Origin of the sequence: Urinicoccus timonensis (assembly GCF_900232945.1) — a bacterium.
GTDB classification, from domain to species: domain Bacteria; phylum Bacillota; class Clostridia; order Tissierellales; family Peptoniphilaceae; genus Urinicoccus; species Urinicoccus timonensis.
Genome location: NZ_OCTU01000005.1, coordinates 115344 through 173014 on the forward strand (window position 1 = coordinate 115344; position 57671 = coordinate 173014).

58 protein-coding genes and 5 tRNA genes (2 of these 63 cut by a window edge) are annotated in these 57671 nt (G+C 37.4%); 2 read left to right on the forward strand and 61 right to left on the reverse strand.

Annotation, left to right across the window (positions count from 1 at the left end):
- The 27 genes from CS898_RS08360 to rpsB all read right to left on the reverse strand — a co-directional run.
- On the reverse strand, nt 1-891 hold the 5' portion of the coding sequence (locus CS898_RS08360; RefSeq protein WP_099208818.1) for an AAA family ATPase. It extends 549 nt beyond the left edge of the window; 891 of the gene's 1440 nt are visible here — the first part of the coding sequence; its start codon is at nt 889-891; the stop codon falls past the left edge of the window.
- A gap of 1 nt (nt 892) precedes the next feature.
- The gene (locus tag CS898_RS08365; protein WP_009431686.1) at nt 893-1864 is read right to left on the reverse strand and encodes a metallophosphoesterase family protein; all 972 of its coding nucleotides are present in this window, start codon (nt 1862-1864) and stop codon (nt 893-895) included.
- Nucleotides 1861-2892 carry a recombinase RecA gene (gene recA / locus CS898_RS08370; RefSeq protein WP_099208819.1) on the reverse strand — a complete coding sequence of 344 codons (1032 nt, stop codon included), beginning with the start codon at nt 2890-2892 and terminating at the stop codon, nt 1861-1863. The genes CS898_RS08365 and recA overlap by 4 nt, the downstream gene beginning before the upstream one ends.
- Nucleotides 2893-2894: 2 nt before the next feature.
- Complete coding sequence (locus tag CS898_RS08375) at nt 2895-4115, reverse strand: CinA family nicotinamide mononucleotide deamidase-related protein (protein ID WP_009430673.1); 1221 nt, start codon at nt 4113-4115, stop codon at nt 2895-2897.
- A 10-nt stretch (nt 4116-4125) separates the two neighbouring features.
- The gene (gene pgsA / locus CS898_RS08380) at nt 4126-4671 is read right to left on the reverse strand and encodes a CDP-diacylglycerol--glycerol-3-phosphate 3-phosphatidyltransferase (protein WP_009430869.1); all 546 of its coding nucleotides are present in this window, start codon (nt 4669-4671) and stop codon (nt 4126-4128) included.
- Nucleotides 4668-5978, reverse strand: coding sequence for a 30S ribosomal protein S12 methylthiotransferase RimO (gene rimO / locus CS898_RS08385; RefSeq protein WP_009430283.1), 1311 nt, complete (start codon nt 5976-5978; stop codon nt 4668-4670). Before rimO ends, pgsA begins: the two co-directional genes overlap by 4 nt.
- Nucleotides 5968-8157: an FtsK/SpoIIIE family DNA translocase gene (locus CS898_RS08390; protein WP_234976053.1), complete on the reverse strand. Its 2190-nt coding sequence runs from the start codon at nt 8155-8157 to the stop codon at nt 5968-5970. The genes rimO and CS898_RS08390 overlap by 11 nt, the downstream gene beginning before the upstream one ends.
- 108 nt (nt 8158-8265) lie before the next feature.
- The gene (dut, locus tag CS898_RS08395; protein WP_009430132.1) at nt 8266-8697 is read right to left on the reverse strand and encodes a dUTP diphosphatase; all 432 of its coding nucleotides are present in this window, start codon (nt 8695-8697) and stop codon (nt 8266-8268) included.
- 51 nt (nt 8698-8748) lie between these two features.
- Entirely contained in the window at nt 8749-10848 is a 2100-nt protein-coding gene (locus CS898_RS08400) for a polyribonucleotide nucleotidyltransferase (protein ID WP_099208820.1), read from the reverse strand.
- A 46-nt stretch (nt 10849-10894) separates the two neighbouring features.
- The gene (gene rpsO, locus CS898_RS08405; protein ID WP_009431060.1) at nt 10895-11161 is read right to left on the reverse strand and encodes a 30S ribosomal protein S15; all 267 of its coding nucleotides are present in this window, start codon (nt 11159-11161) and stop codon (nt 10895-10897) included.
- Between the two features lie 108 nt (nt 11162-11269).
- Nucleotides 11270-12181, reverse strand: a complete 912-nt coding sequence (locus CS898_RS08410) for a bifunctional riboflavin kinase/FAD synthetase (RefSeq protein ID WP_099208821.1) — start codon at nt 12179-12181, stop codon at nt 11270-11272.
- Nucleotides 12182-12193: 12 nt separating this feature from the next.
- Nucleotides 12194-13066 carry a tRNA pseudouridine(55) synthase TruB gene (truB, locus tag CS898_RS08415; protein ID WP_009431042.1) on the reverse strand — a complete coding sequence of 291 codons (873 nt, stop codon included), beginning with the start codon at nt 13064-13066 and terminating at the stop codon, nt 12194-12196.
- Nucleotides 13035-14012, reverse strand: a complete 978-nt coding sequence (locus CS898_RS08420) for a DHH family phosphoesterase (protein ID WP_009430435.1) — start codon at nt 14010-14012, stop codon at nt 13035-13037. Before CS898_RS08420 ends, truB begins: the two co-directional genes overlap by 32 nt.
- Nucleotides 13996-14352 carry a 30S ribosome-binding factor RbfA gene (rbfA, locus tag CS898_RS08425; protein ID WP_009431859.1) on the reverse strand — a complete coding sequence of 119 codons (357 nt, stop codon included), beginning with the start codon at nt 14350-14352 and terminating at the stop codon, nt 13996-13998. Before rbfA ends, CS898_RS08420 begins: the two co-directional genes overlap by 17 nt.
- Nucleotide 14353: 1 nt before the next feature.
- Entirely contained in the window at nt 14354-16699 is a 2346-nt protein-coding gene (gene infB, locus CS898_RS08430) for a translation initiation factor IF-2 (protein ID WP_099208823.1), read from the reverse strand.
- 27 nt (nt 16700-16726) lie between these two features.
- Nucleotides 16727-16993: an RNase P modulator RnpM gene (rnpM, locus tag CS898_RS08435; RefSeq protein ID WP_099208824.1), complete on the reverse strand. Its 267-nt coding sequence runs from the start codon at nt 16991-16993 to the stop codon at nt 16727-16729.
- Between the two features lie 34 nt (nt 16994-17027).
- Entirely contained in the window at nt 17028-18281 is a 1254-nt protein-coding gene (nusA, locus tag CS898_RS08440) for a transcription termination factor NusA (protein WP_009431486.1), read from the reverse strand.
- An 8-nt stretch (nt 18282-18289) separates the two neighbouring features.
- Nucleotides 18290-18748 (reverse strand): ribosome maturation factor RimP, encoded by a 459-nt coding sequence (rimP, locus tag CS898_RS08445; protein ID WP_009431653.1) that lies wholly within the window; start codon nt 18746-18748, stop codon nt 18290-18292.
- Between the two features lie 94 nt (nt 18749-18842).
- The gene (locus CS898_RS08450; RefSeq protein ID WP_099208825.1) at nt 18843-23099 is read right to left on the reverse strand and encodes a PolC-type DNA polymerase III; all 4257 of its coding nucleotides are present in this window, start codon (nt 23097-23099) and stop codon (nt 18843-18845) included.
- Between the two features lies 1 nt (nt 23100).
- Complete coding sequence (gene ispG, locus CS898_RS08455; RefSeq protein WP_009431212.1) at nt 23101-24147, reverse strand: flavodoxin-dependent (E)-4-hydroxy-3-methylbut-2-enyl-diphosphate synthase; 1047 nt, start codon at nt 24145-24147, stop codon at nt 23101-23103.
- Nucleotides 24148-24162: 15 nt separating this feature from the next.
- Nucleotides 24163-25155, reverse strand: coding sequence for an RIP metalloprotease RseP (rseP, locus tag CS898_RS08460; protein ID WP_009430337.1), 993 nt, complete (start codon nt 25153-25155; stop codon nt 24163-24165).
- A 12-nt stretch (nt 25156-25167) separates the two neighbouring features.
- Entirely contained in the window at nt 25168-25941 is a 774-nt protein-coding gene (locus CS898_RS08465) for a phosphatidate cytidylyltransferase (RefSeq protein WP_009430825.1), read from the reverse strand.
- Nucleotides 25934-26647: an undecaprenyl pyrophosphate synthase gene (gene uppS / locus CS898_RS08470; protein WP_099208826.1), complete on the reverse strand. Its 714-nt coding sequence runs from the start codon at nt 26645-26647 to the stop codon at nt 25934-25936. The genes CS898_RS08465 and uppS overlap by 8 nt, the downstream gene beginning before the upstream one ends.
- 40 nt (nt 26648-26687) lie before the next feature.
- Nucleotides 26688-27245, reverse strand: a complete 558-nt coding sequence (gene frr / locus CS898_RS08475) for a ribosome recycling factor (protein ID WP_009431481.1) — start codon at nt 27243-27245, stop codon at nt 26688-26690.
- Nucleotides 27246-27255: 10 nt separating this feature from the next.
- Nucleotides 27256-27963, reverse strand: coding sequence for a UMP kinase (gene pyrH, locus CS898_RS08480; RefSeq protein ID WP_009432061.1), 708 nt, complete (start codon nt 27961-27963; stop codon nt 27256-27258).
- Between the two features lie 12 nt (nt 27964-27975).
- Nucleotides 27976-28629: a translation elongation factor Ts gene (tsf, locus tag CS898_RS08485; RefSeq protein ID WP_009431848.1), complete on the reverse strand. Its 654-nt coding sequence runs from the start codon at nt 28627-28629 to the stop codon at nt 27976-27978.
- Nucleotides 28630-28691: 62 nt separating this feature from the next.
- Nucleotides 28692-29444 carry a 30S ribosomal protein S2 gene (gene rpsB, locus CS898_RS08490; RefSeq protein WP_009430879.1) on the reverse strand — a complete coding sequence of 251 codons (753 nt, stop codon included), beginning with the start codon at nt 29442-29444 and terminating at the stop codon, nt 28692-28694.
- 204 nt (nt 29445-29648) lie between these two features.
- Here rpsB and CS898_RS08495 point away from each other — a divergent pair, with 204 nt between their 5' ends.
- Nucleotides 29649-30878, forward strand: coding sequence for an aminopeptidase (locus CS898_RS08495; RefSeq protein WP_009430641.1), 1230 nt, complete (start codon nt 29649-29651; stop codon nt 30876-30878).
- A gap of 314 nt (nt 30879-31192) precedes the next feature.
- On the opposite strand, the gene CS898_RS08500 is transcribed toward CS898_RS08495, so the two are convergent.
- The 22 genes from CS898_RS08500 to CS898_RS08605 form a co-directional block, all read right to left on the reverse strand.
- Nucleotides 31193-31276 (reverse strand) — tRNA-Leu (locus CS898_RS08500).
- Between the two features lie 4 nt (nt 31277-31280).
- Nucleotides 31281-31356: transfer RNA gene (locus CS898_RS08505), tRNA-Lys, on the reverse strand.
- 2 nt (nt 31357-31358) lie between these two features.
- A tRNA-His gene (locus tag CS898_RS08510) sits at nt 31359-31435 on the reverse strand.
- A gap of 96 nt (nt 31436-31531) precedes the next feature.
- Complete coding sequence (gene rdgB / locus CS898_RS08515; RefSeq protein WP_009431275.1) at nt 31532-32125, reverse strand: RdgB/HAM1 family non-canonical purine NTP pyrophosphatase; 594 nt, start codon at nt 32123-32125, stop codon at nt 31532-31534.
- Nucleotides 32122-33339, reverse strand: a complete 1218-nt coding sequence (locus tag CS898_RS08520; RefSeq protein ID WP_009431613.1) for an N-acetylmuramoyl-L-alanine amidase — start codon at nt 33337-33339, stop codon at nt 32122-32124. Before CS898_RS08520 ends, rdgB begins: the two co-directional genes overlap by 4 nt.
- An 87-nt stretch (nt 33340-33426) precedes the next feature.
- On the reverse strand, nt 33427-33915 hold the full coding sequence (locus CS898_RS09800) for a hypothetical protein (RefSeq protein ID WP_141558292.1): 489 nt from the start codon (nt 33913-33915) through the stop codon (nt 33427-33429).
- A 380-nt stretch (nt 33916-34295) separates the two neighbouring features.
- Nucleotides 34296-34604 (reverse strand): hypothetical protein, encoded by a 309-nt coding sequence (locus CS898_RS08530; RefSeq protein ID WP_009431562.1) that lies wholly within the window; start codon nt 34602-34604, stop codon nt 34296-34298.
- Complete coding sequence (locus CS898_RS09805) at nt 34601-34987, reverse strand: hypothetical protein (protein ID WP_143614614.1); 387 nt, start codon at nt 34985-34987, stop codon at nt 34601-34603. The genes CS898_RS08530 and CS898_RS09805 overlap by 4 nt, the downstream gene beginning before the upstream one ends.
- A gap of 226 nt (nt 34988-35213) precedes the next feature.
- Nucleotides 35214-35555 carry a competence type IV pilus major pilin ComGC gene (locus tag CS898_RS10125; RefSeq protein ID WP_009431090.1) on the reverse strand — a complete coding sequence of 114 codons (342 nt, stop codon included), beginning with the start codon at nt 35553-35555 and terminating at the stop codon, nt 35214-35216.
- Nucleotides 35556-35564: 9 nt separating this feature from the next.
- Nucleotides 35565-36743, reverse strand: a complete 1179-nt coding sequence (locus CS898_RS08545) for a type II secretion system F family protein (protein ID WP_099208828.1) — start codon at nt 36741-36743, stop codon at nt 35565-35567.
- 9 nt (nt 36744-36752) lie between these two features.
- Nucleotides 36753-38123, reverse strand: coding sequence for a GspE/PulE family protein (locus tag CS898_RS08550; RefSeq protein ID WP_099208829.1), 1371 nt, complete (start codon nt 38121-38123; stop codon nt 36753-36755).
- A 7-nt stretch (nt 38124-38130) separates the two neighbouring features.
- A complete protein-coding gene (gene topA, locus CS898_RS08555; protein WP_099208830.1) occupies nt 38131-40197 on the reverse strand; it encodes a type I DNA topoisomerase in 2067 nt (688 codons plus the stop codon).
- A gap of 52 nt (nt 40198-40249) precedes the next feature.
- The gene (gene dprA, locus CS898_RS08560) at nt 40250-41332 is read right to left on the reverse strand and encodes a DNA-processing protein DprA (RefSeq protein ID WP_009431683.1); all 1083 of its coding nucleotides are present in this window, start codon (nt 41330-41332) and stop codon (nt 40250-40252) included.
- On the reverse strand, nt 41329-42858 hold the full coding sequence (locus CS898_RS08565) for a YifB family Mg chelatase-like AAA ATPase (protein ID WP_099208831.1): 1530 nt from the start codon (nt 42856-42858) through the stop codon (nt 41329-41331). Before CS898_RS08565 ends, dprA begins: the two co-directional genes overlap by 4 nt.
- 9 nt (nt 42859-42867) lie before the next feature.
- Nucleotides 42868-43218 (reverse strand): YraN family protein, encoded by a 351-nt coding sequence (locus CS898_RS08570; protein WP_009431401.1) that lies wholly within the window; start codon nt 43216-43218, stop codon nt 42868-42870.
- Complete coding sequence (rnhB, locus tag CS898_RS08575; RefSeq protein ID WP_009431912.1) at nt 43205-43831, reverse strand: ribonuclease HII; 627 nt, start codon at nt 43829-43831, stop codon at nt 43205-43207. The genes CS898_RS08570 and rnhB overlap by 14 nt, the downstream gene beginning before the upstream one ends.
- On the reverse strand, nt 43818-44672 hold the full coding sequence (gene ylqF, locus CS898_RS08580; RefSeq protein WP_099208832.1) for a ribosome biogenesis GTPase YlqF: 855 nt from the start codon (nt 44670-44672) through the stop codon (nt 43818-43820). Before ylqF ends, rnhB begins: the two co-directional genes overlap by 14 nt.
- Nucleotides 44662-45510 (reverse strand): Cof-type HAD-IIB family hydrolase, encoded by an 849-nt coding sequence (locus CS898_RS08585; protein WP_009430609.1) that lies wholly within the window; start codon nt 45508-45510, stop codon nt 44662-44664. The genes ylqF and CS898_RS08585 overlap by 11 nt, the downstream gene beginning before the upstream one ends.
- Before the next feature lie 254 nt (nt 45511-45764).
- Nucleotides 45765-46604, reverse strand: a complete 840-nt coding sequence (locus CS898_RS08590; RefSeq protein WP_009431079.1) for a TPM domain-containing protein — start codon at nt 46602-46604, stop codon at nt 45765-45767.
- A complete protein-coding gene (locus CS898_RS08595; protein ID WP_009431936.1) occupies nt 46605-47165 on the reverse strand; it encodes a LemA family protein in 561 nt (186 codons plus the stop codon).
- A 9-nt stretch (nt 47166-47174) separates the two neighbouring features.
- Complete coding sequence (gene thiI, locus CS898_RS08600) at nt 47175-48338, reverse strand: tRNA uracil 4-sulfurtransferase ThiI (RefSeq protein ID WP_099208833.1); 1164 nt, start codon at nt 48336-48338, stop codon at nt 47175-47177.
- Nucleotides 48338-49474 carry a cysteine desulfurase family protein gene (locus CS898_RS08605; protein ID WP_159459152.1) on the reverse strand — a complete coding sequence of 379 codons (1137 nt, stop codon included), beginning with the start codon at nt 49472-49474 and terminating at the stop codon, nt 48338-48340. The genes thiI and CS898_RS08605 overlap by 1 nt, the downstream gene beginning before the upstream one ends.
- A gap of 60 nt (nt 49475-49534) precedes the next feature.
- On the opposite strand from CS898_RS08605, the gene CS898_RS08610 reads away from it, so the two are divergent.
- Nucleotides 49535-50386: a ribonuclease H-like domain-containing protein gene (locus tag CS898_RS08610; RefSeq protein ID WP_099208835.1), complete on the forward strand. Its 852-nt coding sequence runs from the start codon at nt 49535-49537 to the stop codon at nt 50384-50386.
- A 16-nt stretch (nt 50387-50402) separates the two neighbouring features.
- Here CS898_RS08610 and CS898_RS08615 read toward each other — a convergent pair.
- The 12 genes from CS898_RS08615 to smc all read right to left on the reverse strand — a co-directional run.
- A tRNA-Ile gene (locus CS898_RS08615) sits at nt 50403-50479 on the reverse strand.
- Between the two features lies 1 nt (nt 50480).
- Nucleotides 50481-50554, reverse strand: a tRNA-Gly gene (locus CS898_RS08620).
- Between the two features lie 83 nt (nt 50555-50637).
- Nucleotides 50638-50982 carry a 50S ribosomal protein L19 gene (gene rplS, locus CS898_RS08625; protein WP_039880927.1) on the reverse strand — a complete coding sequence of 115 codons (345 nt, stop codon included), beginning with the start codon at nt 50980-50982 and terminating at the stop codon, nt 50638-50640.
- On the reverse strand, nt 50982-51725 hold the full coding sequence (gene trmD, locus CS898_RS08630; protein WP_009431633.1) for a tRNA (guanosine(37)-N1)-methyltransferase TrmD: 744 nt from the start codon (nt 51723-51725) through the stop codon (nt 50982-50984). The genes rplS and trmD overlap by 1 nt, the downstream gene beginning before the upstream one ends.
- Entirely contained in the window at nt 51722-52222 is a 501-nt protein-coding gene (rimM, locus tag CS898_RS08635) for a ribosome maturation factor RimM (RefSeq protein WP_009430076.1), read from the reverse strand. The genes trmD and rimM overlap by 4 nt, the downstream gene beginning before the upstream one ends.
- Nucleotides 52215-52451, reverse strand: coding sequence for a KH domain-containing protein (locus CS898_RS08640; protein ID WP_009430402.1), 237 nt, complete (start codon nt 52449-52451; stop codon nt 52215-52217). Before CS898_RS08640 ends, rimM begins: the two co-directional genes overlap by 8 nt.
- Before the next feature lie 11 nt (nt 52452-52462).
- The gene (gene rpsP / locus CS898_RS08645; RefSeq protein ID WP_009431004.1) at nt 52463-52753 is read right to left on the reverse strand and encodes a 30S ribosomal protein S16; all 291 of its coding nucleotides are present in this window, start codon (nt 52751-52753) and stop codon (nt 52463-52465) included.
- Between the two features lie 55 nt (nt 52754-52808).
- The gene (gene ffh, locus CS898_RS08650) at nt 52809-54155 is read right to left on the reverse strand and encodes a signal recognition particle protein (protein ID WP_099208836.1); all 1347 of its coding nucleotides are present in this window, start codon (nt 54153-54155) and stop codon (nt 52809-52811) included.
- The gene (locus CS898_RS08655) at nt 54145-54492 is read right to left on the reverse strand and encodes a sigma factor-like helix-turn-helix DNA-binding protein (protein ID WP_099208837.1); all 348 of its coding nucleotides are present in this window, start codon (nt 54490-54492) and stop codon (nt 54145-54147) included. Before CS898_RS08655 ends, ffh begins: the two co-directional genes overlap by 11 nt.
- Before the next feature lie 97 nt (nt 54493-54589).
- Nucleotides 54590-55762, reverse strand: coding sequence for an alanine racemase (gene alr, locus CS898_RS08660; RefSeq protein ID WP_099208838.1), 1173 nt, complete (start codon nt 55760-55762; stop codon nt 54590-54592).
- Between the two features lie 70 nt (nt 55763-55832).
- Complete coding sequence (gene ftsY / locus CS898_RS08665) at nt 55833-57272, reverse strand: signal recognition particle-docking protein FtsY (protein ID WP_099208839.1); 1440 nt, start codon at nt 57270-57272, stop codon at nt 55833-55835.
- A 14-nt stretch (nt 57273-57286) separates the two neighbouring features.
- A protein-coding gene (gene smc / locus CS898_RS08670) for a chromosome segregation protein SMC (RefSeq protein WP_159459153.1) crosses the window boundary here: on the reverse strand, nt 57287-57671 show its 3' end. The gene runs 3146 nt beyond the window's last position; only the last 385 of its 3531 coding nucleotides appear in the window; its start codon lies beyond the right edge, outside the window — the gene reads right to left on this strand; its stop codon occupies nt 57287-57289.

A 57671-nucleotide genomic window follows, 5' to 3' on the forward strand; every position in this document is an offset into this window, starting at 1 on the left:
ATCTAAAAGACCTCTGCATTGACTAATTTTACCTTGTATAAGTCCATAGTTAGTGGATATCCTTAATAGCTGGCTATGCCTTTTTTTTGCTTCTTTCAGCTTAAGGAGCCGAGCCTTTAATTCTTCTATCCCCTTGAAGTCGAGAAGCCTTTTTTGACAATAGTCAATATCTCCCCTTATAGCCTGATAGTTATTTAGAAAGCTTTCAAGAACTTCTTTTTTTTCTTCTGCTTTTTTTCCCTTTTCAATGATTTCTTGGAGGTTTTTTAAGAGTTTTTTCTTATCTTCAATAAAGGCATATTCTTTTTTCTTTTCCAATAATTCTTCTAATGAATTTTCTTCATATTTTAGGTCTTGGTTTAGGGCTTTTATATCCCGATTGACATTTCTTTGGGCCTGATCGATATAGTGAATCCCCACCAATCTACCTATAGCATTGGCCTTATTTGAATCTTTTTCCTGCAATAAAAAGGGGCCTTCCAACTGGTCGGCAATATTCAAAGTTAAGTCATCCGTTGGCGACAAGGGAAATTTTCTTAAATTTAGATAATCTACAATTTCTTTGGGAACCGTACGACCAAAGCCCTCAAAATGCATAGTTTCTCCTGTGGCTAAGGTTAAATCATAAGCATTGGTTGCCTTTTGCCTAGATCTTTTTAAAATTGTCCCATCATAAAATTCTGCTGTTACCTCTACCTGGGTTTTGCCTCTTTGTAAAAAATCTGCCCCCATGGGTTCGTTATAGAATAACCAACGCAGCCCTCGAACAATAGCTGACTTTCCAGAGTCAGAATTTCCTAATATAACATTTAACCCTGGCAAAAATTCAAGTATGGTATCCTCATGAGATTGAAAATTTTTTAAATGTAAACTCTTAATTTGTTTCTTCATTTCATTGGCTGCTTTCTGACTCTTGAACTTGGCTTACTCTTTTTAAGGCTTCTTCTCGAATCTCTTGGCTGATTTCATTTGTAGAAGATATTTCATCAATTAATTCAAAAACATCTGTTTTCGAAAAATCTGTAGTGGCTTCAATGAGCTCTTGAAATTCATGGAGTTTTGCCTTTTTAAATTGATGCTGCTCAATTTCTGACCGGTCCAAGACTTCTGGACCAGGTTTGGCAGATTTGAGATAGATTTCTTCCAATTGAATTCCATCTTCTAGATTGATTAGGACCACCTTTGGTTTTCTTTTCATTTCCACCAGATTGTTGGAAATTCGGACAATAGCCCCTGGATTTATAAAATATTTCCCCTGTATACACTGGGTTTTGAAACCTGTATGATAGTGGCCTGCCAAGGTAATATCAGCTTCTGTTTCAGCAATGTCAGAAATCAATGTATGGGAAATCACCTCATTAATAGGCTTATCTATTAAAAAGCCATGAATAATATGAAGTATATAATCCTCATCTGACCGCTCTTGTATAATATAGGAATTCTTATGATCATCCCTGTCCAAACCATAGATATAGGGGGTCCCATATATTTTTACCTTCTTATCTTTTTCTATAATCACTGGTTTGTCCTTAATTAAATGAACTAGACCTATACTATCCAATAAACCCAACATAGTTCTTGGAACAGTTTCAGGATTATGTCCATAGATGTCGTGGTTGCCACTGACAATGTAAAAAGGTGCCTTTAAATCCATTAAGAGCTTTGAAAATTCACTCACAACTGCAATGGATACATCTGGACGATCAAACAAGTCTCCCCCATGAAGAACTGCATCAACTTCATATTCATTGGCCAAGTCAAACACTTCCTTGTGCTTTAATAGAGAAGTTTCAAAAAAATTATCCAGGCGGCTTTTTGGAGATGTGGCTCTTAAATGAGAGTCTGTTAAATATAAAAATTTCACTTATCTGTCTCTTCTTGAGGATTATCATCTGGATTTTCTTGACCTAGATGAAAGGTTGCCCGTATTTTGTCTTCAATTTCTTTAGCTAACTCTGGATTTTGAGCTAAGAATTCTTTGGAATTTTCTCGTCCTTGTCCTAGCTTGTTTCCGTTGTAACTATACCAAGCCCCAGCCTTGTTGATAATATCTAAATCCGTTCCCACATCCAGGAGGTTCCCAAGCTTAGAAATTCCCTTTCCATACATAATATCAAACTCTGCCTGTTTAAAAGGAGGAGCCACCTTGTTTTTCACAACTTTAACCCGAACACGGTTCCCAATCATTTCATCACCGCGTTTGATGATCTCAATTCTCCGAATATCCATACGGACAGAAGTGAAAAATTTTAAGGCCCTTCCCCCAGTAGTGGTTTCTGGGTTTCCAAACATAACACCTATTTTTTCTCTTAATTGATTAATGAAAATAACAGATGCTTTCGATTTATTAATGGCACCTGTAAGCTTTCGAAGACCTTGACTCATAAGTCTGGCTTGCAGTCCCATATGAGAGTCACCCATCTCCCCTTCAATTTCAGCCTTTGGAACCAAGGCTGCTACAGAGTCAACAACAATAACATCCAGGGCATTACTTCGAACCAAAGATTCTGTAATCTCCAAAGCTTGCTCTCCTGTATCTGGTTGAGAAATGATCAACTCTTCTGTATCTACTCCTAAGTTTTTAGCATAGACTGGATCTAAGGCATGTTCTGCGTCAACAAAGGCTGCAATACCACCTTTTTTTTGAGCTTCTGCTAAAATATGAAGGGCAAGAGTTGTCTTTCCTGAAGATTCCGGACCATAGATTTCAATAATACGTCCTCTGGGTATGCCACCAATCCCCAAGGCTAAATCCAAGGCCAAGCTTCCTGTGGGTATTACATCAATATCCAGATGTTTTTGATCTCCCAGTCTCATGACAGATCCTTTTCCATATTGTCTTTCGATTGATGTTAGGGCTTTTTCTAAAGCAGCTTTTTTTTGTTCATCCATTTTTATCCCTCCAAAAATTCTTTTAATAATAAAAATAAGACTTGGTTTACTGTTTGCTCTTGTATTTCTTTCCTATCTCCTGAAAAACAAAACTCTTGGACTAATTGTTTTTCCTTAGAGTAAAAAGAAACAAAAACTGTTCCTACTTTTTTTTCAGCGGGACAGGGCCCAGCCTCCCCTGTTGTTGCAATAGCCAAATCACAATAGCCTTTTTCATATAAGCCTCTGGACATTTCTAGAGCAGTTTCACGACTAACAGCCCCATAACAGTCCAAAGTTTTTTGGCTTACTCCTAGTTCCCTGTGTTTAACCTCGTTCGAATAACTTACTAAACTATATTTTAAAATATGACTGGCCCCACTACAGCTTGTAATTGTTTTTGCTAAAAAGCCTCCCGTTATTGACTCCGCAAAAGAAATTTTGATGTTTTTTTCTCGACAAAGTTTAACTACTCTTGTTCTCAAATCTTGTCCCTGAAAGGAATAGATATTTCCTTTGAATAGTTCCGTTAAGACTTTTTCAGCCTGGTCCAGCTTTTCTTTTATTTTCTTCTGGTCTTGTCCTTGAGAAAGAAGTTTTACTTCTACCAAATTATTCTGAGCATAGGTATTCACTTCTAATTTAGGTATATGAAATCTCTGCCTAATAATGCTTTCAACCTGACTTTCCCCTAAGTTCACAATTGATAAAGATCGAACTTCAATCAAATCTCTTGTCTTGATAAAGTCTTTGACATAGTTTAAAAACATATTCCTCAATTCATAAGGAGGGCCTGGAAGTAAAAATATATGGCACTCTTTAAAGAATAGATGCTCTCCTGGAGCTGATCCCCAATGGTTTATAAGTGAGTTCGATCCTTGAATGGTATAGAACTGCTTTTTTACATTAGATGTAATCTCTCTGCCTAGTTTTCTTCTCTCTTCCACAAAATCAGCATAAAGATCTTCATTGAAAATCAAATCTAGATTCAAAGCCTGGCCCAAGGCCTCTTTTGTAATGTCATCTTCTGTAGGACCAAGGCCTCCAGAAACTACAAGTAGATCAACTTCCTGGATAGCTCCATGAAATTCTTTTTTTAAAGAATTTAACTCGTCATTCAGGGTGATTTGCTTGACAACTTCTACTCCCATTTGTCTTAACTCTCTAGCAATATAGACCTCATTGGTGTTGTCTATATCTCCTAGTAAAAGCTCTTTACCTACGCTGATAATCATTGCTTTCATATTTTACCACCTAAATGTTACTTAAGTCGAAAACTTTGATATTTTTACCTATATATTCAATCCCAGATAAAACTGTAAAGATTACAGAAATATAAAATAAAATTTTCCCCAAACTAAGCATCCAAGCAAGAGATAAGGGTAAGGCGAATAAAATAATTGTAAGTGAAACCAGTTGGAAAATTGTTTTTATTTTTCCTAGTGTACCTGCAGCTATAGTAATTTGCTCACTAGCGGCCACTACACGAAGACCCGTAATAGCAAATTCCCGAAAAATTACGATGATAACAAGCCAACCCTTAATAACTCCTAATTCTACTAAAAGAATCATGGCTGCTGATGTTAAAATTTTATCTGCCAAGGGGTCTAAAAACTTGCCAAAAGTTGTCACTAAGTTTCTGGACCTTGCCAAGTGACCATCTAACATATCTGTTAGGGCTGCCGCCACAAAGATTAGGCTACCAAATAACTTGAGTCCCTTTGCCTCAGATAAAACAAAAACAACAAAAAAGGGAACGAGTAAAATTCTTAATAGAGTTAGTTTATTGGCTATATTCATAATACAACTCCTTGTAAATCATATTCTGTAGAATCTGTAATTTCAGCCCGATAAAATTTTCCAATTTCTAAGTCTTTTGAGCTCGATAAATAGACCAAACCATCTACATCTGGTGCATCCATATAGGACCTTCCCGCATATAGACCATCTTCCAATTTTTCTTCCAGCAAAACATCTAGTTGATTGGAAATTTTGTTTCTAAGTTTTTCTTCTGATATTTTTTGCTGCTTCATCATAAGTCTATTATAGCGATCGATTTTTAAACTTTCACTTACTTGACCATTCATGCTGTAAGCCTTGGTATTTTCTTCCTTAGAATAAGTAAAGACTCCTAGACGGTCAAATTTGACTCTCTCAATAAAGGAAACTAGTTCTTGGAAGTCCTCTTCCTCTTCTCCAGGAAATCCCACGATAAAGGTTGATCGAAGAACTAAATTTTTTATCTTTTTCCTAAGTTTCGTAATTAATTCAATAATGTCTTCTTGCCTAGAAGTACGATTCATTCTTTCCAAAACTCTATTAGAGGCATGTTGAAGAGGCATGTCAATATAAGGAATTATATTATTATCTCCAGCCATAAGGTCAATTAACTCATCTGTAAAATGGTCTGGATAGGCATAAAGAAGACGAATCCATTTAATTTCTTTTATCTTAACTAGTTCTTTTAACAAGGAAGCCAAAGAATATTCTTTGTATAAATCAATCCCATAGTCTGTTGTATTTTGAGCCACTAAGATAATTTCCTCTGTACCAGCTTCTGCTAATCTTTTTACCTCTTCCACAATATCTTCAATTTTTCGAGACCGATTATTTCCCCTTAAATAGGGAATAATACAATAACTACACCGGTTGTTACAACCTTCTGAAATTTTAACATAAGCTGTCTTAGTTCCCTCAATCCGTCTAGAGTTTTCTATATAGTCCATGGATACCGCAGAGGTTAGGGACCGTTGGTCGTCGGATTGAATATATTTAGCAATATCCTGCATATAGCCCGGGCCTAAAATTCCATCAATCTCCGGAATCTCCGCTCGCAACTCATCTGGATATCGCTGAGCTAGGCAACCAGTTAAGTAGAGTTTTTGCAACTTCCCATGTTTTTTATATTGGGCCAAGTTTAAAATCCAATCAATAGATTCCTCTTTTGCGGACTCAATAAAACCACAGGTGTTGACAAATATGGCATCTGCTTGGTCAGGTTGAGAAACTATTTCATACTTGTTTTTTTCTAATATGCCTTCCATAACCTGGGTATCCACATCATTTTTTGCACATCCCAGGGTATGGAAATATATTTTATTGATCAATCTTTAAAAACTCCTTTATTTCTTCTTCATTCATGGCCAACTTCCTAGGTTTTGTGCCTTCATGAGGACCTATAATCCCCTGTTCTTCCATACTATCAATCAATCGAGCTGCTCTTGAATAACCTATTTTTAATTTTCTTTGAAGATAAGAAATACTTGCCTGCCCATCGTTTAATACATATTCAACAGCCTGGATGTAAAGATCATCCTGACTTTCGACTGTGGTATTGATGGTTTTTTCAATAGCTTGGATAGCTTCTTCATCATAGTCTTTGTTAGAGCTTTCTCGGATAAAGTTAATAACAGACTCTACTTCTTTGTCACTTATAAAGGCTCCTTGCAACCTTCTTGGCTTACTGTAAAAACTTGGATAAAAGAGCATATCTCCTTGTCCCAATAAGTTTTCCGCCCCGTTAGAATCTAGGATGGTCCTCGAGTCAACACCCGATGATACAGCAAAGGCAATCCTTGAAGGAATATTTGCTTTAATAGTTCCTGTAATAACATCTACAGATGGTCTTTGAGTTGCCAAAATCATGTGGATTCCTGCCGCCCTGGCCATTTGGGCTAATCTGGCGATATAGTCTTCAATTTCATTAGCTGCCACCATCATTAAGTCTGCTAACTCATCCACAATAACAACAATTTTGGGCATAATTTCAGATAATCTATTTTCCTCTTGCATTTTTGAGTTATAAGACTTCATATCTCGGGCTTTTTCCTGAGCAAAGAGTTTGTATCTTTTTTCCATTTCATCTACAGCCCACTTCAAGGCAAAGGCTGCTTTTTTAGGATCTGTTACTACTGGAATTAGCAAATGTGGAATCCCATTATACACACTTAATTCTACCACCTTAGGGTCAATTAATATCAACTTTACTTCATCTGGTCTAGACCTATATAAAATGCTTGTAATAATAGTATTAATACATACACTCTTTCCTGATCCCGTTGCCCCCGCAATAAGAAGGTGGGGCATTTTATCAATTGAAGAAACAACAATTTCCCCACTTACATCTTTTCCTAAAGCCAAAGGAGTAGTAGTTGATTTTTTAAAACCAGGACTATCTAGAATTTCACTAAAAGATACGCTATCTTTTTCTTCATTTGGCACTTCTATTCCTACAGCAGATTTGCCCGGAATAGGTGCCTCAATACGAATGTCTGAAGATGCTAGAGCCAAGGCTAGGTTATCCTGTAGGCTGACAATTTTATTGAGCTTAACACCTGGCGCAATTTGCAGTTCATAGCAGGTAATAACTGGTCCTCGATTAATAGCCACAACTTGACATTCAATGTTAAACTCATTCATCGTTTCTTCTATAACTTGGGCCTGGTGTCGCATAGCATTTTGACCAATCCCCTTACTTTTCTTTGGAGGATCTAATAAATTTTTTGGAGGAAAGGTGTATTGGATTGTAGTATCATTTAGGGCTATTTCTTTTTCAAAATCCTTGATTTCTCCCTTTGTCAAAGGACTAACCTTTTTAACTACTTCCTCTTCTTCTTTTTTTGCATAGTCGTTAATCTCTAATTCAGAATCTCTTTTTAGTTTAAATTCTTTTTTTTCAGGTGCAGCTTTAGCTTGCTTTTTTACCTTGACTGGCTTCAGCTTTTCTCTTTCCTCTTTTTCTTTTTTCCTTATTGCTCTTCCTTGATTTCTTTGATCTCTTTTTACTTTAAGATAGGCAAAAAAGTTATTTAGAGAAAAAGGTAAAAAGTAAAGAAAAAGAACAATAAACACTAAGCTTAAGACAATAGCTGTTCCTGTACTTCCAAAAATTTTATAAAAGAAAGAACCAAAAAATACACCTATCAGTCCACCATAATTCGGTGAGCTTTGAGCTAAAATAAATTGTGCTTTTTGTAACATGGAAAGTGTACTAGTATCTTTGCCTTCATAATAAATGAGAAGGGACATAATAAACCAAGAAAGTAAGAGAATGAGTCTACGCTTGGAAAAGCCATGTTCATTAATGGCCAACATAAAGCCAATGGTTCCAAGATAGATAGGTAGAAAGACCCTTCCTCTCCCTCCCAAGACAATTAAAATACGGTTTAAAACATCACCAAAGATACCCATATTTGCACTGTAAAGGCTGATAAGGCTTAGAATTGAAAGGACAATAAGAAATAGACCTAGCATTTCAAGGTCTGATTTAGTGAAGGAAAAATCCATTTGTTTATTCTTTTTGTTTGACCTTTTTGGGGCCTTTTTATTCACTCTTCTTGCCATGTTTTTGTCCTTTCAAACTTTCTAAAAACATTATAACACAAACACATGTTTTTATACACCTGTATGTCCGAATCCACCTTCTCCTCTTTCACTATCTGAAAGTTCTTTAACTTCTATAAAATCGGCCTGCTCAATTTTCATGATAACCATTTGAGCTATACGGTCCCCATCTTCAATAATTAGATCGTCCCTACCTAGATTTACCACAATAACTTTTAGTTCTCCTCGATAGTCCGAATCAATTGTTCCAATCCCATTAGGCAGACTCAATCCTTTTTTTAAAGCTAAACCTGACCTAGCTCGTACTTGCGCCTCATATCCTTGGGGGATTTCAACATATAAGCCTGTGGGAATTAATGCTCGATCTAATGACCTTAAACAAACTGCCTCATCAAGGTTTGCATGTAAATCAACTCCACTGGCCCCCTTGGTCTTATAGGCTGGCAAGGGGTGTTTAGATTTATTTAAAATCTTGATTTCCATTTTATCTCTCCTTAAAAAAGCATGAACCAAAGGTTCATGCTTTATCAATCTTTATTGGTGCTCGCTTTGATCTTCAGAATCCTTTAGTAATTCTTTTCGACTTAAACTTATTTTTCCTTGTTGATCAATGCCAATGACCTTGACCTCTACTTCTTGGCCTTCTTTCAATACATCTTCCACATTTTTCACATGATCTTTGGATATATTGGAGATATGAAGGAGCCCTTCACGACCTTTTAAAACCTCCACAAAGGCACCAAATTTAACAATTTTTTTAACCTTGCCCTTATAGACTTCACCCACTTCAACATCTTTGACAATCTCTTCTATACGGTTGATTGCTGCTAGGGCACAGTCCTTGTCTTGGCTTAAGATAGAAACTCTTCCGTCATCTTCAATGTCAATTTTAACATTTGTTTCCTCAATAATGCTATTGATTACCTTACCACCAGATCCAATAACTTCTCCAATTTTTTCAGGTTTAATCTTAATTGTATAGATTAAAGGTGCGTAAGGAGAAAGATCTTCTCTTGGTTTATCTATGGCGTCTGTTAACGTTTCAAGGATAGTCATTCTTGCTTTTTTTGCCTTTAATAGGGCTTCTTCTAAAATTTCTTTGTTGATTCCATCAATCTTTATATCCATTTGCAAGGCAGTGATTCCTTCTTTTGTTCCTGCCACTTTAAAGTCCATATCTCCAAGATGGTCTTCTAAACCTTGAATATCGGTTAAGATTTTTACATCTTGTCCTTCCTTGATTAGCCCCATGGCAATTCCTGCAACAGGCGCCTTAATAGGAACTCCTGCATCCATAAGGGATAGGGTAGACCCACAAATACTTGCTTGTGAAGATGATCCATTAGAGCTTAAGACTTCACTCACAACTCGAATAGTATAAGGAAATTCATCTTCTGTAGGTAAGACGGGTATTAGGGCTCTTTCTGCCAGAGCTCCATGTCCTATTTCTCTCCGCCCCGGACTCCGCATAGGTCTTGTATCTCCTACACAGTAGGGTGGGAAGTTATAATGATGGATATAGCGTTTTGGAGTATCATCTCCCAGCCCATCAATAATTTGGACTTCGGAAAGCCCTGCTAAAGTTGCCACAGATAGGACTTGAGTTTGTCCTCTTTTGAATAAACCAGACCCATGAGTTCTGGGAAGAATACCGACTTCAGCACTTAGGGGTCTAATTTCATCCATAGCCCTATCATCAGGCCTTCTATCGTTAAGAATTCCTACTCTTACCTCTTTACGAATAATCTCATCAATGACTTCGTTGATGTCTTTTTCATATTCTTCTAGGTCATCCTTGAATTCTGCATATATTTTTTCTTTAGCAGCTTCTTGGGCTTCTTCTCTTTCTGTTTTTGTCTTTTGATGAATGGCATCAGTTAGAAGCTCATTTGCAAAGGTATAAACTTTATTATAAATTTCCTGGTTAGGTTCAGCCACGGTATAGGTCATTTTTTCTTGACCAAATTCTGCTATAATTCCATCAATAAATTGACAGATTTTTTTAATTTCTTCATGGGCAAATAAAATGGCCCCTAACATTTCATCTTCGCTGACAATATCAGATCCAGCTTCTACCATCATAATGGCATCCTTGGTTCCGGATACAGTTAAGTCAATTTTTGACTTGGCTCTTTGCTCAACATCTGGGTTAATGACGTAGTTCCCATCAATATAACCTACATGAACGGAAGCTGTTGGTCCCTTAAAAGGAATGTTTGAAATAGATAGGGCAATAGATGATCCAATCATAGCCGCTATTTCAGGTGGACAGTCTTGCTCTACAGAGAACACTGTTGCTATCATTTGTACGCTATTTCTAAATCCTTCTGGAAATAATGGGCGGATAGGGCGGTCAATAAGTCTAGCTGTTAAAGTGGCCTTTTCACTAGGTCTACCTTCTCTTTTTATAAAGCCTCCTGGCAATTTTCCTACAGCATACATTTTTTCTTCATAGTCAACACTTAATGGGAAAAAGTCAATCCCATCTTTTGCTTCTTTTGATGCTGTAGCTGTGACCAATACTACTGTATCTCCATAGTAGATTAAACATTCTCCATTGGCTTGCTCAGCTACTTTTCCGATAACCACTTTAAATGGGCGACCAGCCAAGTTATACTCAAATGTTTTTTCCATTCTTACCTCCTTTGTATAAAATAAAAGAGCGGATTCCCCGCTCTTACTAACCTCTGATATTTAATCTTTCAATTAAAGAACGATATCTTTCAATATCTTTCTTTTGTAAGTATCTTAAAAGATTTCTACGTGTACCAACCATTTTTAACAGACCTCTGCGTGAATGGTGGTCTTTTTTATGATCCTTTAAATGTTCATTTAAGCCATTAATTCTGTGTGTTAAAATGGCAATTTGAACTTCTGGTGAACCAGTATCCTTTTCAGATAATTTGTAATCATTGATAATTTTTTGTTTTTCTTCTTTTGAAATCATAATTTCCTCCTAAAAATTTTATCCACCACAACTGAGTAGACGTCGAGGCTCGTTTTACCTAGTTGTGGAACACATTGATTTTATCATAGATTAAGAATTTTTACAAGTTTATTTTCTATCCCGAACCCGGTTGGTATCTTTCTCAATTTGTTTGAATAGTTCATCCACAGTCTTAAAACTTTTCTCTTTTCTTAGAAAGGTTAAAAATTGTAAATCAACTTCTTGGTTATAAATATCTTCATCAAAATCCAAGATATGAGCTTCAATTTTTAGTCCTGATTCTTTTAAGGTGGGGTTGGTTCCAACACTAGTAGCAGCCTTATATAGGTGCCCATTTATCAAGACGTTGGTATCATAAACGCCATATTTAGGAACAGCATAGTGAGCTAGGGGTTGTAGGTTAGCTGTTGGATAACCCATTTTTTTTCCAAGACTTTTCCCATGAACCACTCGTCCTTGGATAGTAAAGGGTCTTCCTAATAATTCATTAGCCAAACTTATATTTCCCTTCTGAATCGCCTGACGAATCCGAGTGCTAGAAATGATATCCTCTCGGCTTCTAATGGCTTCCACAATTTTAACTTCAAGATCTAAATCCTCTGCATAGTCTAGGAGCAAGTTAATGTTGCCCTTGGCCTTATAGCCAAAACGGTAGTCATAACCCACAACTATAGCCTTAGTATTTAGATTTTTGGCTAAAAATTCATAGACAAAATATTCCGGACTCATCTTCATAATTTCAGAAAATTCAATTTCCACAACAAGTTCAATACCTAATTTTTCTAACAGGCTTAATTTTTGCCTACGACTCATTAGAAGATTTTGCTCTGTATGCAGAAGAGCTTTTTTTGTATGCTCTGTAAACATCAATACACTTGCTGTCAAATTTTTTTTCTTAGCAATTTTTATAGCTTGATGTATGAGTTCCTGATGGGCTAAATGAATTCCATCAAAGTTTCCCAAAGCAACGACAATTTCCTTATCTATTTTATCTTGTGGATGTATTTGTATACTTTCCATAAAACCTCCACCTTATATTTCTAATAGACACTTATTTATACGAATGAATCCAGGATAAGGCGAAATCCCAATCCCAACAAATTGGTTTTTACAATAAACCTTGAATTTTTCATTCACAGGTTGAGAATAAGGAACTGATTGACCAAACATTAAAGCATTAAAATAGTCATCCGGGATATCTATGTTTTGTAAATCTAGCCCTTGATCTATAGGGATTAAATCCTCAGCACCTAACTTCCCTTCTTTTAAGTCTAAAATACTATGACATTGGTCTAGACTAAAGTTGCCAACTTGTACCCTATTTAAGTCAGTCAAAGTAGCCAAACTTTTTAATTCCTTAGCCAGATCGTTTACTAAAGAGCGGATATAGGTTCCACTAGAACAAGATACTCGAAAGGATAGCCGGTCCTCAGATAAGTCTAACAATTCAAAAGAATATATTTCAACTTGCCTTGTTTTTCTTTCTACCTCCTGCCCTTGTCTGGCATATTCATAGAGCTTTTTCCCTTTTATTTTAATGGCAGAATACATGGGGGGGACTTGATCTATTTTCCCTGTAAAAACTTTCATACTATCTAAAATATCTTTTTTATCAAAAAGCTTGTTAGTGCAAGTTTCTAAAATCTCTCCATCTGCATCTAAGGTATCTGTTCGATAACCAAACTGCATGGTGCCTTCATAAACTTTGTCTTGCCCCATTAGATAGTCTGATATCTTAGTAGCCTTCCCGACTAAAATTGGTAAAACCCCTCTGGCCATGGGATCCAAGGTTCCTGTATGGCCAATTTTTTTTAGGCCTAAATGCTTACGACACAAGGCTACGACATCATGACTTGTAAATCCCTTGTCTTTATTAATTAAAAGAATTCCCTGCATTGATTTCATCATTTACCACCTTTAAAATTGCTTCTTGACACTGGTCCAAGTCCCCATTGAAACTTGCTCCAGCAGCACGTTTGTGCCCACCACCACCAAATTTCACAGCAATTTTACTGGCATCTATGTCGCCTTTGCTCCTCATACTAATCTTGCTACCAGATCTTTTGCTATCTTTTAAGAAAATAGCCAATTCTACTCCGTCAATATCTCGAATGAACTCAACAATTCCATCTGTATCTGAATGTTCAGCCTGGACCTTATCAAGGTCGTCTAGAGAAATCCGGGTTAGAGCTATTTTCCCATCCTCTAAAATTTTTAAATTTTGCATAGCCCGCATAAGCAGGTTGGTTTTGGCCAAAGACCTTCTTTGATAGAGGTTGATTGTAATCTCATTCAAATCAATCTGATGACTTAAAAGATCTGCTGCAATCTCATGCGTCCTAGAGCTGGTTGAGTCGTATTTAAAAGAACCTGTATCACTGGATATAGCAGTATATAGACAGGTGGCAACTTTCTCATCTATGGGTAAATCAGCCTGCTTTAAGATTTCATACAACAATTCCCCTGTGCTTGAGACAATTTCAATAAAATTTAAATCTCCATAGCCTTGATTCGTTAAGTGGTGGTCTATAACAACCTTTGTTTTCGCCCTATCAAAGAGATCACCCACTCTTTTTCCTAAGCGTTCTTGATCAGCGCAGTCTAAGGCGAAAAATAAATCATGGTGTCTATTTGTTTCTATTTCCGAGCTTTCATCCACTCCTGGTAAAAATTGGTAGGACCTAGGAATCTGATCATCAATGTATAAGAAAACTTCCTTGCCAAATATCTCCAAAGATTTCTTAAGGGCACAAATTGAACCCAGATTATCTCCATCTGGGTCAATATGTGAAGCTACACCAATCGATGTAGCTTCTACAATTTTCTTCTTTAAATTATTGATCTTTTCCATGATTCACCTCTTGAATAAGCTCAAACATTTCGATAGATTTTTCAATAGAGGTATCATTGTAAAAAATTAAATCTGGAATAGCTCTTAACTTTGTTTGCCTTCCTAATTCTTTTTTGATAAATCCCTTAGCACTCTTGATTCCCTCCAAAGTTTCCTCTTGTTGGTCTGGAGTTCCTAGGGTTGAAATCCCAATTCTCGCCTGAGACAGGTCTCCTGCCAGGTCAACTTGATTAACACTAACAATGGAATGGACCCGTGGATCTTTAAGCTTATTTTGAATGATGTCTGATAGCTCTCTTTTAATTTCTTCTGTAATGCGATTTAAGCGTTTTTCTTTCATATTACAGCTCTTTCTTAATTTCTTTTAAGATATAACATTCCAAAACGTCGCCTTCTTTGATGTCATTGAAATTTTCTATACCTAGTCCACCTTCAAATCCTGTTGCTATTTCCTTGGCATCATCTTTAAATCTTTTCAAGGAAGCAATATCTCCTTCATGAATGACAATGTCATCTCTTAGAATTTTCACACGACCATTGCGAACCATCTTGCCCTTTACCACGTAAATTCCTGCAACAATGATGCGTCCTGGAAGTTTAAAGGTTTGACGAACTTCTGCCCGACCAGTTACTTCTTCTACAATATCTGGATCCAGCATTCCACTCACGGCCGCCTTTACATCATTGATGATATCATAAATAACTCGGTAGGTTCTTACATCAACTTCTTCCTCTTTTGCCAAGTCTAGTGCATTGATATTGGGTCTTACATTAAATCCAATGACTAGGGCATCAGATGCGCTGGCTAGGTTAATATCTCCCTCATTAATACCCCCAGCTCCTTGGTGGATAATATTAATTTTAACCTCTTCATTGGACAATTTTAACAAGGATTGACAAACTGCTTCCACGGACCCTTTAACATCTGCCTTAACAATAATGTTCAGATCCTTAAGTTCTCCCTCTTTAATCCGGTCAAAAAGATTGTCTAAAGAAACTTTATTGGAATTGGTTAATTTTTCTTCCCTATCTTGGGCGATATTCTTTTCAGCAATTTCTCGGGCAAGTTTATCGTCTTCTACAGCATAAATTTGGTCTCCAGCATTAGGAACTTCGTTTAAGCCTAAGACTACCACAGGAGTAGATGGACCAGCTTTTTTTACATTGCGATGCTTATCATCTGTCATTGCTCGAATACGACCATGGGCTTGTCCTGAAACAATGCTGTCACCAAAACGTAGAGTTCCTTTTTGAACCAGAATCGTAGCCATGGGGCCTTTTCCTTTATCTAATTGGGCTTCTACTACTGTTCCTACGGCTCTACGATTTGGATTTGCCTTTAATTCTTGCATTTCAGCAACTAGAAGAACCATTTCAAGTAATTCTTGAATTCCTTCCTTAGTCTTGGAGCTAACAGGAACCATAATGGTGTCGCCACCCCAAGCCTCTGGAATCAATTCGTATTCAGATAATTCTTGATAGACTCTTTCTGGATTAGCTGTATCCTTATCAATTTTTGTAATAGCTACTATAATTGGTACATTGGCAGCTCTAGCATGGTTAATCGCTTCTACAGTTTGAGGCATGACCCCATCATCTGCGGCTACCACTAAAATGGCAATGTCTGTTGACTGGGCTCCTCTTAGCCTCATAGCAGTAAAAGCCTCGTGACCTGGAGTGTCTAAAAAGGTTACCTTTTTATTGCCCACATTCACCATATAGGCGCCAATATGTTGGGTAATTCCACCGGCTTCACCTTCAGTAACCCTACTTTGCTTGATGACATCCAGTAAAGAAGTCTTCCCATGGTCAACATGCCCCATAACTGTTACAACAGGAGGTCTTGACTTTAAGAAGTTTGGATTGTCTTCATAGTCTAAATTGTAGCTTTCTTCAATGCTTTCGACTTCTTCCGGCTCTTCAATTATAATTTCTTTTCCCAGTTCGTCTCCTAGTAAAATCACTAAATCTTCATCTAGAGATTCGTTTTGTGTCATCATGAGTCCCAGACCCATAAGTTTTGTGATCACTTGAGCTACTGGGGTTTTTGTTTCCTCAGCAAAGTCTTTTACTGAAATTGGTACTTGAATTCTAATTTCTGTGTTTTCCTTTTCTCTCAATTCTTTTTCTTTTTGTTTTTGTTTTTCTCTGGCAGTCTTCCCGGTTCTATGAGGTTTTCTTTTTTTACGACGTTGGTCGTTTGTATTTTTTACATCTCCAGTAGATTGCTTGTCATTCTTATTTGCTTTTTTATTAGATTGTGTTGCCTTATCTTGCTTTTTATTGTCTATAGACTTATTTTTAACTTCATTTCTTTGGTGGGTATTTTGTGGTCCCTTCCTGGATTCTTTCTTATTCTTTCCATCACCTGAAGTTTTACTATTTACATTTTTTTGTTTTTTTGGTGTGTTTTGATGATGGGAGGACTTTTCTTTTTTCTCTTTTGGTTGATCAATAGTTTTTTTAGCCTGACTGTTTTTAGCTGGGCTCTTCTTCGCCTTAGTTGCTTCAGCTTTGGCTGTCTGCTTCCCCGATTTGACTGCTTGTTTTACCTTACTTACTTCTTTTTCATCTAAAGAACTTAAATTGCTCTTTGCTTGTATATCTATCTTTTCAAGTATCTTTAACAAGTCTGAACTACTGATACCTAATTCTTTTGCCAATGCGTGAACTCTAATTTTCGCCATTGGACGCACCTCCTTTAAACTAGGACATTACTCTTTCATCGAATCCTCCAACTCGTGTAATATTTCTTCTGGCACATCGACCTTTAAAGAACGATTCAGGGCCTTTGAACGAATTGCTTTCTCTAAACAATTGATATCATTACACAAATACGCTCCTCTACCATTGCTCTTGTTGCTTTTATCCACAAAGATTTCGCCGGTATTGGTTTTAACAATGCGTATTAATTCTTTCTTTTCTTTGTTTTCATGACAACCGATGCATTGTCGCATGGGTGTTTTTTTTGACTTTGCCATGATCCTCCCCAAACATTACCAATTTATAACTTTCTTATTCATCTTCTGAATCAATGGTTTGGTCTTCTTCCTCTTCCATATCCTCTTCAAGGTCTTCAATTTCCAAGTCAAAATTGTCTTCTAAGTCTTCTTCTAGGCTATCTTCTTGATCTTCTTGATCTAGATCTTCAAGTAAGGCATCTGCCTTATTCGCTTCTGCGAATTGTTGTCTTAGCTCTTCTTTTGTCAAGTTTTCTTCTTCCAAGAACTCTTCAAACTGGCTTTCAGATTTTATGTCAATTTTCCAATTTGTTAATTTAGCTGCCAAGCGGGCATTTTGTCCTTCTTTTCCAATAGCCAAGCTAAGTTGATAGTCCGGAACCACCACCAAAGCTTCTTTTTCTCGTTCTTTAATAAAAACATCCACAACCTTGGATGGACTCAAAGCATTGGCGATAAATTCCGCAATATCTTTTTCGTAAATTACAATATCAATTTTTTCATTATAAAGTTGGTCTACAATGGTCTTGACACGGTTTCCTTTAAAACCAACGCATGCTCCTAGGGGATCAATTGAAGGATCTTTTGAAAAAACTGCAATTTTAGTTCTAGATCCTGCTTCTCTGGCAATGGAATAAATTTCAACAACTCCGTCAAGGATTTCCGGTACTTCCATTTCAAATAAACGCTTGATTAAATTGGGATGAGATCTTGATAGGATAACTTGAGGTCCCTTGGGTGTCCGACGAACTTCTAAAAGGAGCAGCTTAAATCTTTCTCCTTGCCCGTAATGCTCTCCTGGAATTTGTTCTTGAAAAGGTAAAAGAGCTTCTGTTTTTCCTAAGTCAAAGAATACATTCCGATTGCTGACTCTCCGCACCTCTCCAGTTATGATTTCATTTTCTCTATCCGTATAGTCTTCAAAAATAACATCTCTTTCAGCATCCTTAATACGCTGAATGACCACTTGTTTAGCTGTTTGTGCTGCAATTCGGCCAAAATTTTCAGGTTCCAATCGTATACGAACTGTATCTCCTAATTGGTAGCTGGCATTAATTGCTTGAGCATCTGAAAGTGTAATTTCCAGGTTATTATCTGTAAGATCTCCGTTCTCTACAACTTCTTTTAAAGCATAAAGAGCAACGTCTCCTGTTTCACGGTTCATCTCTACATCTACATTTTGTGCAGATCCGAAATTCTTCTTATAACTTGAAACCAAGGCAGACTCTAGGGCTTCAAAAATAATCTCTTTGTCTACACCCTTTTCTCTCTCTATTTCTTCAAGCGCTAATATAAATTCTTGATTCATTATACCTCCTAAAACTCAATCACTTGTCGCATCAAGGATATAGCTTCTCTAGGAATTCTCTCTTCAGAAGAGTCTGTTCGAATGACCACTTCTTCCTCGGAATAATCTGCGATTTCTCCAATAAGATCTTTTTTATTGTTCACTTTTTTATAGAGTTTGATCTCTACCTTCTTACCTAAATTTCTTCTAAGATCATCATCTGATTTAATTGGTCTATCTAGGCCAGGAGAGGCAACTTCAATAAAGTAGGGCCCGTCACTAATGTCTAATTCTGCCACTTTCTTATCATAGCTTCGGCTAAATTCAACACAATGGTCTAGACTTGTTCCCTCAGTATTATAAATAATTACTTCAATATGAAGCCCATCATCAGACTTTTTACAGTTTAATTCAACCAATTCATCGTCCATTTCCAAGGCTGTCTTTTCCGCTATTTTTTTTAGTTCTTTAATAATTGAATGCTCCATACTCCTCCCTTCGTAAAAAAACTAGAGTGGAAGCCCACTCTAGTTACAATCCTACCTATTTCTTATTACAAGTATACCATAAATCTAAGGATATTTAAAGTGTAAATATACTTAATTGGTCACTATCTGGCAATTTATCCAAGCAGTGATTTTCTTTTAAAAGTTCAACAACTGTCTTCGATGCCTTTGTCCGATTTGTAAAATCTTCAATAGAGATAAATTCACTGACTTGTCTTTGTTCCACGATTTGTTCTGCAACAGCTTGACCTAGTCCCGCCATCGCTTGTAGGGGAAGCAATATACCTTGGTCTTTTACTGTAAAATTACTAGCCATAGATTGGTATAAGTCCACATTGTAAAATTTATATCCCCGGCTGAGCATTTCTAAAGCGACTTCTAAAACAGTTTGTTCATTTTTTTCCTTAGTCGTAAGTTTCACTTCTTTTTGGGCGAATTTCAACTGGTCCAAACGATCTTGTACAGCCTGGGGTCCCCTAAGACAAACTTCAGCATTAAAATCTGCTACTTTTTGAGAAAAATAACTAGCATAAAATGCCTCGGGATAATTAATTTTATAGTAAGCGATTCGGAAGCTCATCATTACATAAGCCACAGCATGGGCTTTAGGAAACATATATTTAATCTTTTCACATGAACTGATATACCATTTGGGAAGGGATAGTTTTAGCATCTTCTCATAGTATTTATCCGGGATGCCCTTTCCTTTTCTTACTTTTTCCATAACGTCGAAGGCCATCTTATTATCAGCCCCTGCGTTCATTAAATAAACCATAATATCTTCACGAGTAGAAATAACCTCGCTTAATGTCGCCTGATTGTTTTCTACTAGACTCTGAGCATTACCAATCCAAACATCTGTCCCATGGGAAAGCCCACTAATTCGAACTAGTTCAGAAAAGTTCTTGGGTTTGGTGTCTATCAACATCTTGCGGACAAATTCTGTCCCAAATTCAGGAATCCCTAGAGTCCCTGTAGAACATTGGAAAATAGATTCATCACAATGTAGGGCCTCTGTGGACCGAAAAAGAGAAAGCACCTCTTCATCATCCAAGCGAATTTCACTGGACATAAAGCCTGTATAATCTTCCAACATCTTAATAATAGTAGGGGTATCATGGCCTAAAATATCTAACTTTAAGATGTTTTCGCTAATGGAATGGTATTCAAAATGAGTTGTAATTCGGCCAGAAGATTTGTCATTGGCCGGATATTGGATGGGAGTAAAATCATGGATATCCATATTTTTAGGACAAATCATAATCCCGCCAGGATGTTGACCGCTGGTCCTTTTTACCCCTACGCAGCCACTGACTAAACGATTAATTTCCGCTCTAGGAGTTTGTTTTTCTCTGTCTTCAATAAAGTGTTTAACAAATCCATAGGCTGTTTTATCTGCCAAAGTTCCTATGGTCCCAGCCCGAAAAACATAACCTTCCCCGAAAAGTTCTTCTACATACTTATGTGCCGTAGGTTGATATTCACCTGCAAAGTTTAAGTCAATATCCGGTTCCTTGTCTCCATAAAAGCCTAAGAAAACTTCAAAGGGAATATCATGGCCTTCTTTGACCATGGGAACATGGCAGTGGGGGCAATTTTTATCAGGTAAATCCACCCCTGATCCCCCTGTCTTATTGTCTGAAAATTCCGTGTGCTTACATTGTGGACAAACATAATGGGCTGGTAATGGGTTTACTTCTGTAATCCCACTCATAGTAGCCACTAGCGAAGATCCTACAGACCCCCTTGAGCCTACATAGTAACCATCCGAATTGGACTTGGCCACTAACTCATGGGCAATCATATACATCACTGCATATCCATTGGATATAATAGAATTAAGTTCTTTTTCCAATCTCTTTTCTATAATTTCTGGCAAAGGATTCCCATATTTTTTGTGGGCATTGTCATAAGTCATTTTCTTTAAATTTTCTTCCGCCCCTTCAATAGAAGGCGGATATTTCCCTGATGGGATTGGATCAAATTTTTCAATTTTTTCATAGATTTTTCGCGGATTTTCTATGACAATCTTTTTAGCTAGGTCTTCTCCTAAAAAACTAAAATCTTCTAGCATTTCATCTGTTGTCCTAAAGTGCAAAGATTCATGGGGTATTTGAGAAGGCCGCATATTTTTATAGGTTCCAGCCATTAAAATTCTTCGAAAAATATCATCTTCTGGTTCCAAATAATGGACGTCCCCTGTTGCAATAACGGGTATATTTAATTTTTCTCCGATGTCTACAATCATCCTAATCAAGCTTTTTAATTCTTCTACAGAGGCAATCATACCAGATTGGATGAGCTTATGATACTGGTCTAAAGGTTGAATTTCTAAATAATCATAAAATTTTGCATACTGGCAAAGTTGGTTAAAATCCAAGCCTTGAAGAATTTTTTGAAAGAACTCACTGTTTTGGCAAGCACTCCCCAGTAAAAGCCCCTCCCTTTTCTCCAAAAGGTCTGATTTTAAAATTTTAGGCTCCCGATAAAAAGTTTCAATGTGGGATTTAGATACTAATAGGTATAGGTTCTTTAAGCCAATTTTATTTTTTGCCAAAAGAACAAGGTGTCTAGGTCTCTCTTTTTTAAAATCTTGCTGGCTTTTGGCTCCCAAAAAGTCTGTGATAGACTTTTTGCCATCTTTTTCAGCTAGGCCCATTAGCTTGATAAATAATTCAGCCGTGGCTTCCGCATCATTAACAGCCCTATGGGCGTTTATGAGTGAAATGCCCATTTTCTTACACAAAGTACCTAGCTTATAATTTTTGGTCTTTGGAATATAATTTTTGGCCAGTTCCAAAGTATCCATATAAGCCCTTTGGAAGTCGTATCCATTTCTTTCAAATGACTTTGTCATAAAAGCCATATCAAAGGACGCATTGTGAGCGACCATAATACAATTTTTGGTAAAGTCTAGGAAGCTTTGGGCAACGCCTTCAAAGCTAGGCTCATTAGCTACCATTTCATTGCTTATTGAGGTTAGCTCCACAACTCTTGGTGGAATGGGTTTTAGCGGATTAATCAGTTGACTAAAACGGTCTACCACCCTGCCATTTTTTACCTTTACGGCTCCAATTTCTGTAATCCGGTCATGGATTGGAGAAAATCCTGTGGTTTCAACGTCAAAGACTACAAACTCTGGATTATCTTTATTAAAAGGCTGGTCTCCATGAAGAAGAGGAATGTCATCATCTATTATATTGGCCTCCATGCCATAAATTACGTGCATATCAAAGTCTTTAGATGCCTGCATGGCCTCAGGAAAGCTTTGAACCACAGCGTGGTCTGTAATGGCGATGGCAGGGTGCCCCCATTCTGCTGCTTGTTTGATAAAGTCTTTGGCTGTATTCATTCCATCCATAGAACTCATTTTAGTATGCAGATGTAATTCAATTCGTTTTTCTTCAGCAGTATCTTTCCTTTGGATTTTATCCTGTAACTCCAAGTGTTCCAACTTAATAACAGGCCCATGTTCAAAGGAGTCCATCTCTAATTTTCCAGCAATTAAAACTGTACTTCCCTTTTTTACATGGTCAAAAAATTCATCTTTTTTCTTTCTATCTGAGAAAAATGTTTTCGCTGTATAAGAAGTTTTTTTATCTGTCAGGGAAAATTTGACAATATAATTTTTTTTATTATTTCGGCTGAACTCAATACAATCCAGCTCAAATACTTCCCCCTGTAAATAAAATCCCTTACTATAAATATCAATTTCATCAAAGGACATAAGGGGATAAGATCTCTTCTTTCCAATTTGGTAACCATCTTCCAAGGATTTAGCAATGGGTTGTTTTTTGGGAATGGGGCAATGGATTTGTGTCTCTTTTGCCATAGTAGACTCTGCTTTTTTTAGGTCCTTGACATAGTCTTTAAGGTCTGGGTTCTCCTCTAGCAAAACTAGAGAAACTTCTTTTTTATAAATCCTTGCAACTTGATCTACCAATACCTTAAAATATTGACTCTTGTTACAATTTTCATATAAAACTTGGTTTGGGACTAGGATTTCTACAAGATTGTCTTTTTCAATAAGATTTTGATCTTGCAGCCAGGCACAAGAGGAAGGTTCCTTCTTATAAATATAATTCAGGATATATTGTCTACAAGTTTCTCCCGAAGATTCTTGGACTCTTTTCCAAAGGACGGTATGGTCTTGGAACTTCCTTTCAAGAGCTTCTTGACATTTTTTTAAAAGTTCCAAATCCTCCTCTCCCTTAAAAAGAATTTCTAGGCACTTTTGGTCCTCATAATAGTAGACTTTCTCAATTTTTAAATCTACAATTTTTTCTGGTCCTGGATCAAGTCCCAGTTTTTGGAATAATTCTAAAAGGTTCATTTTAATATCTTTCTATTTCCTCAAATAAAGCCTTTAACAGGTTTTCTTCCTCTACTGTACGAATAATTTTTCCCTTGCTAAAGATAATCCCCTTTCCTTTTCCTCCACTAATGCCAAAATCAGCTTCCCTTGCCTCTCCCGGGCCATTAACCGGACAACCCATAATGGCTATTTTTAAAGGCCTTTTATAATTCTTAAAAGCTTCTTGAGCTTCATTGACAAGAGGAATTAAGTCTATATCAGTCCGAGCACAGGTTGGGCAGGAAATAATTTCTACCCCTTCCTTTCTCAACCCCAAGGTTCTTAGCAAGATTTTCCCAGCTTCTACCTCCCTACAAGGATCATCCGTTAAGGAAATCCGAATGGTATCTCCAATTCCATCATGTAACAGAGATCCTATTCCTACAGAGGATTTAATTAGCCCCTGTTCCTTGTTGCCAGCTTCAGTAATGCCCAGATGAAGGGGGTAATCAGTCATAGAAGCAAACTTTCGATTCACTTCAATGCTTTGATTTACATCTGAAGACTTAATAGAAACCTTAATATCTGAAAAACCTAGGGACTCTAGTATCTTTACCTCATCCAAAGCACTGTAACATAGGGAATCAACATTGACCCCATGATATTTTTCAATATACTTTTGATGAACAGAGCCAGAGTTAACACCAACCCGGATAGAGATTCCCGCCTCTTTGGCCGAATCTACAATTTCTTTAACTTTCCATTTTTCTCCAATATTTCCAGGATTAATCCGCAAGCCATCGACACCATATTGAATGGCATAAAGGGCTAATTGGTAATTAAATTGAATATCGGCAATGGTAGGGATGTGGATTCGCTTTTTAATTTCAGGAATAACCTTAGCATCTTCTTCTGAATTAATCGCAAAGCGAACAATATCACACCCCGCTTCCTCCAAAGCTAGAATTTGCCTTACCGTTGCCTCCAAATCACTAGTCTTTGTGTTTGTCATAGATTGAATAGAAATAGGGGCATCACCACCAATGGCAACATCCCCTACAAAAATTTGTCTCGTTTTTCTACGCATAAATCCCCTCAACCTTTAAAAAATTCTCTTTAAATCACTAAAAATAGTAATGTATAGCATTAAGCCAAATAATAAAACCATGCCAGCAATAGTAATTAATGCTTCCTTGTTCCCATCAACAGGCTTGCCTCGAACTGCTTCAATCAAAAGAAAGACCAGCTTTCCCCCATCTAGAGCTGGAATGGGTAAGAGGTTGACTACCCCTAAATTTGCACTGATAATTCCTAGAATGTAGAGGAGAGATCCAAGGCCCATGGCAGCTGACTGACCAATTACTTGGATTACCCCTACTGGACCAGCCAACATTTGTGTTTGGAAACTTCCCGAAAAAATCATCTTAAAAACACTAAAAATCCCAACAATAACCCCAAGAGTCATAGAAAAAGAACCCTTTAAAGCTTCCAGGGGATTATGTTGATTTTGAAAAGTAATTCCTACAACCTGCCGGTTGTTTTCTGTTTTTGTTTCTAGCTTGGCTTTTCTTATTTGACCATCCCGCTTGTAAATTAAATCAACAGACTTTGCGCGAGAAATCTCTTCTGTAACCTGTCTTCCAGAATCCACCTTAAACCCGTTAACTTCAACAATTTGATCTCCTGCTTTGAGTCCTGCTTCCATGGCCGGATAGTGGTCTACTGTCTGACTGATAGTATTGGTAGGCGTCCCCATAAGAAGTAAAGCTAGAAAAAATGCCACAAGAGCTAAGATAAAGTTCATAGCAGCACCAGCTACAACTACTAGGGCTCTGGAACCTATAGTGGCCTTTTCAAAACTCCTTGGATCTTGGGACTCCCCATTTTCTCCTTCCATGGCACAATAGCCACCTATAGGCAAGGCCCGTAAGGAATACATTGTTTCTCCTTTTTTCTTTTGGTAAATTTTTGGCCCCATACCTATAGAAAATTCATTGACACGAATCCCAACTTTTTTTGCGACAAAAAAATGCCCAAACTCATGCAATAATACAACTAATAAAAATACAACAATTGAACTAATTAATGTCGCCATATCTACTCCCAACTATTTAATCATCACTTGTACAAAAATTGAAATTAAGGCAATAACGGGAATACTAGAATCAAAACGATCTAAAAATCCCCCATGCCCCGGTAGTATTTTCCCATAGTCCTTAATACCTGTTATCCTCTTAATTTTTGAAGCAAACAAATCTCCAAACTGAGAAACTACAGATGCCAACAAGGTTAATAAAATCAAGCTTAGTTTATAGTCCATATGGAGATAGCTAAAATAAATCCAGCTTAAAAGGAGGGCTCCAAAAATTCCGCCCAAAGCTCCTTCTATAGACTTCTTTGGACTCAATTTAGGAATCAACTTGTGTTTGCCAAATAGAACCCCTATTAAATAAGCAAAGGTATCTGTTCCAAAGGACAATATCCAAATCCAATACATCCATATGGTATGGTCCAGGTGAGATAATTGAAAAATGCTAAAAGGTATATAGACTAAAACAAAACTATATAAGCCCAAATCCAGCAATTTAATTTGATCTAATAAAACAAAGGCAATAATCAAAATAAAGAGAATGGATAAAAGTCCCAGAGCCAAATTATTATAAATAGAAATGGCAAAAAATAGAATGCTGTTAAAAAGGACAAGAAGAGGAAAAGATAGGTTGATGTCAATATTACTCAAGCTATTTCGAATCTCCCATAGCATGCCTAAAGACAAGATGAATAAAGCCTCCTTCAATAGGTTACCACCTTGACTCAAGATAAAGGCAAAAATAATAATTCCAATAACTGCTGTTATTGTTCTTTTTAGAAAATCAGACATTTATTCCCCCAAATCGTCTTTGTCGTTTGGCATATTCTTCTAAAGCTTCCATATATTTTTCTTTGGTAAAGTCTGGCCATAAAGTATCCGAAAACCAAAGCTCTGCATAGGCACATTGGTATAATAAAAAGTTACTTATCCGATATTCTCCACTTGGTCGGATTAGAAAATCAACCATTTCCTGTCCCCGGGTGTCTAAGTGGTTCTCAAAATCTTCCTGACTGATTGTAAGAGGGTCTCTACCCTGGTCAATAAAATCTTTTAACGTTTTTTTTACGGCACGAAAAATTTCATCTTGACTTCCATAGTTTAATCCGATATTTAATATCATTTTATCATTATTTTTGGTTTTCAACAACGCCAAGTTAATTTCCTCTTGAAGTGGTTTTGAAAGTTTAGATAGATCCCCAAGTATGTTTAAGCGAATACCATTGTCTTTTAAATCATCAGAATTATTTTTTAAGTATTGCTCCAATAACTTCATGATATTTTTAACCTCTTTTTCAGGCCTTTTCCAGTTTTCTGTTGAAAAAGCAAATAAGGACAAGTTCTTTATTCCTAGGTTCCCACTAGTTTCAATAATTTCTTTTACCCTGGAAGCCCCGGCCTTATGGCCTGCTGTTCTGGGTAAGTTTCTTTTTTTCGCCCAGCGGCCATTACCGTCCATAATAATAGCTACGTGTTTTGGTAAGTTCAAAAGCTCCATAAAATCTCCTTAATATAAAAAACTCCCCTAAGGGAGTTCTTTATATTTCTAATAACTCTTTTTCTTTTCTCTCCACTACAGCATCAATTTCTTTAATATATTTGTCTGTAAGGTCTTGAATATCTTTTTCTGCTACTTTTAATTCATCTTCAGAAATTTCTTTATCTTTTTCCATTTTTTTCACAGAATCAACCATTTCACGTCTTATATTCCGAATAGCAACTTTGGAATCTTCTCCATCCTTCTTGACAACTTTGATTAATTCTTTTCTTCTTTCCTCAGTCAGTTGTGGAATCACTAATCGAACAAGCTTGCCATCATTAGATGGATTTAAGCCAAGGTCGCTTTTTAAAATTGCCTTTTCAATTTCTGGTATTGCATTTGCATCCCAAGGTTGAATTGTTAAAAGTCTTGGTTCTGGTGCTGAAATTCCAGCCATTTGGTTTAATGGTGTACTTTGTCCATAATAGTCAACATGAATACGATCTAATAAGGTTGGATTGGCACGTCCAGCTCGAATGGCTTGTAGGTCCTCCTCCAAGACTTGAATGGTCTTTTTCATACGGCCTGTAGCATCATTTTTTATATCAGAAATCATGAGAATCTCCTTACTTTACATTTGTTCCTATTGTAGAGCCTTTTACAACATCTACAATATTGGAAGGTTCATCAATACCAAAAACAATTAAAGGAATCTTATTATCCATGCATAAGCTTGTAGCTGTTGAATCCATTATTTTCAATTCTCTTTTTAGAATTTCGAAATAGGTTAATTCGTCAAACTTTCTTGCATTTTTATTGACTTTAGGATCAGAATCATAAATTCCATCCACACCTTTTTTGGCTAATAAGATTACATCTGCATCTATTTCTGCAGCCCTTAATGCTGCTGTTGTATCTGTAGAGAAATATGGGTTTCCCGTTCCTCCGGCAAAGATAACAATGCGGCCTTTTTCAAGGTGGCGTATGGCCCTTCTTCGAATATAAGGCTCAGCAACCTGTTTCATTTCAATGGCCGTTTGCACTCTTGTCACAGCATTTAACCCCTCTAAGGCATCCTGCAATGCCAAGGCATTCATTACCGTTCCAAGCATTCCCATATAATCAGAGGTCGCACGGTCCATGTTTCCGGAATCGCGTCCACGCCAAAAATTTCCACCACCAACTACGATACTCGTTTCAACTCCCAAATCATGCACTTCTTTAACTTTTTCAGCAATCACTTGGACAATATCGGTGTCAATTCCGACCCCCGCATTGCCAGCCATTGCTTCCCCACTCAGTTTAAGAACTACTCTGGAATACTTAGGACCCATAAGACCTCCTTATTATTCGTTTGTTCCCATTTGTTTTGCTACTTCTTCAGCAAAATCTTCTTCTTTCTTTTCTAAGCCTTCTCCAACTTCAAAACGTACGAACCGACGAATCTTAATGTTTTCACCGATTTTAGAAATTAAGTTGTTTAAGACATCTTGAACTTTTAAATCTCCATCTTTAATGAAGTGTTGGTCAAGTAGACAAATTTCTTCATAGTATTTTTCTAAACGACCTTCTACCATTTTTTCAATGATTTTTTCAGGTTTATTTTCATGTCTTGCTTGTTCAGTTAAAACTTCTCTTTCATGTTCAATTAGTTCAGCAGGCACTTCTTCTCTAGAAACATATTTAGGGTTTACCGCTGCAACTTGCATAGCCATGTCTTTAACAAAGCTCTTGAATTCTTCATTTTTTGCAACAAAGTCTGTTTCAGAGTTTACTTCAATTAAAACCCCAATACGTCCACCGTGAATATAAGAATCTACTAATCCTTCAGATGCAATTCTTCCAGCCTTTTTAGCAACACTTGCTAGACCCTTTTCTCTTAATAGGTCAATAGCCTTTTCAATGTCTCCATTAGTTTCTGTTAGAGCCTTTTTACAGTCCATCATCCCTGCGCCGGTTTGTTCACGTAATTCTTTTACCATTTTTGCTGTAACTGCCATAATATCCTCTCCATCCTTTCATAAAAAAAGAGTTCCCAAAGGCAGGAACCCTATTTAATTGCTTAAGCTTCGACTTCTTCTGTTGTTTCTTCCTCGTCTTCTGGTTCTTGGCTTGATTCTTCAGAATCTTGAAGTCCTTGTTTTCCTTCAATAACTGCATTTGCCATAGTTTCAGTGATTAATTTTACCGCACGAATTGCATCGTCATTTCCAGGAATTGGATAGTCAACTTCATCTGGATCGCAATTTGTATCTAGAATACCAATTACTGGAATTCCTAAAATTTGAGCTTCTTTTACTGCAATTTGTTCTTTTTTGGGGTCAACAATATAAATTGCATCAGGCATTCCATTCATATTCTTGATCCCACCTAAGAATTTTTCAAGACGTTCAGCTTCATGACGTAATTTAATGACTTCTTTCTTTGGAAGTACATCAAAAGTTCCGTCTTCTTCCATACGTTCTAATTCTTCTAGACGGTCAATTCTCTTACGAATTGTTTTATAATTAGTTAATAGCCCCCCTAACCAACGTTGGTTAATGTAAGGCATACCACACTTGTTTGCTTCTTTACCAATTGCATCTTGGGCTTGTTTCTTTGTTCCTACAAACAAAATTTCTCCACCATTTGCTGCAATTTCTCGAACATAATCATAGGCTTCTTCGATTTTCTTTACAGTCTTTTGTAGATCAATGATATAAATACCATTTCTTTCTGTAAAGATATACTTTGCCATTTTAGGGTTCCATCTTCTTGTTTGGTGTCCAAAATGTACACCTGCCTCTAACAGGCTTTTCATACTAACTACTGACATAGTTCCTCCTTTTGTTTTTTCCTCCATCTTTTTTAGCGTTTTGCAAACCTTAAAGGCAACTACAAAACATCGAAAGATGTGTGTATTCATTTCTTTGTTATTCTACCATAGAACAGGTGGGAATACAAGAAAAATCATAGTTTTAACTTGGAATTTTTTGGTATATAATAAATATGTTATCTTGAAAATATATAGGAGGTAAAAATGGATTTTCGTTTTAATGAGTATGCTAAAGTTCTAATCCTTAAGGGGGTTAATATACAAGTTGATCAAAAGTTAGTTATTCGCTGCCCAATTGAGGCTGCTTTCTTTGCTGAAATGTGTGCTAAAATTGCCTATGAAGAAGGTGCTAGGGAAGTCGAGGTGCTTTGGAATGATGAAAAACTCACTCAATTGAACTACCACTACATGTCCCAAGAAAATCTTTCAAAAGTTAGTAAAACCCTGCAAACCCAATATGAAGAATATCGTCAAGACAATATTGCCCTATTGAGTTTGGTGGGCCAAGACCCCTCCCTATTGAAAGAAATTGATGCCAATAAAATTAAAAGTGCCAGCACTGCTCGCTCAATTGCTTTAAAAAGTTTCAATGAAGATATGATGAGCGACCAACACCAATGGTGTGTCGCCGGTGTCGCTGTAAAAAGTTGGGCCAAACACCTATTCCCTGAATTAAGTGATGACCAGGCCTTAGAAAAACTATGGGAGCAAATTTTCTCCACTAGCCGAGTGGATGACCATACCTTGGAAAATTGGGAAAACCACCTCAGTCGCCTCAACGCCCTAGCTGATAAATTAAACCACTATCAATTTGATTCCTTGATCTACAAAAACTCCCTTGGAACAGATCTCACCATCGGTCTACCGGAAAATCATATTTGGTCTGCTGCTGATTCAAAGACTCCAAAAAATATTCCCTTTGTTCCAAATATTCCAACAGAAGAAGTTTTTACCCTACCCCATAGGGACCGAGTTGATGGTCTTGTTTATTCCACAAAGCCCTTTAACTATGGAGGAAACATCATTCGTGACTTTAAATTAAAATTTGAAGAAGGAAAAGTCGTAGAATTCGATGCCAAAGAAGGTCGAGATATCTTGGCTAAATTAATCGATACCGACGAGGGATCCAAGCGCCTAGGAGAAGTGGCCCTAGTTCCCTATGACTCCCCCATTTCCAATACAAACTTGCTCTTTTACAATACCTTATATGATGAAAACGCCTCATGTCACTTAGCTATTGGCAAGGCCTATCCCACTTGTTTAGCAGGTTTTGAAAACCTATCTTCCCAAGATCTCCTTGCAAGAGGAGCCAATGACTCTTTGGTTCATGAAGATTTTATGGTAGGATCTAAGGACCTCAGCATCATTGGGATGACAAAAGATGGTAAAGAAGTTCAAATCTTTGAAAATGGAAACTTTTCCAAGGAATTTTAAATAAATAATCAATTGCGAAGTGTCTAGGATGAAGCATCCTAGACACTTTTTAGTTTACCCCGGAATCTAGACTACATAAGTGATGATCAGCCTCTGTCCTGTTTTAAGTTTATTTGTGTATCCAAACTGCCTGTATTTAAGTTATATAAAAATTTTCATGGAGTATTTAATGAATATGTAAGGTAGTATAAGTTATAATAAACGTGTCCTAAAACATCTTTATTATTCCATAGACTTGTGCTGTCACTGTCAACTAACTAAAGATAAAGAAAAAAAGCGTGTAAGTTTTAAAACTTACACGCTTTTTTTCTTTATGGTGCGGGAAAGAGGACTTGAACCCCCACGTCAAAGACACTAGATCCTAAGTCTAGCGCGTCTGCCAATTCCGCCATTCCCGCATCTTGGTGATCCATCCGCGACTCGAACGCGGGACACCCTGATTAAAAGTCAGGTGCTCTACCGACTGAGCTAATGGATCTCTGGGGTGGATAGTGGGATTCGAACCCACGACCTCCAGAGCCACAATCTGGCGCCCTAACCAACTAGGCCATACCCACCATCTGTCAAAATTGTATTGACAACATAAGATATCTTATCATCAACTATTCAGTGTGTCAATAGATAATTTTAATATTCTTTTAAATTTTTTTACCTTATCTTAAAACCTTCTTGAAGTATTCCCTAAGACCTACTAGAGCTCTACCTCGATGACTGATTTCATTTTTTCCATGAATCGTCATTTCAGCAAAAGAGATATTTTTTCCATCAGGTTGAAATATTGGATCATATCCAAAAGTTTTTGGTCCTTGTATTTCTTTTAGAATGGTTCCCTCACAAACTCCTTCAATAATCTCTTCTTGTCCTTTTGGATTAATTAAAACAAAGACTGTTTTAAAATAGGCTGATCGATCTTCTTGATTTTTTAAATTCTTTAAAACCTTCTTGATGTTTGCCTCATCATCATGGTTTCCTGCATAGCGGGCAGAATGAACTCCAGGCTCTCCTTTTAGGGCATGGATAAAAAGCCCCGTATCATCTGCTAGAATAAAGCATTCTGGAGCATATTCTCTCAAGGATTCAGCCTTTAATCTAGCATTTTCTTCTAGACTATCATACTTTTCATCCACCTGAATTTCCTTGTCTATAAAGTCCGACTTAGCATAGACTTCTAGGGGAAGTCCTTCCAAGGCTTCTTTTATTTCTAAAACTTTATTTTTATTGTCTGTTGATAAGATAAGCTTCTTCATTCAAACTCCACATAATTATTTACATATCTTTCGATACCGTTGGCTACTCCTTGAGCTAATTTTTCAATGTAGCTGTCTTGGGTGATATTTTTCATATCTTCTGGGCTAGAAACAAAACCTAACTCACAAAGAGCTGCAGGCATTTCTGTCCAGCGAAGAACAGCCAAATCTGGTCTTTTTTTCATGGACCGCATGGTTGAGCCTGTGGCCTTTTTCAACTCATCATGCAAAGCCTTGGCCAGGTGGACTTGTTCATGACTTTTAATCTTAACCTTATCTTCAGGCGCATAAAGAATTTCAATTCCACTGGCAAGTCCACTATTGGAAGAATTGAAATGGATGCTTACGAAGATTTCTGCTTGGTTTTCATTGGCAATTTCAGCTCTTTTTGCAAGACCTATATATTCATCCCTAGTTCTTGTTTCAATAACTTCGTAATTTTTGGACCGTAAGAGGTCTCCTAATCGACTTGTTACTTGAAGGGTCAAGTCTTTTTCTTTTACACTGGAATCTACAGAAGAAACGGCCCCACTATCTTTTCCACCATGGCCTGCGTCAATAACTACCGTTACAGGACCCTTGGCCTTCACCTTTTTGGAAATTTCTCTTTTCTCTGGTTCTACTTGGTCTGAGGCATCAACTTTTCCCCTTAAGTCTACTGCTTTATTATTAGTTTTTTCTGATGGTTTGCTTTCACTGCTTACCTGGTTGTCTTTTGTCTTCATAACAGAGACTGTTTTAATGTTAGATATAGAAGCTTGTTGTTTTTCTTGGTTCCATTCTACATTAAAATCTAGGGCTTCAGATAAAAATCGTAAAGGTACCATGGTTTTTGTTTCGTTTTCTTTAGGATAGCTAGCAAATACTGGAATGGATCCCTTATCAATTAGTTTTTTCTTACCATTAATATAAACTGCTCGACTATTAATTTGTAAGAGAACCTTCTTATCCCCCAAGGAAATTTGTGCCGTTTTATTTTGATTATTCCAAGCTACATTTGCTCCCATGGATTCTGTAATTTCTCGAATAGGTACTAAGGTCCTATTTTCGTAGGCAAATGGTGCAAATTTAGACTGTAAGTTATTCCCGTTTACTTCAACTTTTACAGGAGTAACATTTGTTCTTCTATTTTGAATAATTACAGATGTAGAATTTGCATGTATATTTTGTGAAAAAAGTATAAAACACAGTAATAAACCAACTATTTTTTTCATGGTATCCTCCTTCTAATATACTTTGAGAATACACTCTAAGGACATAAATGTCAATGATTCTTAACTATTGTTACTGTTTTGTAATAATTATTGTCCCTTAATTTTTAAGTAATAACTTTCCTCTTCATAAGATAGGTCATCCTCTAAAATCCGATAACCTCTTTTTACCACTTCTTCTTTTAAGTAATGTAAGTAATCCAGAGAATTACTTCTAGCTTTTAAGTTAAATGTATTATCCTTTTCTGTAATCTCATATTCAATTAGCCTCTGGTCTTGAAAATCTAAAAGAGGTCCTAAATCAAGCCTTGTCTGAGCCTGATTTGTCATAGGATTTTCCCTTGCCTCAATAAGATCTTTATAGTCTTTTTTTAAGGAGGCGTAATGAATAAGCATACCTAAAATAGTAATAGCAAGCAAAGCTGAAAGGAATAACTTGTATACATCCACATGAAGGCTTTTAAAAGCTGGAGTCTTTTCTTCTTTCAAGTCTTTTAAAGAAGGAGGTAAGAACTTCATTTCCTCTATATCCTTTATTTGAAATCTTTTTAAGAGATCCTTTCTCGTTTCCAGATTCACTTCCAGAAGGTCTTCTTGGCTTAGAGATTTTTTCACCTGCGAAATTCCTTCCATAAAGTAGATCATATAGTATTGGTCTAAAATTTCTTGATTCTCTAGATTTAATCTCTGGGACATAAATTTATAAGCTTTTTCTGGGCTTATTTTTTCTTTCTTTAAAAATTCAACCCAATCCTTGTTTAAAAAACTATAACTTTTAAAGCTTTCTTTGTTCTGATAAAAGATGATATCACTGGAGGTATAAATAAAAGAATGATCTGAAAGAGGCCTATCTAAAAGCTTTACTGGAAAATTTAAATCCATAAAACATTTTTCCAATAAATTCACTGTCTCTTTAGGATAATAGGAGATGTAACATCTTTTATCCCAAGACTTATAGGTTAATTTTTTGTTTGGTCTAAGTTAATAGACAACTTCTCTTCTTGAAGCCGTTCTAAATCTTTACCCTCAGTTTTTGTTAGTTTGTCCATAGGATACTGAAAAGTCTTGAAGTTTTTCATAGGCATAAAGACGATTAGTTCCTGGATATCTTTATGTTCATCTAAAAATTGATGGATATGGTAGTAGAATTGATAATAATCTCGAATTTTCCCCTGCCTTACAATATCCCAGGGAAAAAAGTATTCCTGGCTTCCCACCTGGCTAGACAGAGTAAATCTGCCATTCTCTATCCTTAAAATGCCCTTCATATTTTCCACCACCTTAAAATATTTACAAAAATCCATCCCAGTATTAAAAAGGGTCCCAGAGGAAGTTTTTTATTTCTGGACCATCCCAAAAATAAAACCCCTATCAAGGCCACAACCCCTGCCAGGATAAATGAACTTGTTAGGTATCTATAAATATCCAAATTAGATTGACAGGCCAGGGCTAAGCTGCTGGCATAATCCTTGTCCCCATCTCCAAATCCGCCAAAAAACTTTTCAACTAGAAGAAAAAATAAAAAAACTAGGCAGCTCGTAAAAATTAGCTGGTAAGATCCTCTTTGGATTAAACTAAAAAGACTTTGTAAAAAAAGCCAGACCACGTCGCAAAGGTAAAAATCTCCCCTAACCAGGTCACCTATGCCCATTAAAACCCCATGACCTATGAAAAAAATATAAGTCAAAGCTAAATGAATCTCTGAGCTTGAGATACTGTAAAGGTGCCTATATAGTCCATAGGCAAAAATGTAGACCATATAGATGAAATAGGTCAGTTTGAGTCCCTTATCTCCTTTTCCGTTTTCTTTTATTTTCTTAAACCGAAAGAAATAAAAGCAGATATTAATTAAAATATAGATTAATAAAGCAAGCATTTTACTTATTTTTCTCAATTTCTCCTGGTATAACCTTGATAGCTCCAGTGGCCTTATCATATTCTACTGTAAAGGATTTTTCCTTTAAAAAGCGCGCTGGTTTAGGCAAATCTCCTTCAATATATTCCTTAAGTTGACTTACTGCCACTGTGTCTGCTTCTGGGTGGTCATTCAAATATAGAATAGCTGCATTTTTTAGCATCTTTACATTGGCATTATGGGTTAATATTTCTGCCGACCGATTCGTTTTTTGAAATCTTGGAATGGCTATAGATAAAAGTAAAGCAATAATTCCTATTACAATGACCATTTCTAATAAAGTGAATCCTTTTTTCTTTCTCATTTCATCCTCCTAAAATTGATTAATCATTTCAAACATGGGACTAATAATACTAATGATAATAAAGGCAACAACGACAGAAAGTAAAATTAACAAGACCGGCTCAATCAAGGTATTTAGTTTTTTGCATAGGTTTAAAAAGTCATTTTGATAAAGTAAGGAGCTATGGTTAAATGTTTCTTTTAACGATCCCGCCTCTTCTCCTACCCTGACCAAGGCTGGAAATGTTGGAAGAAAAATCTTTTGATGGGCCAAGCAATGCCATAAATCCCTACCTGCTACCAATTCTTTTTGAATTTGACTATAAACATCTTTAAGATAGAGATTGCTAGTAGATTTTTCCATAATAGCAAAGGCTGTTAAAATATCTTGTCCCCCCTGTAATAGCAGGTAGAGGTTTCTAGATAGGTGCATAGTTAACTGGTGTTGCTTTATTTTTGAAAAAAGCGGAAAGTGATAGGCAAGATAATCTACCCTATATTTAAAATTTTCATTTTTTAAGGCCAGGTAGAATAGTAGGATTAATCCTAAAAAAATTAGAAGAAAAGTCACAGAATAATTTCGAATCCCCCTGGCTAAAAAAAGAAGGACCTTTGTCTGCCAAGGTAAAATGACCTGTCTTTGGATAAAGAGTTCTTCAAAAATTGGCAAAACATGGATGGATAAAAATTGAACCATCCCTATCATTACTATAATTAAAAGAACGGGATAGCTAATGGCATTGGTGAAGGCTTTTTTTATGTCACTTTGTTGCTGGTAGTATTCCCCTAGCTCTTTAAACATTTCCAACAACAAGCCTGAATTTTCCGCCACTTCAAAAGAAGAAATAAATAGGTCTGGCAACTTCCATTTTTTAAAAATAGCCGATAAATTTTCCCCTAAATACAATTGGTCTAAACAATCCTGATAAAATAAAACATGTTTCTTCTTTCTTGCCTGATCTTTTAATAATTTAAAAGTATCCGTTAAGCTCAGACCTCCCGATAGCAAAAAGTAACACTCTCTTGAAAAATTACTTAATTCATGCTCTGAAAAAACACGGGAACTAAACGAAAAAAATACTTGGGTGATTTTTATAGGTAGGATTTCCCTATTTTGCAAATAAAGAAGAGCCTCTTCTTTATTCTTGCAATTAATTTCCCCTGAAACAATCTCCTGGTCTTTGCTAAAACCCTTATATTTAAACTTCACCTTAATCTCCTAAATTGTATTTAAACAGCGATAGGCTTCATCTAAGCTAATGTTCCCATTAAGTAATTCTTCTTTTATACGATCTTTAAGGGTAGGAATTCCACGTTTTTTTAACTCAGTTCTCATATAAGCCAAGTCTTTTCCCCTGTTAATACAGTCTACCAACCAATCTTTAAATAAAATAATTTCAAAGACAGCCTTACGACCAAGATAGCCTTGGTTGCAATGCTGACACCCATGGGCCTGGTAAAGAAGGACTTCCTGGTCAAAAAAGGCCGGAACCTCCATCTTCACAGGCTGCCTACAGTAGGGGCAGAGAGTTGTAAGAAGTCTTTGAGCCACAATCCCCAAAAGACCATCGGCAATATAATAGGGCTGAATCCCCATTTCCTCCAATCGATAGACTGCAGAAATAGCATCCCTTGTATGTATAGTAGAAAAAATCAGCCGGCCTGTAATAGCTGCTCGAATGGCTATTTTGGCTGTTTCAGCATTTCGAATTTCCCCCACCATTAAAACATCTGGATCCTGCCTCAGCATGGTTCTTAGTCCCTGGGTAAAGTCCATGTGGACAACTGGATTTACCTGCATTTGGTTGATGCCTTCAATTTGATATTCGATAGGGTCTTCTATGGTCATAATATTCATAGACTCCTTGTTTATTTCTTGCAACAAGGTATAAATCGAAGTTGTTTTTCCTGAATTTGTAGGTCCCGTAAATAAAATTAATCCATTACTTTGTTTAAGTAGAAAGCTTAAATCTTCTCTTTGCTGATTATTTAAACCCAAACCTTTCATTGTTAAAAGCTCTGGCTTCTTTTTTAATAAGCGCAAAACTATTTTTTCTCCCTGGTATACCGGAGAGGTAGATAGGCGAATATCTACTTGGTCTTGCTTGTCCTCTATAAAAAAGCGACCATCTTGGGGAAGTTTCTTTTGGGAGATATCCAAACCTGCTAGGATTTTTAAGCGAACGAGTAATTTATCACTATAGGTCAAGGGCATGAACTTATAATTTTTTAACTTCCCATCAATTCGAAAGCGAATCCTTAGCTTGTCTGATAGAGGTTCGATATGGATGTCTGATGCTCCAGCCTCCAATCCATCTTTAATCATCTGGTTACTAAACTGGATTAGTTCATCCTCTTCCTCTTCATAAGCCAAGGCCAGGTCTCTTTCATCTGGCGAACTAGAATCTTTCTTAAATATGACCTGGCCTTCCTGATTCATAAAAACAACCTCTAAGTCAGTTAGACACTCAATGGCTTCCCTATATTTATCCGAATTTTCGAGACTCATCAAGTAAATTTTTCCATCTTCTTTTTTTATGACTTCTAACTTCCATTGCTTTAATTTCTCTTTTGTAATGATTTCATTCATGATTGCCTCATTTTTTGATATAGGAACAATCCCTATTATTGCATTGGAGACGCGTCCCCTTTCGAGTAACTCTTTTTGTCATAATGTCTCCACACTTGGGACATTTTTCAGCAGTAGGCTCATGCCAGGAGACAAAATCGCACTTGGGATAGTTGCTACAACCGTAAAACACACGCCCCTTTTTGCTCCTTCTCACTACAATTTCTCCATCCTTACACTTGGGACAAGCAAGGCCTATTTTTTCTTCCAAGGGTTTTGCATTTCGGCATTCTGGAAAACCTGGACAAGCTAAAAACTTTCCATATCTACCCATTTTTATTACCATATTCCGACCACATTTTTCGCATTTTTCATCCGTTACTTCATCTCGGATTTCCACTTCTTCGATTTCTTTTTCTGCCTTAACTAAATCTTTTTCCAAGACTTGGTAAATTTCCCGAACGAGTTGCTTCCAAGGAATTTTTCCTTCAGCAATTTCATCTAAAGACTTTTCCATACCTGCCGTGAAGTCTACATTAACTAAATCTGGGAAGTAGTTACTTAAAAGGTCATTAACAGTCATTCCTAATTCTGTCGGAGTAATTTTTTTCTGTTCTAAAACTGCATAGTAGCGGGTTAAAAGAGTACTCACCATGGATGCATAAGTTGAAGGTCGCCCAATTTGTAGGTCTTCTAAAGTCTTAATCAAGGACGCTTCATTGTACCTAGCCGGTGGCTGTGTAAAGTGTTGTTCACAGTCCAAAGACAAAACATCTACCAAGTCTTTTTCTTTTAATACTGGTAAATAGGCATCCTTGCTCTTGGCATAATGATAGACTCTTAAAAAACCATCAAAAGCAATTCTTGATCCTGTGCTTTTGAAGATGTGGTCTTTTGTATTGAATAAGGCGGTTATTGATTGGATTTGGGCAGGTGCCATTTGTGATGAAACAAAACGGTTCCAAATTAGTTCATACAATTTAAATTGATCTTTTGTCAGAGCATCTTTGATTTTTTCTGGAGTCCTCGTAACATCTGTGGGGCGGATACATTCGTGAGCATCTTGAATCCCTTCCTTTTTGGCAGTTTTTCTAAAGTTTGGTCCTAGGTAGTTAGCCCCATAATTGTCTTTAATGAAAGTTCGACAAGCATTTCTGGCCTGGTCTGAAATACGAGTTGAATCTGTACGCATGTAAGTAATTAAACCAACTGTTTTTTCTCCAGGAATATCAATTCCTTCATACAAACCTTGGGCCACTCGCATGGTTTTCTTAGTATTAAAATTTAGCCTCCGTGATCCTTCTTGTTGGAGGGTTGATGTAGTAAAGGGTTTAAAAGAAACTCGGTTCTTTTTTGATTCTTGCAGGCTATATACTTCAAGTTTTTTTACATTAACTTCATCATAGATTTTTTGAGCTTGGTCTTTTGTTTTAAAAGTCTTTTTTTCAACCTTGTCCCCTACTAATTGACCTATATAGGTGGAGTTGAACTTGCTTCTAGATTTTTTTAAAACTGCTTCAATGGTCCAGGATTCTTCTGGCTCAAACTGTTCAATCTCTTCTTCTCTCTCACAGATAAGCTTTAGAACTACGGATTGAACACGACCAGCTGAAAGTCCATTTTTAACCTTTTTCCATAGAAGAGGGCTAATTTTATAACCCACTATCCGGTCTAAAATTCTTCGGGCTTGTTGGGCATCTACTAAGTCCTCATCAATTTTTCTAGGCAACTTTATTTGTCTTTTAACCGTTTCTTCTGTAATTTCATTAAACTCTACCCGGATATCGTCGTTTAAATCTAGATCTAAGATATAAGCTAAATGCCAAGAAATGGCTTCTCCTTCCCGGTCCGGGTCAGTTGCTAAAAGAACATTATCTACTTTTTTTGCTTCTTTTTTTAATTCCTTAATCAAGGGTCCCTTGCCCCGGATATTGATGTATTTTGGCTCAAAATCATTTTCGATGTCAATACCGAAAGTACTTTTTGGTAAGTCTCGGACATGCCCTACAGAAGCCAAGACCTTATAATTTCTTCCTAACATTTTTTTGATTGCCTTCGCCTTGGTTGGCGATTCCACAATTACTAAATTCTTCATCTAACCACCTAACTTTATTTATTAAACTATATTTCTTGCCATATTTTATGTCTTAATCAACTTCGACCCCTGTACATAGGGCAAATTGGTCTGTTCCTTGTGATTCAATAATCCCCTTCATTTCTAATAAGGTGAGGATCATATTTACTGTTGAAATCTTATGACCAGTTTTCAAGCATATTAAATTTGCTGTATTCATTCCCTGGGCGATACATTGTAAGTATAGTCTTTCATCTTCATCAATATCCAGGTCAATGGCTTGTTTTGTCTTCTTTTTAAAGATAAAATCTAGATCTTCTTGCTTGGTATAAATCAAGGCGCCATCTCTGATTAAAAGATTTGTTCCTTGGCTGTAGGGAGAATTAATATTGCCTGGAACAGCAAAAATATCCTTTCCCTGTTCTGCTGCATAGCGAGCCGTAATTAAAGATCCTGACTTTTCTTTTGCCTCAATAACAATTACGCATTGGCTTAATGCTGAAATGATCCGATTCCTCAGGGGAAAATGATGAGGAAGAGCTTGAGACCCTGGAGGATATTCTGTTACAATAGCTCCTTCTTCCACCAACTTATAATATAAATCCTTATTTCTGGCTGGATAAATAACATCAATTCCAGTGCCCAAAACACCAATGGAGCGACCACCTTGGTCCAGACAGGCCCATTGAGAGATTGCATCAATGCCTAGGGCCATCCCACTTACAACTGCCACATCCCGTTCTACTAATCCCCGAGATATATCCTGAGCTACAACTTTTCCATAAGCTGTATGGGACCGGGCCCCGACAATGCCACATCTTTCCTTTTCCAAAACACGCTTGAGGTCCCCTCTAATATATAAGACTACAGGGGGATTTTCAATATAGTTAAATTCATCTGGATAGTCTTCATCCTGGTCCACTAGGACTTGAAATTTAAAACGAACCATATCCGCTTTAAGCTTATCCAACAAGACCCTTTCGTCTGCATTTTGGATTTTCTTAACAATATTAGGCCCTAGGCTCTTTTTGATTTCCTTTAAAAAAGCTTCCTTATCTTGACAATAAACCGGTAGATGGTCTTCAATTTTATGGATTTGCTCCGGTGCTAAGCCCAGAAGAGATAAGACAATCTTTCCTTCTCTGATCGTTTTCATCTGCTCCCCCAATATTTTGATTCTACACTTCGGTAGCGAATGGCTTCCAATAAATGGTCTTGCCTTATATTTTCTGACCCACTGAGGTCGGCAATGGTTCTAGCCACTTTTAAAATCTTATGGTAGCTTCGGGCAGAAAAATGATATTTTTTAAAGGCCATCTCAATTATTTTTTCACTAGCCTGGTCAATTTTACAGTATTTTTTTATTTCCCGATCTTTAATATTGGCGTTACAGAAATAATTAGATTCTTTAAATCGTTCAATTTGTCGATTTCTTGCTGCAATAACTCTCTTACGAATTTCTTCACTGGTTTCTTCTTTTATATCTGTTGATATATCCTTAAACTTAACTGGTGATAATTCTACATGGATATCAATCCGGTCCAGAAGAGGGTGGCTGATTTTTCCTAAGTATCTTTGAATGCTCTGGGTAGAGCATTGACATGGCTCAGTAGGATGTCCATAGTATCCACAGGGGCAAGGATTCATCGAACCCACAAACATGAAGTTTGCAGGATAAGTGAGTGAAGCTTGCGCTCTAGCTATGTGAATGGAATGGTCTTCCATGGGTTGACGTAAAACTTCCAAAACATTTCTAGAGAATTCAGCCAATTCATCCAAGTAGAGAACTCCATTATGGGCCAGGGAAACTTCTCCTGGCTTTGGAATTCGTCCTCCTCCTATTAAGGAAACAGATGAGCTGGTATGGTGGGGAGAGCGAAAGGGCCTCTCTTTAATTAAATTTTCGTCCTTCAACAATCCAGCTACGCTATAGATTTTTGTCACTTCTATAGATTCTTCAAAGGTCAGAGGCGGTAGAATAGTTGAAAGCCTTTTTGCAGCCATGCTTTTTCCACAACCAGGGGATCCAATCATTAAAAGATTGTGCCCTCCGGCAGCAGCAATTTCCATTGCTCTTTTTAAAAGATGCTGACCTCTAATTTCAGAGAAATCTACATCATAACGTTTACTTGACTCTTGAAAAATTTCTGCAGCTTGGGGCTTAATCTCTCTTTCCCCATTAATAAATTCCACCACTTCCACCAGTGAATTTACCGGATAAATTTCCATATCAGAAATTGCTGCACATTCTTTTCGATTTTTATAGGGAACGATGACTTTTCTATAACCCTTTTCCCTTAAAGAGATGATCATAGGTAGGGCCCCTTCTATAGCCGTTACCTGACCATCCAAGTTTACCTCGCCTATATATATGTAGTCTTCAATCTTATCTTCTTCCACTTCTCCATTGGCAGCTAAAATTGCAATGCAAATGGCCAAATCCATTTGGGTTCCATCTTTTTTTAAGCTGGCAGGGCTTAGATTAATGGTGATTCTCTTTAAAGGAAATTCTAATTGACTATTTTTAATGGCTGCCCTTGCTCTTTCAGAAGATTCCTTAATAGCTGCATCAGGAAGTCCCACTATGTTTATTTTGGGAAGCCCTCTGGATAAGTCACATTCGACCTGAACGATATGTCCTTCAAGGCCCTCTAATGTACAGGTCTTAATTCTTGAATACATTTTGCCCTCCTACCAAAAAGCATCAATAAAATGATTGCATTGTTTCTCCCTATAAGGATAAACTTCAATAACATCAAACCTACACTCTAAAAATCGGTTCCCCTCTTCTTGTAAAAATAAAAGGGTTGTTTCTTTAATTTTTCTCTGCTTGCTTTCATGAACCGCTTCAAAAGCATGTCCATACCGATCATTTTTCCGAGTCTTCACTTCAACAACCACTAAGGTGATTCCGTCTAAAGCAATGATATCTAACTCTCCAATAGAGTTTTTATAGTTTCTGTGTAAAATTTTATAGCCCAGGTTCCGAAGATAGTCTGTTGCAATCTCCTCACCCTTAGCTCCAAAACTAATGTGATTCATTGGACAAAATCTTTCTCAAAAAAGTCATCCGGTGCAGAGGACTGGGCCCTAGGGCTTTAATGGCCCCTCTATGAAGGACTGTGGCATAACCCTTGTGTTTTTCAATGCCATAACCTGGATAGTCCTTGCTCCACTGGATGCAAAGACGGTCTCGATAAACCTTAGCAACAATGGAAGCGCAAGAAATACTATAGCTTAGGTCATCTCCATGAATGATGGCCTTTTGCTCTATATCTAAGTCGATGGTTTCCGCATCTATCAAGGCTAGGTCCGGTTTAAAGACCTGTCCCTCCTGGTCTCTTAAGTTTTCCACCGCCTTTTTCATAGCAAGCCTACTAGCCTGCTTGATATTAATTTCATCAATCGTTTTTGAGTCAACTCGACCAATACCAACTGCCTTACATTCCTTTAAAATTTCCTCATAAAGGGCTTCTCTGCGTTTTTCAGATAATTTCTTAGAGTCCTTGACTCCTTCAATAAAAGATTCTCTAGGCATAACAATGGCACAGGCTACCACATCTCCAAATAAGCAGCCTCTGCCAACTTCATCAATCCCTACCAAAGATCCATAACCTTCTTGATAGTAGGTTTGGTCAAATTCACATCCATTCATGAGCATCCTCCAAGGTGATCCGTCCCAATCTTCCCTTACGAAAATCATCAAACAAGAGATTGGATACTTTTTCATAATCTATATAGCCACCCTTCATGATGGCTCCTCTGCTTTTACCAATTTCATCTAAGACCTCCAAAGGAGTTAGGTCAGTCTTGATTCCATAGCGTCTTTCGAGAATCTTAGGATCAATATCTAAAATCTCTTGAATAAAATGGAGAGAGAGAGTTTCCAGGTCTAATAGTTCATCCTTGATAGACCCTACATAAGCCAAGTGCTTGGCCACACTTTCATTTTCAAATTTAGGCCACAAAACCCCCGGTGTATCCAATAGGTCAATCCCATCCCCCAACCGAATCCATTGATTGGTCCGGGTAACTCCGGGCCTATTACCGATTTTTGCACTTTTCTTCCCAATATAGGAGTTAATAAAGGTTGATTTTCCAACATTGGGAATTCCAATAACCATGGCTCTCAGGGAGTGGTTTTTCAATCCCCTTTTTTCTTTTTTCTCCAGCAAGTCTTGATTAAGTTTGTAGGCCTCCTGCTTTAGAAGTTTCTTCATCTTGCTGTCTTTACTGTTATATAAAAGCGCCCGGGTATTCATTTCCCCATTGAGACGGTCTAACCACTCTTGATTCATCTTTGGATCTGCAAGGTCACTTTTATTAATTAAAACCAAGCGATTTTTATCTGGCAACAAGTCTGAAAGTTTAGGGTTTTGAGAACTAAAGGGAATTCTTGCATCCAACATTTCAATCATAAAGTCAATCATATTGGCCTTGGTTGACAGGTCATCCATGGTTTTCTTCATATGTCCAGGAAACCAATTAATATTCATGACAAAACCCTCCTTTTAGGTATTTTTCAATGGCTTGGGTGGCACCACAGTGGTTGTTATCATAGTCGCTAACAAAATCTGCAATGGATTTTACACTGGCCGGTCCATTGGCCATGGCAATGCCCACCTTTGCATTTTTAATCAAGATAAGGTCATTTACATCGTCACCAATGGTTATCATATCGGTGATTTTCTCATGGAGCTTTTGGGCCATAATCTGTGCTCCATAAAATTTATTCACTTGGTGGGGCATGATTTCTAAAATCCCCACATGCTGGTCTAAATTTCTAAGTATATGCATAGATAGAGAATCAGGATGTTTCCTATCAAGTTCTTCTTGAAAATTCTCCAATATGTCATCTCGTCCAAAATAAATCGTAGACAAGACAACTTGATCTTTTAAATCCTGGTAGTCTTCTATCTTTAAAACTCGAAGAGGTTCATCTTCTAAATAGTCTAACAGGTCAGAATTGTAGTCCTTACCATTATAAACCATATCATAGGCCTTGTGAAAACCATCGATATGAAAAACAGGACAGACGGGAAATTCTCTACTTGTTTCTATGATTTTTCCAAGTAGGGGCATGTCCAAAGCCTTACGGAAAATAAGATGGTCTTCCTGGTCTCGGATAACAGCTCCATTATTTGCAATAATTGGGATTTTTATTCCATAACGATTCAAGATTTCCCGGGCACTAAAATATCGCCGTCCAGTTGCAACGGCTAAATGATGTCCTTCTTGAAGAAATTGCCCTAAACGATCAATATCCTCTTGGCCTATTCTTTTATCATCTGTTAATAAAGTTCCATCTAAATCAAATAAAATGAACTTGCCCACCCTATCACCTATATGTTTATAAAGATTTTTCTGCTAAAACACTGGTAAATCACTCATATTTTATCATTTATCCAAGAATCGGTCAACGAAAGTCAAACTATATATCCTTTTCTTACAGTATAAGACTAATTAGGTCCCTATCTTACTTTTCCTCCTCTAGTGAATCTAAATTTAAATCTTACAAGAAGTCGTTTCGAATCCTTTTCTTTTATTTCCCTACAAAAAAAGAAGCTCCTAAGAGCTCCTTTTACATTTTACCATCCACCGCTGGCTCCGCCGCCACCAGAAGATCCTCCGCCTCCGGACCAGCCGCCGCCGCCACCAGAAGATCCTCCGCCTCCGGACCAGCCGCCGCCTCCGCCAGACGACCAGCCGCCACCAGAAGAACCTCCGAATCCGCCTCCGGACCAGCCACCGCCAGGAAAGAAGACGCCTCCACGAAACCGCCTTCTCCGTCCTCCTCTTGGACCGGAAAAGAGAATGATTAAAATAATTAGGATGAAAATAATTCGAAAGTTTGCAGAAATTCCATTACTTTCTCCCTCTTCGATTTTTGTATTTAAATCTTTCTGGTCTAAATTTTGAACGGAGTCCTTGTCAAAACCAACCTCATCGCTTACCTTTGAAAAAATATAGGTATAGGCCTTTAAGATGCCTCCATTATAGTCTTGGTTTTGAAAGTAAGGAGTCATTTCATTAATGATTCGTTTACAAACCATGTCTGGTAGAGCCCCTTCTAGGCCATAACCTGTTTCAATGCGAATTTTATGGTCATCAAAGGCGATTAGTAGCAAAACTCCTTGGTCTTGACGGTTGCCTATCTTCCATTTTTGGAAAAGCTCCTGGCTATAGTCCTCTATGGGAAGCCCTTGAAGGTCCTTAACCACAGCAACAACAATTTGTGCCTTAGTTGCCTGGTCAAGTTTTTTTGCCGATGAGATGATTGTATTTTTTGTGTTTGAATCTAAGAGACCCACTTCATCGTAGACATAGCCTTCGTAGGATGGGTCCGGAAGGGACTGTCCAGCAAATACAAGTCCTTGTAAAGAAAATATGAGTAAAATTGCGATTACAAGGGCTTTTACCCTCTTCATCTAAAAACTCACTTCCGGTACTTGAGATTCAGCTTCAGAAATTTCAAAATATGCTTTTTCTTGGAAACCTAAAAGAGATGCAATTAACTTGGTTGGAAAACGACGAACATCTTGGTTGAATTCAGATACTTGATCATTGTATCTCTTTCGTTCTACAGCAATCCTATTTTCTGTTCCTGCTAATTCAGCTTGTAGGTCTTGAAAATTCTTATCTGCTTTTAACTCAGGATAGGCTTCTACAACCACATTGATATTGCCTAGGGCCTTATTTAATTCTTCATTGGCTTTTTCTTGTTCTTCAGGACCCTTAGCTTGATTTACTGAAGACCTAGCCTTGGTAATATCCGTTAAAACTTGAGATTCGTGACCTGCATAGCCCTTTACTGTGTTAACTAAATTTGGAATCAAATCTGCCCTTCTCTTTAAGACATTTTCAACTTGGGCCCATTGGTGGTTCACAGCTTCATCTTTGGCCACCAATCGATTATAGGTGGAAACTCCCTTCCCGAGTAAGATAAGCAAAACAGCAGCGATAATAATAATTGGCAAAGATTTTTTCATACTAGCCTCCTATGAAATTTGGTATACCTTCATTGATTTTACAGCTTCATTGACCAATCCTTCTACATCTAATTCCGCTTCCGACTTTTCCATTTGTTCAACTGTAGGTTTTAAGACGGGATGCTTTGGTAAAAAGACAGTACAGCAATCCTCAAAGGGTTGAATAGATGTCTCGTAGGTCCCTATTTCTTCTGAAATCTTAATGATGTCCACCTTATCCATCCCAATTAAAGGACGGAAAACTAGACTATGAACAACATCTTGTGACACGGTCAATCCATGGATGGTCTGACTGGCCACTTGACCTAGATTTTCTCCTGTAATCATGGAATCATAGCTGTAGTCATCGCAAATTTTTTGTGCAATCCGCATCATAAAACGGCGAGACAGGATAGTCATTTCATCATAAGGACAATTTTTATTAATTGCTTTTTGAATCTCCAGAAGATTGATACTATATAGAGTCAAACGACCTGTATAGGTTGATAAGATTCTAGCCAGCTCCTTTACCTTTTCTTCCCCTCTAGGACTAGTAAAGGGATAGGAATGGAAATGGACAACATCAATTTCTACCCCCCGTTTGCCGATTAAAAATCCGGCTACAGGAGAATCAATTCCTCCAGAAAGCAATAAGAGTCCTCTTCCATTTGTACCCATTGGAAGGCCTCCATACGCTTTTATTTTATCAATATAAAGGTAAACATATTTTTTTACATCACAATATAGATAAAAATCTGGATGGTGGACATCTACAGATAACCCCTGAATATTTTGTAAGATTGTGGCTCCAAGCAACTGGTTCAATTCTGGTGATTTTAAAGCAAACTGCTTATCTGCTCTTGAACTTTCTACTTTAAAGGTCTTAGATGGATGGTCTTTTAAGTAGTCTTCCACAAAGTCTATAGAGGCTTTTTTCATGGAATCCAAGTCCTTGTCAACCCGGATACATGGACTGATATAGACGATACCAAATAAATGTTTTAATTTTTTTACTCTTTCTTGAATCTGGTCTTTATCGGTTTTGATATAGATTTTGCCCATTTCTTGGTAAATCTCTTCAACAGATTCATCTTTTAAGACTCTTAGAATGTCTTTTCTTAGCTTATGGACAAATTTTTGTCTGTTTTTTCCTTTTAAAATAAGCTCTCCCAAGCTTAAACTTATATAATACATTAGCACCTTCCTATAATTGCCTGTAAAGTTTCCACGTGTTCTTTAAATCGGCTCAAAAATACATCTATGTCCTCTTTAGTGAGTTCATCATTCAAGCAAATGCGTATTGTTGCAATAGATTCTGCTGGATCTAGTCCAATGGCTTGATGAATGGGGTTTTTTCCTTCTTTTTTATGGCTAGAACAAGCACTAGCTGTTGAAAGATATATTTCATCCTGTTCCAACATATGGAGTAAAACTTCTCCCCTAGTTCCTTCAACTGCCAAAGACAGGATATAGGGACTGGCCTGGTTTAGGTCCCCATGAATATGAACTCCTTGAATTTTTTCTGTCAAATTTTCCAGCAAGTAGTTTTTTAAATTTAAAACCTTGCCATAGTTTTCTTCTAAGTGATCCCGGGCCTCCTTGACAGCTTCGTAAAGGCCAAAAATTCCTGGCACATTCTCCGTTCCGGACCTGAAGTTTCCTTCTTGTCCTCCACCATAGACCAGGGGATGGACCTTAATACCATTTCGAATATAAAGGCCTCCAATTCCCTTGGGCCCATGAATCTTATGTCCGGAAAAAACATAGGAGTCAACTCCCTTTAAGCTCACAGGAATCTTTCCAAAAGCCTGAACCCCGTCTAAGTGAAAGTGGGCCCCCTTTCCATCAATGATCTCCAAGACCTGGTCCAGGGGCAAAATATTTCCCAATTCAGAGTTCACATGCGTTAGGGCCAGTAGGTCCACCCCCTGGTCTACTTTTTCCTTTAAATCCTCCAAATCTATATTTCCCAAAGAGTCTACTTTTAAAATTTTGACTTGAAATCCTTGATTTTTTAAGTCTTGGATGGGTTCCTTTAAAGAGGCGTGTTCCAGGGGAGATGTAAGAATCGTTCCCTGGGGCTTATCTTTAGAAAAGCTATGGATAATGGTATTGTTCCCTTCCGTGGCTCCGGAAGTAAAGTAAAGGTTGCCTGAGCCATGTAAGAAGTCTAAAATTTCCTGACGACAAGACCTTATCTTTTTCTCTATATCAAGACCAAAAGTATGTAGGCTGGATGGGTTGGCATAATCCTCCGTCATGGCCTTCACCATAGCATCTAAGACACTTTTTTTTACCCTTGTCGTTGCACAATTATCTAAATAAATCAATTTAAATCTCCTTATTTCATTTCTCCCTATTTGTGATACACTTGTTAAAAGGAGGAAAAAATGACCACATCCTATTTTAAACTTAAAACAACCGGCATTAATCCAAAAAAAGATATTATCTACCAGTGTATTATTTATACCCCTTCCAAAGGTGCTAAAAAACACTTTTTCTTAGAAGACTTTAGCAAAGAGTTGCCTCTTTTACAAGAACTGATAAAAAATTTCCCCCACCAAATAAAAAGCTTCCGAGGCAGTCAATTTGATTTACCTTTTTTGCAAAAAAAATTAGATCAATTTCAGCTTCAAACTCCCTTAATCCAGCAAGAAGACCTATGGCTTCGGCAAAAAAATCTAAGTCCTTTTATAGAATTTCCTGCTCAAACAGTCCAAGGCTGGCATAGCTACTATACAAAAAAGAAGGCCCTAGATTTTAAAGAAGAAAAAAAGCTGATTGAATCCTACTACACACACTTCGATAAGAGGGATAAAACCAAGCTATTTATGTCCCTTGAAGAACAAGTCCACTGGCTACCTCTTTTGGACCAAGACCTGTCCAAGTATGAAAACAGCCTAAATCTAGATGATAATTTCCGTTTTCAAACCATTCAATTGTTAGGCTCTAGCCTGGTCTATCAGGGGAAAACTCCTTATAAAAATATGGAAATCTATAATCCCCAAGGAAACCTTCTTATCAAAGATAGAAGCTTTAAACTCGAAATTCCTCTTTCCCAAGGAAGTTTATTTTCTAATCCATGTTATTATACCTTCGAAAAAAATCTGAAAAGGATTAGCTATGGGGACCTAGACCTACCAGATGACTTAATTTTGGTCTATGCCGAGAAAAAATTTCAAAAGCAAGATCTCTTGCAATTAGCAAAAAACCGCCTTAGGAAGTTGCTGCAACTTCCCTAGGCAGTTTTTTTATTTCTGGTGGACCTGGGTGGACTCGAACCACCGACCTCACGCTTATCAGGCGTGCGCTCTAACCAGCTGAGCTACAGGTCCATGGAGCGGGTGAAGAGAATCGAACTCTCGCAACCAGCTTGGAAGGCTGGGGCTCTACCACTGAGCTACACCCGCAAGACTCTAGAGTCATATTTCGGATAAATGGCATCTGCCTCTTTATCCGCGATATGAACCTTCTAGAGATTGTTTAGTTTGCTTTAGAATGTTTTACGTTCACGAATCTTAGCTGCTTTACCTTGACGTTCACGTAAATAATATAATTTAGCTCTACGTACGCGTCCCTTACGAACAACTTTGATTTGTTCAATTCTAGGAGAATGAACTGGGAAAGTACGTTCAACACCTACTCCGTAAGAAATTCTTCTTACAGTGAATGTTTCTCTAACACCAGTTCCTTGACGTTTAATAACAGTCCCTTCGAAAACTTGTACCCTTTCACGGCTACCTTCGATGATTCGATAAAATACTTGTACAGTATCACCGGTATTAAATTCAGCAACTTCTCTTTTTTGTGCATCTTCTATGTTCTTAATGATATCCATTAGTTACTTTGACCTCCCTTCTCTAGATCATTTTTTATTTGTTTGTATACTTTTTCTTCTTTTTCATTTAAGGAAATTTTTTCAAAGATATCCGGTCTTTTTAACAAGGTTTTTTTCATCCTCTGATAGAGCCGGTAGTCCTCAATTTTTTCATGGTGGCCACTGAGCAAAACATCTGGTACTTTTAAGCCCCTAAAGTCAGCAGGTCTGGTATATTGGGGAAATTCCAAAAAACCTCCCATATGAGATTCGTCCATATAACTTTCCTCAGAGCTTAAAACTCCATCCAGTAGCCGGCTAATTCCATCAATAATGACTAAACTAGCCATCTCCCCACCACTTAAAACATAGTCTCCGATGGATATTTCTTCATCCACTAATTCATCAATAACTCTTTGGTCGATTCCTTCATAATGGCCATTTAGTAGGACAATGTTCTTTTCTTCTTTCATTGAAAACAACTTTTCCTGGTCCAAAACCCTCCCTTGAGGGGAAAGATAGTAAACCTTTGGCCTATCTGAAAGGCTAGCAATCGCATCAAAAAGAGGCTGTGGCGACATAACCATTCCTGGTCCACCACCAAAAGAATAATCATCTACTTTTTTATGCTTGTTATCCGCAAAGTCTCGAATTTGGACAATATCTAAATCCAAAGCACCCTTTTCTATGGCACGACCAATCATGCTATAGTCCCTCAACCAAGCAAATGCTTCAGGAAATAAGGTTAAAACAGAAATTTTCATTCTTCCATCCCTTCAATCAAATGAACCCGAATGAACTGGTCTTCTTGATTTACTTCCAAGACAAAAGCCTTGACAACGGGAATATTCCAAACAGTTTTTCCATCTGAAACCAGAAAAACATCATTTGCTGCTCCCCTAATCACATCTTTTAGCTGGCCTATCTTTTGCATTTCTTCGTCAAAAACATCAAAGCCAATAAGATCTTCTATAAAGTACTCATTTTCTTTTAAGTCCCTGCGTTTCTTGCTCTCGATGGAAAGAATCCAATCTTTTAAGTTCTCAGCCTCTGTCCGCGTGTTTATTTCCTTTAACTTAAGGTATAGGATGTTTTTTTGTACCCGAGAGGATTCCAAAACAAAAGCCTGGTGGTCTTCTCCCAGATAAAGAACTTGTCCTGGGATAAATTGTTCCAAGTGCTCGGTATAGGGATAAACCTTAATGGTTCCCTTGATACCATGCGCATTGACTATTTTCCCTAAAACTGTGTACTTACTCATTCTCTACAATTTCTAGAAAAACAGCCTTGTTTTCCTTGGTGCTAATGGCCTTTAATACAGTCCGCATGGCATTGGCAATCTTGCCGCCACGGCCAATAATGCGTCCCATATCTTTATTATCAACAGACAGCTTAAGTTCGATTCCCTTTTCAGTTTCTTCTTTTGTTACAAGAACCTTGTCTGGAAATTCAACGATGGATTTAGCAATGTATTCAATTAACTCTACCATGTCTGCCTCCCTTAAGCTTCTTCATTTTCTTCAACTTCAGCTTCTGCTTTAACTTCTTGTTCGTAAACATTATTTGCCTTAAACAAGCGATCTACAGTTGCTGTTGGCTTTGCACCATTTTTAATCCATTTTTGTGCCTTTTCAGCATCTACCTTGACTGTTTTATCTTCAGTTAAGGGATTATAATAACCCAACTCTTCAATAAAACGACCATCTCTAGGTGCTCTAGAATCCGCTACCACAATACGGTAAAATGGATTTTTCTTTGCACCCATTCTTCTAAGTCTGATTTTTACTGCCATATTTTCACCTCCATATTAGAACTATAAAATCTATATTCATAAATTTTAAGCGAGTTTAAAAAGGAAAAGGTAATTTCAGTTTCCGTCTATTTTTACCTTTTCCAAAATTGCCAAACTGTTTCATCATTTTTCGCAAATCTTTAAATTGCTTAATTAAACGATTGACTTCAACAAGTTGGGTTCCGGAGCCTTGGGCAATTCTCTTTCGTCTTGAATTATCTATAATGTCGGGATTGGCCCGTTCTTTAGCTGTCATTGACCGAATAATGGCTTCCATTTGCTTCATGGCTTTTTCACTGCCACTTTCATCAAAACCCTTTAAGGCCTGTTTGTTTACTCCTGGAATCATGCCCATTAACTCACCTATGGGCCCCATCTTTTTCATTTGTTCTAGCTGGTCTAAAAAGTCGTCAAAAGTAAAGCTTTGGGATCTTAGCTTTTCTTCCAGTTCTCTGGCCTTTTTTTCATCCACAGAACTTTGAGCTCGTTCAATTAAGCTTAAAACATCTCCCATGCCTAAAATTCTTGATGCCATTCGGTCTGGATGGAAAACTTCCAACTGGTCCATCTTTTCGCCCATGGTAATAAATTTAATAGGTTTATCTGTCACCGCTCTTATCGATAAAGCAGCTCCACCTCGGGCATCCCCATCTAGCTTGGTTAGGATCACACCTGTGATATTTAAGGCTTGGTCAAATTCCTGGGCAACATTTACTGCATCTTGGCCTGTCATGGCATCTAATACCAACAAGGTATCATCGGGATTGGTGGAAGCCTTAATTTCTTTTAATTCCTCCATCAAACCTTCATCAATATGCAGTCGCCCCGCCGTATCTATAATAACTACATTGTTGCCATTCTTTTTGGCATGTTCCAAGGCAGCCTTAGAGATATCTACTGGGGAGATCTTATCACCCATTTGGAAGAAAGGCACCTCTACTTGTTTAGAAACAACTTCTAGTTGCTTTATAGCTGCCGGACGGTAGACGTCACAAGCAACAAGTAAGGGCCGCTTGCCTTCTTTTTTTAACTTTTTGGCTAGCTTACCAACAGTTGTTGTTTTACCAGCACCTTGTAGTCCACACATTAAAATTACCGTGGGCCCCTGCTTGGCAAAATTTAGCTTGACCTCTGAAGTTCCCATTAAATTTGTTAGCTCTTCATTGACAATTTTAATGACTTGTTGGCCAGGGGTGAGACTTTCCATCACCTCACTACCTATGGACCGTTCTTTTACTTTTTTGACAAAGTTCTTAACAACCTTAAAGTTAACGTCCGCTTCTAAGAGGGCCAGCTTAACTTCACGCATTGCTTCATCGACATCTTTTTCAGATATCTTACCCTTGCCCTTTAATTTCCCTAGAGTATTTTGTAGTTTATCAGACAAATTTTCAAAGACCATCGGACACCTCCTTTAAAAGTTTTTTTGCTTTTGACAAAGAGTCTAAGTTTTTTTCTTTTTCAAATTTTTCAATTTGCAGGAAAGCTTCCTGGATTGCCTTTCTATAGGACAGTTTTTTTTCAACTAGGCCCAAGGCTTCTTCAAAAGAATGTAACTTTTCTTCTCCTCTTTTTACCTGGTCACTGACTGCTTGTTTGGAAATTGAATGTCTCTCAGCGATTTCATTCAAAGAGAGGTCGTAGGAAAAGTACTCTTTTAATACCTGCCTAGTGCGCTCATGTAATAAATTTTCATAGCTATCTAAAAGCAAGGCAATTTCAACAGTTCGTTCAAGCATTTCATATCACCACATTTCATGGGGTCAAGACTTTTTCTTGACCCTTACAATTATATCAAATTAGCCACTTATGTCAAGAATAAATTATAAAAAATTATCAGAATTTTAAAATAATATCTTCAATTTCTTCTACTTTTTGATTCTTTACGTAGACTCTGGGAAGCCTTTTACCAAAGTGGGTTAAAAAAGATGTAGGTATTTCTCCAGCCTTCTTTGCCAACTCTTCAATACTTATTTCTTCTTTTCCCTGGCGGCCCAATAAAACTACTTCATCATTTACTTTGACATCTAGGCCAGTAACATCTACCATACATTGGTCCATGCAAATTCGACCAATTTGCTTACAACGTTTCCCCTGGATCAAAACTTCCAGTTGGTTACTTAGGTTTCTTGGCAAACCATCTGCATAACCAATGGGGATTGTTGCTATTTTTGTCCTCGCCTTTGTTTTATAGGTTAAGCCATAGCTTACACCTTCATTAGCTGGAACTTCCTTGACATAGGCCACTAGAGCCTTGAGGTTGGCAATCAACTTAACGGAAAATTTTTCTCCATAAGGGTCTTCTTCCCTGGACCCATATTGTAAAATTCCTGGTCGTACATAGTCCAAGTCATAATCCCTATGACGAAGAATAGCATGGCTATTGCTCACATGTCTCATAGGGATAGAGATTCCCCTCTTCTCAAGTTCCCTATAGACCATTTGATATTGGTCGAATTGATGTTGGGTGAAGGCATCATCTGTATCTGCTACGGCAAAATGGGTAAATAGCCCTTCAATTTCAATATTTTCCAAACGACTAATTTCTTCAATCTTTTGATAGGTTTCTTGAATTTTTTCTTGATTAGTTGAAAATCCAAGTCGGTTCATCCCAGTATCCAGGGCAATATGAATCTTTGCCTTTTTAGCAACTTCTCCAGCATGGGCGTTAATTTCTTTAGCCATGTCAAGGGTGTAGACAGATAAGGTAATCCCCTGGTCAATGGATTCTTTTAATAAAAAATTTGGAGTAAAGCCTAAGACTAAAAGGCCTACCTGAGGATATTTTTTCCGCAATTGAATCGCTTCGCTGGTAGTGGCCAGACCAAAATAATCTACCCCTAAACCAATGAGGCTTTCAACAATTTTAGCGGCCCCCAAGCAATAGCCATCACTTTTTACAATAGATAGTATCTTGCTTTGGCTTGAAATATTTTTTTGAATAATTTTAATATTTTCATCTAACTGGTCTAGGTCGATTTCTAGCCAGGCTGGTCGAGTGATCTTCATCTATTACTCCTTTTATCCAAGTGACTTTTCCATGAATGATAAAGCTAAAAAGACAGGCTAGCCTGTCTTTTTATATTTCAACTCCATCTTCAAAGAGTGCCTCTACAAATTTTTTAGAATCAAAAACTTGGAGGTCATTAATTTGTTCTCCAACGCCAATAAATTTAATCGGAACATTTAATTCTCTTTGGAGGCCTATAACAACGCCCCCTTTGGCTGTCCCATCTAATTTAGTCAAAATAAAGCCCGTTAAGTTGGTGGCTTCATTAAAGGTCTTTGCTTGCAAAATAGCATTTTGGCCCGTTGTTGCATCTAAGACAAGTAAATTTTCCCGGTTGGCTTCGGGATATTCTCTTTCTATAATCCGACTAATTTTTTCTAATTCTTTCATTAGGTTTGACTTGTTATGGAGACGTCCAGCTGTATCTACAATAAGGACATCTGTGTTTCTTGCTTTAGCTGCTTGGATGGCATCATAGGTCACAGCTGCTGGATCGGCGCCTTCTGAATGGCTTACCACTTCTACATTGGCCCGAGTCCCCCAACTTTTAACTTGATCAATAGCTGCTGCCCGAAAAGTATCTGCCGCTGCAATAAGGACACTTTTCCCCTGGTTCTTTAATTGGGCGCTTAGCTTACCAATAGTTGTCGTTTTTCCAACACCATTTACTCCGACTACAAGAACAATGGTAGGATGATCCGTTTCCAAATCTGAATCCAGCTTACATTCATCCAGAAGTTCCTGGATAACCTCTTTTAAAGCAGGATAAATTGCTTGAGGGTCTTTGATTTCATCCTCTACAATCTTGACCTTTAATCGGTCAATGGCTTCCATGGTAGTTTCCATTCCCATGTCAGAAGAAATCAAAATATCTTCCAAGTCGTCAATCAAGTCATCATCTATTTTTACATAGACCCCTAAGACTTGGTTGATTTTTTGACTCATTTGCTTGCGTGTTTTTGAAAGACCGGATTTCAGCTTTTGGAAAAACCCTCCAGCTTCTTCTTGTTTTTCCACTAAGACTTCGTCTTTATCTAAGGCCTCTAACGGTTTGTCTTCTACTTCTTGTTTTTCTTCCTGGCCATTTTCTAAAGTCTTATCCCCTTCTTGAGAGTCAAGTTCTTCTATTTTTTCTTCCGAGGTTTGTCCAGAAGAAGTTTCTTGGCCCTCACTTTCACGATTTAAGGATTCTTCTAGATTTTCTTGAACTTCTAGCTCCAAGTCCTCCTCAAACTCCACCTCTAGATCTTCTGTAGACTCTTCTTCCTCTGATTTTACCACCAAACCTTCGTGGTCTACTTCCAAGTCATTGCTAGCTATTGCTGAATCATCAATGGGCTCTGCAGCTTGCTCTAAGAGCGCCTCCTCCAAAGATTTGCCTAAAATAACCCCTTCTTCTTGGTTAAATTCCTCAGTACTTTTTTCTTTATCCTCTGATGGGGTGCTGGTCGAAAGGTCTTCTTCCTTTTCCTTAGCCCCCTTTAGTTTATCTTTAATCCACTCAAACATGGCTCCTCCTTATATTAAATATTTTTGAGCTTCATGGGAACAATGGTGCTGATGCCCTTCTCTTCCATTGTAACACCATATAAAATATCTGCAATCTCCATGGTAGGTTTCCGGTGAGTAATCATCATAAATTGTGTATCTTCTAAGTTCTGGATATAGTCCACATATCGGTCGATATTTGCATCGTCCAAGGCTGCATCAATTTCATCCAGAACACAAAATGGAGCTGGTCGATATTTTAATAGGGCGAAAATTAAAGCAACTGCTGTAAGAGACCGTTCCCCTCCTGATAAGAGAGAGAGGGATTGAAGCTTTTTACCTGGCGGTTGGGCTTTTATTTCAATGCCCGCTTCTAAAACAGGTCCTTCCTCTAGGTCAATATTGGCTGTTCCTCCCCGA

What these genes read in the sequence shown, in the direction of transcription:
- rpsO (WP_009431060.1), bottom strand. Translation starts at nt 11,161, where the DNA reads ATGATTTCAAAAGAAGAAAAACAAAAAATTATCAATGATTACAAATTA.
- CS898_RS08495 (WP_009430641.1), top strand. Translation starts at nt 29,649, where the DNA reads ATGGATTTTCGTTTTAATGAGTATGCTAAAGTTCTAATCCTTAAGGGG.
- rnpM (WP_099208824.1), bottom strand. Translation starts at nt 16,993, where the DNA reads ATGGCAAAGTCAAAAAAAACACCCATGCGACAATGCATCGGTTGTCAT.
- dut (WP_009430132.1), bottom strand. Translation starts at nt 8,697, where the DNA reads ATGGAAATCAAGATTTTAAATAAATCTAAACACCCCTTGCCAGCCTAT.
- CS898_RS08640 (WP_009430402.1), bottom strand. Translation starts at nt 52,451, where the DNA reads ATGGTAGAGTTAATTGAATACATTGCTAAATCCATCGTTGAATTTCCA.
- CS898_RS08610 (WP_099208835.1), top strand. Translation starts at nt 49,535, where the DNA reads ATGACCACATCCTATTTTAAACTTAAAACAACCGGCATTAATCCAAAA.
- CS898_RS08570 (WP_009431401.1), bottom strand. Translation starts at nt 43,218, where the DNA reads ATGAATCACATTAGTTTTGGAGCTAAGGGTGAGGAGATTGCAACAGAC.
- rbfA (WP_009431859.1), bottom strand. Translation starts at nt 14,352, where the DNA reads ATGAAAGAAAAACGCTTAAATCGCATTACAGAAGAAATTAAAAGAGAG.
- rpsB (WP_009430879.1), bottom strand. Translation starts at nt 29,444, where the DNA reads ATGTCAGTAGTTAGTATGAAAAGCCTGTTAGAGGCAGGTGTACATTTT.
- rpsP (WP_009431004.1), bottom strand. Translation starts at nt 52,753, where the DNA reads ATGGCAGTAAAAATCAGACTTAGAAGAATGGGTGCAAAGAAAAATCCA.
- rplS (WP_039880927.1), bottom strand. Translation starts at nt 50,982, where the DNA reads ATGGATATCATTAAGAACATAGAAGATGCACAAAAAAGAGAAGTTGCT.
- uppS (WP_099208826.1), bottom strand. Translation starts at nt 26,647, where the DNA reads ATGGAGCTTTTGAACTTACCAAAACACGTAGCTATTATTATGGACGGT.
- ylqF (WP_099208832.1), bottom strand. Translation starts at nt 44,672, where the DNA reads ATGAATATTAATTGGTTTCCTGGACATATGAAGAAAACCATGGATGAC.
- rseP (WP_009430337.1), bottom strand. Translation starts at nt 25,155, where the DNA reads ATGGCGACATTAATTAGTTCAATTGTTGTATTTTTATTAGTTGTATTA.
- CS898_RS08595 (WP_009431936.1), bottom strand. Translation starts at nt 47,165, where the DNA reads ATGAAAAAATCTTTGCCAATTATTATTATCGCTGCTGTTTTGCTTATC.
- ispG (WP_009431212.1), bottom strand. Translation starts at nt 24,147, where the DNA reads ATGCGTAGAAAAACGAGACAAATTTTTGTAGGGGATGTTGCCATTGGT.
- recA (WP_099208819.1), bottom strand. Translation starts at nt 2,892, where the DNA reads ATGGATGAACAAAAAAAAGCTGCTTTAGAAAAAGCCCTAACATCAATC.
- CS898_RS09805 (WP_143614614.1), bottom strand. Translation starts at nt 34,987, where the DNA reads ATGGGCATAGGTGACCTGGTTAGGGGAGATTTTTACCTTTGCGACGTG.
- topA (WP_099208830.1), bottom strand. Translation starts at nt 40,197, where the DNA reads ATGAAGAATTTAGTAATTGTGGAATCGCCAACCAAGGCGAAGGCAATC.
- CS898_RS08565 (WP_099208831.1), bottom strand. Translation starts at nt 42,858, where the DNA reads ATGTATTCAAGAATTAAGACCTGTACATTAGAGGGCCTTGAAGGACAT.
- rnhB (WP_009431912.1), bottom strand. Translation starts at nt 43,831, where the DNA reads ATGAATGGATGTGAATTTGACCAAACCTACTATCAAGAAGGTTATGGA.
- tsf (WP_009431848.1), bottom strand. Translation starts at nt 28,629, where the DNA reads ATGGCAGTTACAGCAAAAATGGTAAAAGAATTACGTGAACAAACCGGC.
- CS898_RS08530 (WP_009431562.1), bottom strand. Translation starts at nt 34,604, where the DNA reads ATGAAGGGCATTTTAAGGATAGAGAATGGCAGATTTACTCTGTCTAGC.
- rimP (WP_009431653.1), bottom strand. Translation starts at nt 18,748, where the DNA reads ATGGAGCATTCAATTATTAAAGAACTAAAAAAAATAGCGGAAAAGACA.
- CS898_RS08420 (WP_009430435.1), bottom strand. Translation starts at nt 14,012, where the DNA reads ATGGAAAAGATCAATAATTTAAAGAAGAAAATTGTAGAAGCTACATCG.
- frr (WP_009431481.1), bottom strand. Translation starts at nt 27,245, where the DNA reads ATGATTTCTGATATAAAAAATGATGCTACAGGCCGTATGAAAAAGACC.
- infB (WP_099208823.1), bottom strand. Translation starts at nt 16,699, where the DNA reads ATGGCGAAAATTAGAGTTCACGCATTGGCAAAAGAATTAGGTATCAGT.
- CS898_RS08465 (WP_009430825.1), bottom strand. Translation starts at nt 25,941, where the DNA reads ATGTCTGATTTTCTAAAAAGAACAATAACAGCAGTTATTGGAATTATT.
- CS898_RS08410 (WP_099208821.1), bottom strand. Translation starts at nt 12,181, where the DNA reads ATGGAAAGTATACAAATACATCCACAAGATAAAATAGATAAGGAAATT.
- rimM (WP_009430076.1), bottom strand. Translation starts at nt 52,222, where the DNA reads ATGAGTAAGTACACAGTTTTAGGGAAAATAGTCAATGCGCATGGTATC.
- alr (WP_099208838.1), bottom strand. Translation starts at nt 55,762, where the DNA reads ATGAAGATCACTCGACCAGCCTGGCTAGAAATCGACCTAGACCAGTTA.
- truB (WP_009431042.1), bottom strand. Translation starts at nt 13,066, where the DNA reads ATGAAATCAATGCAGGGAATTCTTTTAATTAATAAAGACAAGGGATTT.
- nusA (WP_009431486.1), bottom strand. Translation starts at nt 18,281, where the DNA reads ATGAATCAAGAATTTATATTAGCGCTTGAAGAAATAGAGAGAGAAAAG.
- CS898_RS08655 (WP_099208837.1), bottom strand. Translation starts at nt 54,492, where the DNA reads ATGCTTGAACGAACTGTTGAAATTGCCTTGCTTTTAGATAGCTATGAA.
- pyrH (WP_009432061.1), bottom strand. Translation starts at nt 27,963, where the DNA reads ATGGGTCCTAAGTATTCCAGAGTAGTTCTTAAACTGAGTGGGGAAGCA.
- CS898_RS08450 (WP_099208825.1), bottom strand. Translation starts at nt 23,099, where the DNA reads ATGAACCTTTTAGAATTATTCCAAAAACTGGGACTTGATCCAGGACCA.
- dprA (WP_009431683.1), bottom strand. Translation starts at nt 41,332, where the DNA reads ATGAAAACGATCAGAGAAGGAAAGATTGTCTTATCTCTTCTGGGCTTA.
- CS898_RS08400 (WP_099208820.1), bottom strand. Translation starts at nt 10,848, where the DNA reads ATGGAAAAAACATTTGAGTATAACTTGGCTGGTCGCCCATTTAAAGTG.
- thiI (WP_099208833.1), bottom strand. Translation starts at nt 48,338, where the DNA reads ATGTATTATATAAGTTTAAGCTTGGGAGAGCTTATTTTAAAAGGAAAA.
- pgsA (WP_009430869.1), bottom strand. Translation starts at nt 4,671, where the DNA reads ATGAATATAGCCAATAAACTAACTCTATTAAGAATTTTACTCGTTCCC.
- CS898_RS08390 (WP_234976053.1), bottom strand. Translation starts at nt 8,157, where the DNA reads ATGGATTTTTCCTTCACTAAATCAGACCTTGAAATGCTAGGTCTATTT.
- ftsY (WP_099208839.1), bottom strand. Translation starts at nt 57,272, where the DNA reads ATGTTTGAGTGGATTAAAGATAAACTAAAGGGGGCTAAGGAAAAGGAA.
- CS898_RS08520 (WP_009431613.1), bottom strand. Translation starts at nt 33,339, where the DNA reads ATGAAAAAAATAGTTGGTTTATTACTGTGTTTTATACTTTTTTCACAA.
- CS898_RS10125 (WP_009431090.1), bottom strand. Translation starts at nt 35,555, where the DNA reads ATGAGAAAGAAAAAAGGATTCACTTTATTAGAAATGGTCATTGTAATA.
- CS898_RS08375 (WP_009430673.1), bottom strand. Translation starts at nt 4,115, where the DNA reads ATGAAAGCAATGATTATCAGCGTAGGTAAAGAGCTTTTACTAGGAGAT.
- CS898_RS08590 (WP_009431079.1), bottom strand. Translation starts at nt 46,604, where the DNA reads ATGAAGAGGGTAAAAGCCCTTGTAATCGCAATTTTACTCATATTTTCT.
- ffh (WP_099208836.1), bottom strand. Translation starts at nt 54,155, where the DNA reads ATGGTCTTTGAAAATTTGTCTGATAAACTACAAAATACTCTAGGGAAA.
- trmD (WP_009431633.1), bottom strand. Translation starts at nt 51,725, where the DNA reads ATGAAAATTTCTGTTTTAACCTTATTTCCTGAAGCATTTGCTTGGTTG.
- rdgB (WP_009431275.1), bottom strand. Translation starts at nt 32,125, where the DNA reads ATGAAGAAGCTTATCTTATCAACAGACAATAAAAATAAAGTTTTAGAA.
- CS898_RS08550 (WP_099208829.1), bottom strand. Translation starts at nt 38,123, where the DNA reads ATGAATGAAATCATTACAAAAGAGAAATTAAAGCAATGGAAGTTAGAA.